This is a genomic window from Streptomyces sp. NPDC059785 (assembly GCF_042732375.1).
Taxonomy (GTDB): Bacteria; Actinomycetota; Actinomycetes; order Streptomycetales; family Streptomycetaceae; genus Streptomyces.
Window position 1 is genome coordinate 1 of record NZ_JBHWHV010000001.1, and the last position, 55485, is coordinate 55485.

Consider the following 55485-nt stretch of genomic DNA (forward strand, 5'->3'; position numbering starts at 1 on the left):
TTGATAGGCCAGATATGGAAGCCCGGCAACGGGTGGAGTTGACTGGTACTAATAGGCCGAGGGCTTGTCCTCAGTTGCTCGCGTCCACTGTGTTGGTTCTGAAACCACGAACAACCGTCGCAGCCGTCAGGTTTGCGGCTCCGGTTGATTGTTTCATAGTGTTTCGGTGGTCATAGCGTGAGGGAAACGCCCGGTTACATTCCGAACCCGGAAGCTAAGCCTCACAGCGCCGATGGTACTGCAGGGGGGACCCTGTGGGAGAGTAGGACGCCGCCGAACTAAAATTGGAGCTCCGGCTCCTGGGTAATTACGCCCAGGAGCCGGAGCTTTTTTGTTTTCCAGGTGTATTGACGACGACGTCATCACCCCCTCGTTCTGTGGTGCGAGGGCTACGGGTAAGGTCAGGGGGCATCGTTGGTTCGTTTCCCACAGGAGGCCCCCGGGTGGAGGTCCAGGAGACTCGCGTCCAGACAGACCGGGTCCTCACCATCCCGAACATCCTCAGCATGGCGCGCCTCGTCGGCGTACCCCTCTTCCTGTGGCTGATCCTCAGGCCGGAGTTCGGCGGCCCCAAGAGCGACGGCTGGGCACTGCTGGTGCTGATGCTCAGCGGTGTCAGCGACTACCTGGACGGGAAACTCGCCCGGCGCTGGAATCAGATCAGCAGCCTCGGCCGGTTGCTCGACCCCGCGGCCGACCGGCTCTACATCCTGTCCACTCTGGTGGGCCTCACCTGGCGCGAGATTCTTCCGTTCTGGCTGACCGGTGCGCTGCTGGCCCGTGAGCTGGTCCTGCTGGTGATGGTCTGGATCCTGAGACGTCACGGCTATCCGCCGCCCCAGGTGAACTTCCTGGGCAAGGCAGCCACCTTCAACCTGATGTACGCCTTCCCGTTGTTGCTGCTCAGCGACGGAAGCGGGTGGATCTCCTCGCTCGCCGCGATTTTCGGATGGGCGTTCGCCGGATGGGGTACAACGCTGTACTGGTGGGCAGGAGTCCTCTATATGGTCCAGGTGCGCCGCCTTGTCAGGGCGGATGCCACCGCCGATTGAGCTCGCCCATTGCGCGGCTGTAGTGGCTCGTTGGCCCGCCGGCGAAAAGTGCGGGACAATTTGGACGGGTGAAGTCGGCGAGACCGTCGTCTCTTCAAGGAGGACGCTTCCGACATGAAGGCCGTCGTGATGGCCGGTGGCGAAGGTACGCGCCTTCGCCCTATGACCTCGAGCATGCCCAAGCCGCTCCTGCCGGTGGCCAACCGGCCGATCATGGAGCACGTGCTACGGCTGCTCAAAAGGCATGGGCTCAATGAGACAGTCGTTACTGTCCAGTTCCTGGCGTCGCTCGTCAAGAACTATTTCGGTGACGGTGAAGAGCTCGGCATGGAGCTCACCTATGCCAATGAGGAGAAGCCACTCGGTACCGCCGGGAGTGTCAAGAACGCCGAGGAAGCACTGAAGGACGATGCCTTCCTCGTCATCTCCGGCGATGCCCTGACCGACTTCGACCTCACCGAGCTGATCAATTTCCACAAGGAAAAGGGCGCACTGGTCACCGTGTGCCTGACCCGTGTGCCGAATCCCCTTGAATTCGGTATCACCATCGTGGACGAGGAGGGCAAGGTCGAGCGCTTCCTGGAGAAGCCGACCTGGGGCCAGGTCTTCTCGGACACGGTGAACACGGGTATCTACGTGATGGAGCCCGAGGTCTTCGACTATGTCGAGGCCGATGTGCCCGTCGACTGGTCCGGTGATGTCTTCCCGCAGTTGATGAAGGAAGGCAAGCCCATCTACGGCTACATCGCCGAGGGCTACTGGGAGGACGTCGGTACGCACGAGAGTTACGTCAAGGCGCAGGCCGACGTTCTCGAGGGCAAAGTCGACGTCGAGCTCGACGGTTTCGAGATTTCCCCGGGCGTATGGGTCGCCGAAGGCGCCGAAGTGCATTCGGATGCCGTACTGCGGGGGCCGCTCTACATCGGTGACTACGCCAAGGTCGAGGCGAACGCGGAGATCCGGGAACACACCGTCGTCGGGTCGAACGTCGTCGTAAAGAGCGGCGCCTTCCTGCACAAGGCGGTCGTGCACGACAACGTCTACATCGGGCAGCACAGCAATCTGCGCGGATGTGTCGTGGGCAAGAACACCGACATCATGCGGGCCGCGCGGATCGAGGACGGAGCCGTCATCGGTGACGAGTGCCTCGTCGGTGAAGAATCGATCATTCAGGGGAACGTCCGCGTCTACCCCTTCAAGACGATCGAAGCCGGCGCCTTTGTGAACACGTCGGTGATCTGGGAGTCACGCGGACAGGCGCACCTGTTCGGTGCCCGTGGCGTTTCCGGGATCCTGAACGTGGAGATCACTCCGGAGCTCGCCGTGCGCCTCGCGGGGGCGTACGCGACGACGCTCAAGAAGGGGTCCACCGTCACGACGGCGCGGGACCACTCCCGTGGTGCCCGGGCCCTGAAGCGAGCGGTCATCTCCGCGCTCCAGGCCAGCGCCATCGACGTACGGGACCTGGAGAACGTACCGCTGCCGGTGGCCCGGCAGCAGACGGCCAGAGGCAGTGCCGGCGGGCTCATGATCAGGACGACGCCCGGTGTGCCGGACTCCGTCGACATCATGTTCTTCGACGGGCAGGGCGCGGATCTGTCGCAGGGGAGCCAGCGGAAGCTGGACCGGGTGTTCGCGCGCCAGGAGTACCGGCGTGCCTTCCCGGGTGAGATCGGCGATCTGCACTTCCCGGCCAGTGTGTACGACTCGTACACGGGGTCGTTGCTGCGGAATGTCGATACGACGGGGATCGCGGAGTCCGGGCTCAAGGTGGTCGTGGACGCGTCCAACGGCAGCGCGGGGCTCGTGCTGCCCAGCCTGCTGGGCAAGCTGGGTGTCGACGCGCTGACCATCAACCCGGGTCTGGACGAGTCGCGGCCCACGGAGACGGCGGACGCGCGTCGGTCGGGGCTGGTGAGGCTGGGCGAGATCGTGGCGTCCGCCGGGGCCGCGTTCGGGGTGCGGTTCGACCCGGTCGGCGAGCGGCTCTCGCTCGTCGACGAGAAGGGTCGGATCGTCGAGGACGACCGAGCGCTGCTGGTCATGCTCGACCTGGTGGCCGCCGAGCGGCGCAGTGGGCGGGTGGCCCTGCCGGTGACGACCACGCGGATCGCCGAGCAGGTGGCGGCCTACCACGGGACGCAGGTCGAGTGGACGACGACGTCGCCGGACGATCTGACGCGGGTGGGCCGCGACGAGTCGACCATCTTCGGTGGCGACGGGCGCGGCGGGTTCATCATCCCGGAGTTCAGCAGCGTCTTCGACGGCACGGCTGCCTTCGTACGGCTGATCGGCCTGGTGGCGCGGACGCAGCTCACGCTGAGCCAGATCGACGCGCGGATTCCGCGGGCGCACGTCCTCAGGCGTGATCTGGCCACGCCCTGGGCGGTCAAGGGGCTCGTCATGCGACGGGTCGTGGAGGCGGCCGGAGACCGGTCCGTGGACACCACCGACGGTGTACGGGTCGTGGAGGCCGACGGCCGCTGGGTGATGGTGCTGCCGGACCCGGCGGAGGCGGTCACGCACCTGTGGGCGGAGGGCCCCGACGACGCGTCCGCGCAGGCCCTGCTTGACGAGTGGTCGGCGATCGTGGACAGCGCGGGCCGGTAAAGCACCACCCACGCGCGCGTGCGGGCCGGTAGACACCCCGTACGCGCGCGTGCCGGACAAGTGCCCCCAAGGGGGCCTGTCCGGCACGCCGGTGGGCCCGTTCGGAGGTAGCACCGGCGACGTGCGACGATGTGCGGCATGCCGCAGCAGCCCCCCGTTCGGAGTACCCCCGCGCGACCGTCGCGCCCGGACGCCTCCATGTCGCTGCTCACCAACGTCATGGACCACAGCCTCGACGACGGATACGCCGAGGCCGCCGCCCGCAAGCAGGCCGAGGGTGCCGGGGGCATGCCGAAGACGGTGCGGGCGAAGCTGGGTCTCGCGGCGGGCCTGGTGCTCGCGGCCCTGGTGGTCACCGTGGGGGCGGCGCAGGCCCGGGTGGCGGCCCCCGTGGTCGCCAAGGAGCGCGAGGAACTGATCGACCGCATCGAGCGCGAGACCGATGCCGCCGACAAGCTCGAGGGCCGGGTCGACACCCTGCGCGACGAGGTGAGCGCCAGTCGGCGGGAGGCGCTCAAGGACGACGGCGGCGACGAGGACGATCTGGTCGGCCTCCTTTCGGGCGCCACGGCGGTGCACGGCCCCGGGGTGAAGCTCGTCGTGAACGACGCCAAGAACGCCTCGTCGGGCGGCGACGGCGATCCCCGGCAGACGTCCGACTTCTCCGACACCGGGCGGGTGCGGGACCGGGACATGCAGCGCGTGGTCAACGGGCTGTGGCAGTCGGGCGCCGAGGCGGTGTCGATCAATGGGCAGCGGCTGACGGCGCTGTCGGCGATCCGGGCCGCGGGTGACGCGATACTGGTCGACAACAAGCCGCTCGTGCCGCCCTACACGGTCCTCGCGGTGGGGGACGGGGACAGCCTGCGCACCAAGTTCCAGAACAGCGCCGACGGGCTGTACCTGAACGCGTTGAAGGAGAACTTCGACATCAGGACCGGCATCACCGCGGAGGACGACGTCCGGCTGCCCGCCGCACCGAGTCTGATCGTACGAACAGCAGAGCCGAGCACAGAGAAGGGCACATCGTGATCGCCGTACTGGGCCTCGTCGTGGGAGTCGTGGCTGGATTGTTGGTCCGGCCCGAGGTTCCGGCGGTCGTCGAGCCTTATCTGCCGATCGCCGTCGTCGCGGCGCTCGACGCCGTCTTCGGCGGGCTGCGGGCCATGCTCGACGGCATCTTCGACGACAAGGTCTTCGTGGTGTCGTTCCTGTCGAACGTGGTGGTGGCCGCGCTCATTGTCTTCCTGGGCGACAAGCTGGGCGTCGGCGCGCAGCTGTCCACGGGTGTGGTCGTCGTCCTGGGCATCCGCATCTTCTCCAACGCCGCGGCGATCCGCCGGCATGTGTTCCGGGCGTGAGAGCGATGAGCCAAGAGGACGAGACACCCAAGGCCCCCGGAGTCCCGGAGACTTCGGGGAACCGGCTGCGCAGAGAGCTGCCCGACGAGGTCCCCGTGGCCCCCGCCGTCCCCACGGCGCCCGCGGCCTCCACCCCAGCCCCGGCCCCGACCCCGGCTTCGGCCGCGGGTGTGCCGGAACGGTCCGCCAAGGACACCGGGCCCCAGCTGACCGGCCGTCAGCGGCTGGTGAACGGGCTGTGGCCGCCGCGGGTGACGCGGGCCCAACTCATCGTCGCCCTGCTGCTGTTCGGGCTCGGTTTCGGGCTCGCCGTGCAGGTGGCCTCCAACAGCGACGGGGACAGCGCGCTGCGAGGCGCACGCCAGGAGGATCTCGTACGCATCCTCGATGAACTCGACGACCGTACTCAGCGTCTTGAGGACGAGAAGCAAGGTCTCGAGGACCAGCGCACCGAGCTGCGCAACAGCTCCAACCAGGCCGAGGAGGCCCGCAAGCAGACCGCCGAGCGGGAGAAGCAACTCGGCATCCTGGCGGGCACGGTGGCGGCGCAGGGTCCCGGCATCACGCTGACGATCACGGACACGAAGGGGACGGTCGAGGCGGACATGCTGCTCGACGCCATCCAGGAGCTGCGCGCGGCCGGAGCGGAGGCGATCCAGGTCAATGGGGTGCGTGTGGTCGCCGACACTTATCTGACCGACTCGGGCAGCGGAGTGAGCGTCGACGGGAACAAGATCACCCAGCCCTATCGTTTCAAGGTCATCGGCAAGCCGCAGGACCTGGAGCCGGCGCTCAACATCCCCGGAGGTGTGGTGCAGACGCTGGAGAAGGAGCAGGCCACCGTGGAGGTGGACCGCTCGACGAAGATCATTGTGGATGCCTTGCGAGCGGCGAAGCGCCCTGACTACGCTCGGTCGTCCTCCCAGTGAACCGGGGGCGCATGGGGGCCGCCGGGCAAGGGCATGAGCTTGCGGGGGGTCGACGCACCGATTGGGTGGTGCGTGGTGGAAACTGTCAGGTGGCTACGGACGTTGTGATGATGTCCGGGTCGGCCGGTGTGAGCAATCAGGGTTCGTCCTGCCCCACGGGCGGGTCTGTTTCGGTCAAGGGGAATCGCCCGTGAAGTTGTTTGGGAAGTTGTTCGGCAAGAGCGCACGAGACGGCGGCGACAGCGCCACCGCCCGGCATCGTGCGCCGCGCTCCGCGGAAGCGGAGGGGCAGGCCGGTGAGCGGCCGCTGTTCCGGGATCAGGTCGTTGGTCCGGGTGGTGACATTTCCGGTGGTCAGGGCGCGCCGTCTGTTGACCCTGCCGCTTCCGGCCGCATAGGTTTCCAGGATCCGTCGACCTCAGGTGCGGGTGGAGGGTACGCCTCCGATCCGTACGCGTCCCATGCCCCTGGGGGGCAGCCGCGGCAGGAGGATCCGTCCATGTCGGCCCTGGTGTGTACGAGGTGCGGCAACAGCAACGCGGAGAACAGCCGCTTCTGCTCCAACTGCGGTGCGCCGCTGCGGGGCGGCGCGGCTCCGGAGCGTCCTTCCGAGACGACCTCCACGATCTCCATCTCGGGTCTCGAGGCCTACGACGCCGAGGTGACGGGGCAGACGGCTTCGCCGGCCCTCTCCCCGGAGGCGCAGGCGGCCGTCGACGCGCTGCCGCTGGGCTCGGCGCTGCTGGTGGTGCGCCGCGGTCCGAACTCGGGCAGCCGCTTCCTGCTGGACGGCGAGCTGACCACGGCGGGGCGTCATCCGCAGAGCGACATCTTCCTCGACGACGTGACGGTGTCGCGCCGCCACGTGGAGTTCCGCCGCGCCGCGGACGGCTCGTTCACCGTCGCCGACGTCGGCAGTCTCAACGGCACGTACGTCAACCGGGAGCGGATCGACGAGGTCGCGCTGTCGAACGGTGACGAGGTGCAGATCGGTAAGTACCGGCTGGTCTTCTACGCGAGCCAGCGGGCCGTCTGAGGCCGTCTGACCCGCAAGACCCCGACAGGGGGACCCAAGGGAAGGTCCATGCTTCAAACACCGAGCGGCGGTGCCGGCAGCGGTACCGCCGCCGCGGACAGTGAGCTGCTGAGCATCGGCGCGGTGCTGAGCGCGCTGCGCGACGAATTCCCCGAAGTCACGATCTCCAAGATCAGGTTTCTGGAGTCGGAGGGGCTCGTCGAACCGCGGCGGACCCCGTCGGGTTATCGCAAGTTCAGCCTCCAGGACGTCGAGCGCCTCGGCCAGGTGCTGCGGATGCAGCGGGACCACTACCTGCCGCTGAAGGTGATCCGTGAGTATCTGGACGCCCTGGAGCGCGGTGAGGACGTCCGGCTGCCCACGCTGGGACGTCAGCGTGACGCGGGGGACGGAGAGCGCCTGAGTGAGCTCTTCGGGGAGCCCGAGGGGCCCACGGCGGCGCGGATCGGGCGTGCGGAGCTGCTCGCCGCCGCCGAGATCGGCGAGCGCGAGCTGGCCGAGTGGGAGTCGTACGGACTCGTCGCACCGCTGCCGGACGGGACGTACGACGCCGAGGTGGTGACGGTCGCCACGCTGGTGACCGAGCTCGCCAGGTTCGGGATCGAGCCACGGCATCTGCGGGCCATGAAGGCCGCCGCCGACCGGGAGGCGGGCCTCGTGGACCAGGTGGTGGCGCCCCTGCGGAGGCACCGCAATCCGCAGACCAGGGCGCATGCCGAGGCCCGTACGAAGGAGCTGGCGGGGCTCACGGTGAAGCTGCACGCCGCTCTGCTGCAGACCGCGCTGGGCGTACGGCTCCCCTGATCCGGGGCCTTTTCCAGCTGTGGATCCTCCACCCGTTTCCTGCCCGACTACCCAAACGTCCCGGGCACGGCCTAGGGTTGCTGTGTGAACGAGCTCGATGTCGTAGGTGTCCGGGTCGAAATGCCCTCCAACCAACCGATCGTGCTCCTGCGTGAAGTGGGAGGCGACCGTTACCTCCCCATCTGGATCGGGCCGGGGGAGGCGACGGCGATCGCCTTCGCCCAGCAGGGCATGGCCCCCGCCCGACCGCTGACCCACGACCTGTTCAAGGACGTGCTGGAGGCCGTCGGCCAGGAGCTCACCGAAGTGCGCATCACCGACCTGCGTGAAGGCGTCTTCTACGCGGAACTGGTGTTCGCCAGCGGAGTCGAGGTGAGTGCCCGTCCGTCCGACGCCATAGCGCTGGCCCTGCGTACCGGGACGCCGATCTACGGCAGCGACGGCGTGCTCGACGACGCCGGTATCGCGATCCCGGACGAGCAGGAGGACGAGGTGGAGAAGTTCCGCGAGTTCCTCGACCAGATCTCGCCCGAGGACTTCGGGACCAACAGTCAGTGATCGGCGGCGGGGCCGGCAGCGGGAGCCGGCGACCGGTGGCCGACCGTCAGTGATCCGCGAGAGAGCCGGGAGCCGGCGGCACTTGCCGGGGGCCATTGAGGCGTCGGACGGCCCGCGCCGAGAGCATTCGGCTAGCCTTTCCCCGCGGTGGGGCACGGGAAACCACTCCTAGGGTGATTATCACTCGGCGTGCCGAGTGTGGCGATCGTTGACGCACCCCTGGTGACTGCCTACCGTCGAGAAGGCAGGTCAAGGACGGAGGTCGGCGTGAGAAGCAGCGGCGACGGTACGGCTGGGGGTGCCCCCGGACGCGGTCTGGGGGAGATCGGACCGTTCCCTCCCTCAAGCTCTCGGCCCCGCTCCGGCGGGGGGTATTCCCAGCACGGCGGTGCGGTCGGCCCCGCTTCGCAGCGGCCGACGCCGGTGCCGGACGAGGGGACGGCTTCCGAGGAGATCGGTTATCGCGGTCCGACGGCGTGCGCGGCCGCGGGCATCACCTATCGCCAGCTCGACTACTGGGCCCGTACGGGACTCGTGGAGCCGAGCGTCCGGCCGGCCCACGGATCGGGCACTCAGCGTCTCTACAGTTTCCGGGACGTCGTCGTCCTGAAGATCGTCAAGCGGTTCCTGGACACCGGGGTGTCGCTACAGAACATCCGCACCACCGTCCAGCACCTGAAGGAGCGGGGCTTCCGCGACCTGGAGCGGATGACGCTGATGAGCGACGGCGCGACGGTCTACGAGTGCACGTCGCCCGACGAGGTGCACGAACTGCTCCAGGGGGGCCAGGGAATCTTCGGCATCGCCGTGGGCGTGGTCTGGCGCGACGTGGAAGGCGCCCTGTCGCAACTGCACGGCGAGCGCGTCGACACCGGCGAGACGCTGGTGCGGCACAACCCCGCGGACGAGCTGGCCCGGCGGCGCAACAGAGCGGTCTGAGACGCGGGGCACGGCATTGTCAGTGGCGTAGGGCAGCATCGGAGATGTGAGAACCGCGCCCACGATCCTGCATCTCGACATGGATGCCTTCTACGCCTCGGCGGAGCAGGCGGCCAAGCCGAGCCTGCGCGGCAAGGCCGTCGTCGTGGGCGGGCTCGGACCGCGCGGTGTGGTCGCCACCGCGTCGTACGAGGCGCGCGTGTTCGGGGTGCATTCGGCGATGCCCATGGCGCAGGCCCGCCGGCTCGCCCCCAACGCCGCGTATCTGGTGCCGCGCTTCGGGCTCTACAAGGAGATCAGTGAGCAGGTGATGGGGCTGCTGCGGGCGCTGTCGCCGCTGGTGGAGCCGTTGAGCCTGGACGAGGCGTTCGTCGATCTCGAGGCCGGCGGGGTGGCCTGGGACGAGAGATCGGCGCGGCTGGTGGGGGTCAAGCTGCGCGCCGACATCCGGGCCGTCACGGGGCTGACCGGATCGGTGGGGCTCGCCGCGTCGAAGATGCTCGCCAAGATCGCCTCCGAGGAGGCGAAGCCCGACGGTCTCGTCCTGATCGAGCCGGGCACCGAGCGGGCGCTGCTCGGGCCCATGCCGGTACGGACGCTGCCGGGCGTGGGACCCGCGACGGGGGACCATCTGCGCCGGGCCGGGATCACCACGGTCGCGGAGATCGCCGAGGCGGGCGAGGACGAGCTCGTGCGGCTGCTGGGAAAGGCGCACGGGCACGCGCTGTACGCCATGGCGCTGGCGCACGACGAGCGGCCCGTGGTGGCCGAGCGGGAGACCAAGTCGGTCTCCGTCGAGGACACCTACGACGTGGACATCCACGACCGGGTGCGGGTGGGCACGGAGGTGCAGCGGCTCGCGGACCGGTGCGTGCAGCGGCTGCGGGCCGCCGGGCGGTCGGGTCGGACCGTGGTGCTCAAGGTCCGGCGCTACGACTTCTCGACGCTGACCAGGTCGGAGACGTTGCGGGGGCCCACGGACGATCCCGCGGTGGTACGGGAGGCCGCCGCGCGGCTGCTTGAGCCGGTGGACACGACCGGCGGGGTGCGGCTGCTGGGCGTGGGGGTCACGGGGCTCGCCGACTACACGCAGGAGGACCTGTTCGCACAGGCGCTGGCCGCCGCGGGGGAGCCGCCGGGGCGGGAGACCGGGGAGGCCGGTGACGCGGGGGAGACCTCGGAAGCGGCGGAGGTGGCGGAGGGTTCGGTCACGCCGCGGGAGCCCGCCGTGCCGTCGGTGGCGCCGGTGCCGCCCGCCGAGCGGCGCTGGCCCGCGGGTCACGATGTATGCCACGCCGAGCACGGGCACGGGTGGGTGCAGGGCAGCGGCCTCGGCCGGGTGACGGTGCGCTTCGAGACGCCGTACTCGGCCCCGGGCCGGGTCCGCACGTTCCGGACCGACGACCCGGAACTGACACCGGTGGATCCGCTGCCGCTGGTGGCGGGGGCTGAAGGGGAGACGGAGGCGGCGGAGGGGGACGTGCGGGCGTGACCGGGAGGGCGGCTCGCGTCGAGGTGGCGGACGGGGGAGAAGAGCAGGCGGACGGGGGCCGGGGCGGGTGCGATCCGCGCGGAGGTGACGGAGGGGGTGTGTGGGCGTAACCGGCCAAAGAGGCCCGTGTGAAGGCCGGGAGCCGGAAGCGGCGAGCGGGGCAGGCCGACGGGGCCCAGGGTGGATGAGATCCGTACGGAGGTCACGGAGGTGGCCTGCGACGTGGCGGAGGGGGCCTGCGGGAGCTGCGGGAGTGCAGTGGCAGGGGCGGCTCGCGTGAGGCGGCGGACGGGAAGAGCGGGACGGGGAGAGGAGCGGGCGGACGAGTCCGGGGTCGGTGCGATCCGCACGGAAGTGATGCGATCCGCACGGAAGTGATGGAGGGGGACGTGGGGAGGAGTCAGGGGATGTCCCGGGGGGCCTCCGGGGTTGCGACGTGACCGAAGTCGTGGTGGGCGGGTGTGGGGGAGGGCGGGGATGCCAGGTCGAGGCCGTAGTGGTGGTAGAGCTGGAGTTCCTGCTCGGGGGAGAGGTGGCGGCCGACGCCGAAGTCGGGGGCGTCCCTGATGAGGGCGCGGTCGAAGGGGACCCGGAGGGCGCCCTCGATCACTTCGCTGGGCTCCAGCGGGACGAAGGCGTCCCGGCTGAACAGGCCCGTACGTATCGCCGCCCACTCCGGCACCCCGGTCGCGTCGTCGAGATACACCTCGTCGACGGTGCCGAGCCTGGTGCCTTCGCGGTCGAACGCCTTGCGGCCGATCAGGTTGCGCGGATCGATGTCGGTCTGCACGGGCCCTCCTCCTGGTCGCGGCTCAACCATGGGCACTACGGTCGCAACTCGTCCGTAAGCCGTAAGCACTACGAAAGAGCACTTTCGGGGAGGCGGCCACTCGAAAGCCCGTACGTTGTGTGCGCTGGTAGGCTGGCAAATGGCTGCTGACCCCGTGCGGGAGAGTCCTCCGAAGTCTGAAAGTCGAAGTCGAAGCGGAAGTCGACGTCGTCGGAGGCGCCGAAGGAGCAAATCCTCCCCGGAATCTCTCAGGCACACGTACCGCACGGACGAGGTCACTCTGGAAAGCAGGGCGGGGGTCGACGGTCTCCGCTCTCACCGACGGTGAAAGCCGGAGCACCCTCGGGTGGGTCCGGTGAAGCTCTCAGGTCGAGATGACAGAGGGGGAGGCCGTCGGGGTACCCGCGCCGTGGTGCCCCTCGCAGGTCGCGTCAGACCAGGAGGCCTCCCGCAATGACCGCCCACCGTATTCCGCTCTCCCGGCTCGAGCAGGGCATACCGTTCGAACAGCGCCACATCGGCCCCGACCACGAGGCGCGCGCGAAGATGCTCGCCCTGGTCGGATACGGATCACTGGACGAGCTGACGGCCGCCGCGGTCCCGGACGTCATCAAGAACACCGAGGCCCTGGAACTGCCCGGCGCGCGCACCGAGGCCGAGGTCCTCGCCGAGCTGCGTTCCCTGGCCGATCGCAACCAGGTTCTCGACTCCATGATCGGCCTGGGCTACTACGGGACGTTCACCCCGCCCGTCATCATGCGCAACGTCATGGAGAACCCGGCCTGGTACACCGCGTACACGCCGTACCAGCCGGAGATCTCGCAGGGCCGGCTCGAGGCGCTGCTCAACTTCCAGACCATGGTCGCCGAGCTGACCGGGCTGCCGACCTCCGGCGCCTCGCTGCTGGACGAGGGCACCGCCGCCGCCGAGGCCATGTCCCTGTCGCGGCGGATGGGCCGGAACAAGAAGGGCCTGTTCCTGATCGACGCCGACGCGCTGCCGCAGACCGTCGCCGTCATCCGCACCCGCGCCGAACCGACCGGTGTCGAGGTCGTCGTCGCCGACCTGAGCGAGGGCATCCCGGCCGAGATCGCCGAGCGCGAGATCAACGGCGTACTGCTCCAGTACCCGGGCGCCTCCGGTGCCGTACGCGATCTGAAGCCCGTCATCGAGCAGGCGCACGAGCTGGGCGCGATGGTCACCGTCGCCGCCGACCTGCTCGCGCTGACCCTGCTGACCTCGCCCGGTGACCTCGGCGCCGACATCGCGGTCGGTACGACGCAGCGCTTCGGTGTGCCGATGGGCTTCGGCGGGCCGCACGCCGGATACATGGCGGTGCGCGAGAAGTTCGCGCGCAGCCTGCCGGGCCGGCTCGTGGGCGTCTCCGTCGACGCGGACGGACACAAGGCGTACCGGCTCGCCCTGCAAACCCGTGAGCAGCACATCCGCCGCGAGAAGGCCACCAGCAACATCTGTACGGCGCAGGTGCTGCTCGCCGTGATGGCCGGCATGTACGCCGTCTACCACGGGCCCGAGGGGCTGCGGACGATCGCGCGGCGCACGCACCGGTACGCCACGATCCTCGCGGAGGGGCTGACGGTGGGCGGGGCCGAGGTCGTGCACGGCGCCTACTTCGACACGCTGACCGTGCGGGTGCCCGGACGGGCCGCCGCGGTCGTCGCCGCCGCGCGCGAAGGAGCGGTCAACCTGCACCTCGTCGACGCCGACCACGTGTCGATCGCCTGCGACGAGACCACGACGCGCCGGCAGCTCGCCGCCGTCTGGACCGCGTTCGGCGTCGGGGGCGACATCGAGGCGCTGGACGCGTCGGCCGCCGACACGCTGCCCGAGTCGCTGCTGCGCACCGACGACTACCTGACGCACCCGGTCTTCCACCAGCACCGTTCGGAGACGGCGATGCTGCGCTACCTGCGCCGGCTGTCCGACCGTGACTACGCGCTCGACCGCGGCATGATCCCGCTGGGCTCCTGCACGATGAAGCTCAACGCGACCACGGAGATGGAGCCGGTCACCTGGCCCGAGTTCGGCGCGCTGCACCCCTTCGCGCCCGCCGGACAGGCGCAGGGCTACCTGACGCTCATCCGTGAGCTGGAGGAGCGGCTCGCCGAGGTCACCGGGTACGACAAGGTGTCGTTGCAGCCCAACGCCGGTTCGCAGGGCGAGCTGGCCGGACTGCTCGCCGTCCGCGGCTACCACCGCGCCAACGGCGACGAGCAGCGCACGGTCTGCCTCATCCCGTCCTCCGCGCACGGCACCAACGCGGCGAGCGCCGTGATGGCCGGGATGAAGGTCGTCGTCGTGAAGACCGCCGGGGACGGCGAGATCGACGTCGAGGACCTGCGGGCGAAGATCGAGCAGCACCGCGACGAACTCGCCGTGCTGATGATCACGTACCCCTCGACGCACGGCGTCTTCGAGGAGCACGTCGCCGGCATCTGCGCGCAGGTGCACGAGGCGGGCGGCCAGGTGTACGTCGACGGCGCCAACCTCAACGCGCTCGTGGGGCTCGCCAAGCCGGGCCACTTCGGCGGCGACGTCTCGCATCTGAACCTGCACAAAACGTTCTGCATCCCGCACGGCGGCGGCGGTCCCGGCGTCGGCCCGGTCGGCGTGCGCGCGCACCTGGCGCCGTACCTGCCGAACCACCCGTTGCAGCCCGCCGCCGGTCCGAAGACGGGCGTCGGTCCGATCTCGGCCGCGCCGTGGGGCTCCGCGGGCATCCTGCCGATCTCGTGGTCGTACGTGCGGATGATGGGCGGCGAGGGGCTGAAGCGGGCCACGCAGGTGGCGGTGCTGTCGGCGAACTACATCGCCAAGCGCCTCGAGCCGCACTTCCCGGTGCTGTACACCGGGCCCGGCGGGCTCGTCGCGCACGAGTGCATCATCGACCTGCGCCCGCTCACCAAGGCGACTGGGGTCAGCGTCGACGACGTGGCCAAGCGGCTGATCGACTACGGCTTCCACGCGCCGACGATGTCGTTCCCGGTGGCCGGCACGCTGATGATCGAGCCGACCGAGTCCGAGGACCTGAGCGAACTCGACCGGTTCTGCGAGGCGATGATCGCCATCCGCGCGGAGATCGAGAAGGTCGGCGCCGGCCAGTGGCCCGCGGACGACAATCCGCTGCGCGGTGCCCCGCACACCGCCGCCGCGCTGGGCGGTGACTGGGAGCACGCCTACAGCCGCGAGGAGGCCGTCTTCCCGGCGGGAGTCTCGGCCGCCGACAAGTACTGGCCGCCGGTGCGCCGCATCGACCAGGCGTACGGCGACCGGAACCTGGTCTGCTCCTGCCCGCCGCTGGACGCGTACGCCGAGTAGCGGCCGCCGCCGGACATGCGTCGGGGCCGGTTCGGAGCGTCTGCTCCGGGCCGGCCCCTCATGTGTACGGTGTGCACCGGGCGGCTGTGGCAGCCGCCCGGTCGGTGGCTCAGGCGGCCGTCATCACCTGGTCCGGGCCCAGCGGGCGGTGCGGGGCGATGATCCGGCCGTCCGGCAGGAGCTCACCGGTGTCCTCGAAGAGCACAACGCCGTTGCACAGCAGGCTCCATCCCTGCTCCGGGTGGTGGGCCACATGGAGTGCGGCTTCCCGGTCGGCGGAGTCGGCTGTCGGACACGGTGGCTGGTGCTGGCACATGGATGGGATCTTTCGCTTCGTCGTGACGAATGAGATGGCTGTTCTGTCTGTCCTGCGGCTCGGAACGTCGTTCATGGCCGCCCCCCGTTGATAAGTCGGTCTGGAACCAGTGTTGCCCCACGGGCGTCAATCCGCAGGGATTTCCCAGCAGCACTTCTCACAGGTTGATGACGCATCACCCGCGCGGACGGTTCATCTCAACTCAGCCGTCTTTTCGGATGGTTCGGCGTGGTCGGATGGGGCTAGTCAGGACGGGACGAGGGGTGTTCCGGGCTCTTTCGAGCGACCGGCAGCACGGAAGAGCGAAGTTGCCCCCCGCCCGGGAAAACCGGCGGGGGCCCACGCGACAACCCGTGCCGGTTTGCGGTGGTAAACCGGGGCGCGGGGCACCGGGGCCGGGGGGTGGTCCGGGCTCTTCCGCGCGCCCGGCCGCCCGGACGCGCGACGGCCCCCGCGGCCGTGAAACGGCGGCGGGGCACTTCGCGATACGCGTTCCGTGTTCGCGTTCTTACGCGGGCGAGCTGAGCAGCGGGGCCGGGGTGAGCCGGTGGGTGAGCACGGGCAGCAGTTCGGCGACGCGGTGCGGGCGGTGGGCCGCGATACCGGGCGGTGCGGGCGCCAGGGGAACCAGCAGGTCGGTGGCGGCCGGATGCCCGGTGGCGGCGTCCGCGCGGCAGTCGCCGTGCAGCCACAGGGTGAGCATGTAGAGCTCCGGCACGGACAGCAGCCGGGGCTGGTAGGCCTTCTGCACGTTCTCCGCGTGCCGCAGGGCACGCTCGGTGGCGGCGACGTAGGGGCCCTCGAAGAAGTGCGAGAACGCCCAGCCGTCGGGGGTCAGCCTGGTGTCGGCCGCGGCCACCGCGCGCTCACCGCAGCGGATCAGAAAACGCCACCCGGAGAGCCGGGTGGCGGAGGCGCCCGCGGGGGTGATCCGGTCCAGGACGTGTACGGGCAGCGGGAGTTCGGGGGTGGCCGGTCCCTGGGCCTTGCGCAGGGACGGGGTGCGCGCCTCGTGGACCGCGGTGGGTGAACCGAGTGCCGTGAGGACCGAGCGCAGGGCGGGCGCGGGAGCCGGGGAGACATGCAGGGGCATGGTGGGTCGCCTCTCATTCGACAGGCAGGGGGGCGCGAGGGCGGGGGCGGACGGCGCTGTCAGCTCTCGGGTCAGAGGGGCGGATGCAATGACGGCGAGCGCCAACTCTCTGCCTCGTTTGCGGAGTTTATACGATGCGTGTTCAGACAGTGTTTCGGCTAGCTGTTCCGGGGATGACGAACAAGGGCCTAATCAGTCGGTAATAGGCGGGGCTTCATCCCTGTTTCGAACCGCTCGCTCGCCGCTGACCTCGCATTTTCGTGCGCGCGCGGACGGCTGATTCTCGTCGGCGTTTTTCACCAGGGCCGGTGGGACAGAAACTGCGCTCTGTTCCATGCCTGACGAATGTGCCAGAGGATACCCGTGTCCAGCGTAGCGGGCCCCGGGAGTCGCCGGGACGTTATGGATCGCGATGCCGGGGCATCATGAGCGGTGACCGTGCACTACAGCGGCCGATTCCTCGGTCTGCCCATCCGAGAAGGGACGCTTCGATGGGAGAGAAGGTCGTGGCGGGTTCGTTCGACCTGTCCGACCGCCAGCGCTACCGCGACAAGTTGCGGCAGTGCCTGACGGTACTGGAGAGGCTGCTGAAGGAGCAGCGCTTCGAGCGTCCGCGGGACCTGATGGGGCTGGAGATCGAGCTGAATCTCGCGGGGCCCGACGGTATGCCCCGCATGATGAATGCGCAGGTTCTCGAGCGGATAGCGAGCCGTGATTTTCAAACAGAACTCGCCATGTTCAATCTGGAAGTGAACATTGCTCCCCATCGACTGGGCGGGCGGGTATTCGATCAGCTCGCCGAGGAACTGCGCACGTCCCTCGCGTACGCCGACCGCAAGGCCCGTGAGGTCGACGCCGGAATCGTGATGATCGGCATTCTGCCGACCCTCGGCCGGGACGACCTGGTCTCCTCCAACCTTTCCGACGTCGACCGCTACACCCTGCTCAACGACCAGATCGTGGCCGCCCGCGGGGAGGATTTCCGGCTCGACATCGAAGGGGTGGAGCGGCTCGTCTGCACCTCGGGATCGATCGCGCCCGAGGCCGCCTGCACCTCCGTACAGCTGCATCTCCAGGTGACGCCCGGACGGTTCGCAGATGTGTGGAACGCGGCGCAGGCGATCGCCGCCGCGCAGGTCGCAATCGGCGCCAACTCGCCCTTCCTGTTCGGGCACGAGCTGTGGCGGGAGTCGCGGGTGCCGCTCTTCCTCCAGTCCATCGACACGCGGTCGCCGGAGCTCCAGGCCCAGGGGGTGCGTCCGCGCACCTGGTTCGGCGAGCGGTGGATCTCCTCCGCGTACGACCTCTTCGAGGAGAACCTGCGCTACTTCCCGGCGCTGCTGCCGATCTTCGACGACGAGGACCCGCAGGAGGTGCTCGACGCCGGCGGCGCACCGAAGCTGGCCGAGCTGGTGCTGCACAACGGCACCGTCTACCGCTGGAACCGGCCGGTGTACGACATCGCCGGCGGCGTCCCGCACCTGCGCGTGGAGAACCGGGTGCTGCCCGCCGGGCCCACGGTCACTGACGTAGTCGCCAACACCGCCTTCTACTACGGGGTGGTGCGCGCGCTCGCCGACGAGCCGCGGCCGGTGTGGACGCGGCTGCCGTTCGAGAAGGCCGCCGCCAATTTCGAGGCCGCCTGCCGCGACGGCATCGAGGCGCGCCTCGAGTGGCCGCGCCGGGGCAGGCACGGCGGGACCACGACGATGGACGCCGTGCACCTGGTGCGCGAGGAGCTGCTGCCGCTGGCCGCGGCGGGCCTTGACGCCTGGGGCGTCGAGCCGGTCGACCGGGACTTCTACCTGGGCGTGATCGAGGAGCGGTGCCGGCGCCGGGTCAACGGCGCGAGCTGGCAGGCGGCCACGTTCCACCGCGCACTGGAGAAGGGGCTCTCCCGTGAGGCCGCCCTGGCCGCGACCACCAAGCGCTACAGCGAACTGATGCTCACCGGTGAACCGGTCCACACCTGGCCGGTGGGGCTGCCGGAGGCGGTGGCGTCGGGGCGGTGAGCAGCCGGGAGGCATCGGAGCGGTGAGCTGCGGGTGCTTGGCGTGACCGGAGGCCAGGTGCGGCTGCCGGCCACACGTACGGGTCAGTTCTGGGTGCTTGCCGCGACTATGGCCTTGAGCATGACCGCCTGGATCTGCGAGGGCTCGTTCACCTTGTGGCCCGAGCCGCCGGTCGCCGCGGCGATCTGCTGGGCCTCCCGTTTGTCGGCCTCCGGGCCCACGGCGATGAGGATCAGCGGCACCGGCCGCTCCGGGTCGGCGAGCTTCTGCAGCTCCTTGACGAGGCGGGTGCGCGAGACGCTGCCCGGGTCCTCGTTGACCCCGTCGGTCAGCAGGACCACCGCGTTGAACTTGCCCTTCGCGTACGACCCGGTGGCCGCCTCGTACGCGGCGAGCGTGGTGTCGTACAGGCCGGTCGCGCCGTCCGGGACCGGGGCGAGGCGGCCGAACGCGGCGGACAGCCGGTCCCGCTGGGTGCCGTCGCCCTCGCGGGCGCCGAGCCGTTCGGTCGGTACGAGCACCCGGTAGTCGCGGGCCCCGTCGAGCCGCGTGGCGAAGTCCCACAGCCCGATCTCGTCCTCGGCGGTGAAGGTCGCGAGGGCCTGCCGCAGCGACTCCCTCGTCACGTCCATCCGGGACCGGCCGGTGCCGGGCACCTCCTCGGCCATGGAGGCGGAGGCGTCGACGACCGTGGTGATCCGGGCGTTCTGCACGGTGATCGTCCACATGCCGAGCGCCTCCTGCACCGCCTGCGCCGAGTCCGGCCGCGGCGCGTCCGCGTCGTACGGCTGTGGTGAACGGCCGCCCGCCGCGGTGGCCACGGCCTTATCGTCCGTGGCGGTGTCCGCGTCGGTGCGGAAGCCGTGCTCCGCCAGGTCGCGGCGCCCCTCCGGCTGGGCCAGCAGCGTCATGAACCGCAGCGCCGCGCGGCTCTCGTCCGTGCTCAGCCGTGCCTCGTCGACCAGCGCGAAGGGGTAGTCGAGGCGCGGCGAGCCGTCCTTCGGATAGAAGAGGTCGACGTCGCCGGCGCTGTCGGCGCGGTCCTTCGAGGCGTTGTACGCGAACGCGGCCTGTTCCGAGAGGACCACGGCCTGGTTGCCCTTGGCGCCGCCGCCGTCCGAGCCGTCCGACAGGGTGGCCGGCACCTGGCCGTCCCCGGCCGAGGTGCGCTTCGACAGCGCCTTCGCCAGCGCGGCCACCTGGGTGGCCCCGTCGTCCGTCCCGCCGGCGGCGCTGCTCAGCCGGGTGAGGGCGAGCAGCCCGGTGGCACTGCGGGCGGGATCCGCGGCGCCGAGCCGCGGCCCGTCGCCGCCGAGGGTCGCACCGGCCAGCTCCGTCCAGGTGTAGGTCTTCTCCGGCCAGCCCAGCGACTTGGCGGCCGCCGGGACCATGGCCACGCCCACCGGCGACGAGGCCACGTTGCCGGCCCGGGTGACCGGGGTCGCCCCGTTCTCCGCGGTGACGCGCTGCACCCACAGCTCCGAGTCCGGCACCCATACCTGGGCCGCTGACCGCTTGCCCGCGCGCAGCGACTCCGTGACGTCGGCGGATTCGCGCGCCGTCACGCCGATGTCCATGCAGCGGCCGTCGGAGGTGATGTTGCCGGCCCGCACCCGGTCGGCCGCCTTCGCCAGGACGGGGGCGATGTCGGGCGAGGCGGCGATGTCCAGCCGTACCGCCTGGTCGCGGCAGGAGGAGCCGAAGGAGAGCAGCCCGCTGCGCACGGCGGTCGCGGTGCCCGCCGCGACCGCGAGCACGAGCAGCGCGGCGACGGCCGCGCGGCGGCGGGCGCGGGGACGGGGGCCGGTGGCATCCGCCCCGTACGCGTCGGGCAAGCTGTGACGTCCCATGACGGCCCTCCCTGGTGAAGCCCCGAGCCGGGAAGCGGCCGTCGGAACAAGACAACACGGGGAGGCACGCCCGGTACGGCGCCCGTCCCCCCAACGGCCTGTCGCGCACGATCTTCGCAACTTCTTTCGAGACCCTAGCGGGGCGAGGACACGGGCGAGGCGGGATTACTCAACTGGAGGCGGGAGTGCAGTCCGAAGAGGGACCGGTGGCCGGTTCTTTTCCTGGAGAGCGGTTTCCACGACGGATCTTCCGGGACGAGACGCTTCTCGTCCTCGGCCTCTCCCTCGGGGCGAGCGGCGTCTCCGCGCTGATCAGCTTCGTCGGCTCGGTCACCAAGCCCGGAGGGCTCAAGGACCAGGCGGCCACGCTCAACGCCTCGGCGGCGCCCGGCCGGCCCTGGCTGGATCTGGCGTGGCAGCTCTTCGGCATCGCGACGGCGCTGGTACCGGTCGCCCTCGTCGCCCACTTCCTGCTGCGCGAGGGCCAGGGGCTGCGCACGCTCGGCTTCGACCGTACGCGGCCGTGGCCGGATCTGGGGCGTGGGGCCGCGGTCGCCGCGGTCATCGGCAGTACCGGCATCGCGTTCTACCTGGCGGCCCGCGGCCTCGGCTTCAACCTCACCGTGGTCCCCGAGGCGCTGCCCGACGTGTGGTGGAAGTACCCGGTGCTGGTGCTCTCCGCGATCCAGAACGCGGTCCTCGAAGAGGTCATCGTCGTCGGCTATCTGCTCAGGCGCCTCGGCCAGCTGGGCTGGACGCCCGGCACGGCGCTGGTGGCCAGCTCGGTGCTGCGCGGCTCGTACCACCTCTACCAGGGCGTCGGGGGTTTCCTCGGCAACATGGTGATGGGCGTGGTCTTCGTCTGGCTGTACCGGCGCTGGGGCCGGGTGGGACCGCTCGTGGTCGCCCACTCGCTGCTCGACATCGGTGCCTTCGTGGGTTACGCGCTGCTCGCGGGCAAGGTGGACTGGCTGCCGACGGCCTGACCGGCCAGGGGCGGGGACCCCGCGAACGCCCCCGGCCGGTGCACGTCAGGCGAGCAGTTCGCCCTCGATGACGGTCACCGCCCGGCCGGTGAGCAGGGTGCGGTCGCCGCGCAGTTCGGTGCGGACCAGGCCCGAGCGGGGCGACGCCTGGAGTCCGGTGAGGGCGGCCCGGCCCAGGCGCTCGGACCAGTACGGCGCCAGGGCCGTGTGGGCGCTGCCGGTCACCGGGTCCTCGTCGATGCCGACGTTCGGGAAGAAGCAGCGGGAGACGAAGTCGTAGCCCCGGGCCGGGTCCTCGGCGCGGGCGGTGGCGATGATGCCGCGCTCGGAGTACCGGGCGAGGGCCTTGTGGTCGGGGGCGAGGCCGCGGACCGTCTTCTCGTCGGCGACCTCCAGCACCAGGTCGCCGACGTTCGGGCCGGTGTCGGACGCGGTGAGCGGCGCGGCGCCGAGCGCTTCGGCCACGCCGTCCGGGATCTCCGTCCCGGTGATCGGGGCGGTCGGGAAGTCCAGGGTGACGGAGCCGTCCTCGTGGGGCGTCGCGACCAGTACGCCGCTGCGGGTGGCGAACCGTACGGGGCCCTCGTGCGCGCCCGTGGTGCGCAGGACATGGGCGGTGGCCAGTGTGGCGTGACCGCACATCGCCACCTCGGTGACCGGCGTGAACCAGCGCAGCGCCCAGTCGGCGTCGCCCCCGTCGGGCAGCCGGTGGGCGAAGGCCGTCTCGGCGTGATTGACCTCGCGGGCCACGTCCTGGAGCCGGGCGCCGTCCGGGAAGGCGTCCAGGAGCAGTACTCCGGCCGGGTTGCCGGCGAAGGGACGGTCGGTGAAGGCGTCGACGATTCGGATTCGCATGCGCCGACGCTAACGGCCGCAGCGGCCCACGGGCCAAGGCCAATCCGGGGGTGGTGGCCCGGATCGGCGGTGGGCGGGGAGCCCGTACGGTTACGGCGCAGGTGCCGCACCGGATCGGCGGCGGGCGGCGCGCCGGTACGGGTACGGTCCGACGCGGTACGGCTCACCGATCCCGTACGAGTCACCGATCACGCCCCCGCCCATCCCCCGCTGCGCCAAGTGCCGCACCCTCCGTGGGCGAAATGTCCGGCTGTCTGTCAAGGTCGCAGGGGCGGAGTGGCGAAAGGAACGCGATGGCCGGGTCACAGGAGACGTCCGATGTGCACGACCTCCGGTCGGCGCTGGCGCGGCTGCGCGAGCATCCCGGGCACCTGCTCGAGACGGACCACCCGGTGGACCCGATCGCCGAACTCGCGGGTGTGTACAAGCGGGTGGGTGCGGGCGGCACGGTCGAGCGGCCCACCAGGACCGGGCCCGCCATGATCTTCAACAACGTCGAGGGCTTCGAGGACGCCCGGGTCCTCGTGGGCCTGATGGCCGACCGCGACCGCGTCGGGCTGCTGCTGGAAGCCTCGCCCCGCGAGCTGACGCAGCGGATGGCGCGGGCGGTGAAGGACGCCATCAGCCCGGTGGAGGTCGGCCCGGCGAAGGCGCTGTGCCAGCAGGTCGTGCACCGGGCCGACGACCCCGGCTTCGACCTGCGCAAGCTGCTGCCCGCCCCGACCAACACGGAGCAGGACGCGGGCCCGTACTTCTGTCTCGGGCTGGTGCTCTCCAGCGACCCCGAGGGCAAGAAGGGCACGGACGTCACCATTCACCGGCTGTGCGTGCAGAACAAGGACGAGCTGACCATCTTCTTCGCCCCCGGCCGGCACATCGACGCCTTCCGCAAGATCGCCGAGGGGCAGGGCAAGCCGCTCGCGGTGTCGGTCAACATGGGCCTGGACCCGGCCATCCACATCGGCGCCTGCTTCGAGGCCCCGACCACCCCGTACGGCTACGACGAGCTGGCCATCGCCGGCGGTCTGCGCGGCCGGCCGGTCGAGCTCGTCGACTGCGTGACGCAGCCCGAGAAGAGCATCGCCGCCGCCGAGGTCGTCATCGAGGGCGAGATCCTGCCGGACGTACGGGCCGCCGAGGACCAGAACACCCACACAGGGCACGCGATGCCGGAGTTCCCCGGCTACAACGGGCCCGCCAACCCGGCCCTGCCGGTGCTGAAGGTCACCGCGGTCACCACCCGCACCGATCCCATCCTCCAGACCCTGGTCGGTCCTGGTGAGGAGCACGTCAGCCTGGCCGGGATCCCCACCGAGGCCAGCATCTACAACGCCTGCGAGGCGGCGATGCCCGGCTTCGTCACCGAGGTGTTCGCCCACCGGTCCGGCGGCGGCAAGTTCCTGGCGATCATGAAGGTACGGAAGACGAACGCCTTCGACGACGGGCGGGTCCGGCAGGCCGCCCTGGTGGCGTTCGGCGTCTACTCGGAGCTGAAGAACGTCATCATGGTCGACGAGGACGTGGACGTCTTCGACACCGACGACGTGCTCTGGGCCATGCAGACCCGGATGCAGGGCAACCGCGACGTCATCGCGATCCCCGGCGTCTCCGGCCACGTCCTGGACCCCTCGCAGACGCCCGGCTACGACCCCACGCTCCCGGCCAAGGGCACCACGTCGAAGACGATCTACGACGCCACCGCCCCGTACCACCTGCGGGACGAGTTCGAGCGCGCCCACTTCCACGAGGTCGACCCGCATCCCTACGCCCCGGATCTCTTCCCCGAGCCGGACGGAGGGCAGGGCGGAGGACCGGACGGTGACGGCGACGGGCGGACGGACTCCGGCCGGGACTCCTCCCAGACCCGCGTCAAGCGCAGCCACCACGACTGACCCAGCCCCGGGCGACCCCAAGGAGAACAGCATGTCCGAACAGCGTCGGGTGATCCTCGCGGTGACCGGGGCCGGCGGTACCCGGCTGGCCGGCCGGGTGCTGCGCGCGCTGGCGGACGACGACCGCGTCGGCCACGTCGACCTGCTCGTCTCCGCCAACGGCCGCCGTCTGCTCGCCCACGAACAGGGCGGCGACCCGGCGGACGACCCGCAGCGGCTGCTCCTCGGCGAGCCGTCGCCCAAGGTGCACGCGCTCCACCCGGAGAAGGACTTCGCCACGTCACCGGCGTCCGGCAGCTACCGCACCTGGGGCATGGTCGTGCTGCCCTGCGCCATGGGCGTGATGAGCCGTATCGCCCAGGGGCAGTCCGACACCCTGGTCGAACGGGCCGCCGACGTGTGCCTCAAGGAGCGCCGCCCGCTCGTGCTCTGCGTCCGCGAGACCCCGTTCAACCTGATCCATCTGCGCAACATGACGCAGGTCACCGAGGCGGGCGCCGTCGTCTACCCGATGATCCCGACCTACTACAACGTGCCGCGCACCGTCGAGGAGATGGACGAGGAGTTCGCCGCCCGGGTGCTCGGCTTCACCGGGCTCGACCGCGGCGACCACTACGAGTGGCAGGACGGCGGCACCCCCGCCTATCAGGAGCGCGCGCACGGGGCACCGGCCGCCCCGTGAGCGGCGCGCGGCCCGGCCCGCACGTCCGGCGCCCCCACGGGGTGACCTCCGTGGGCGCGCCGGGCCGTGCGGGCCGAGAGGGCGTCAGTCCGTGCCGAACTCCATCGCCGCGCGGTCGAGGAGCTCGTCGTCGCCGGAAACCTTGCCGCGGGAGGCGATGGCCTCGGCGCCACCCTCGGGCAGGGTGCCGATCAGCCCGGTCGCGGCGGCCTGGGCGGCGCCGATGGCGGGGTTGGCGGTGCCGATCAGGCCGAGGCCCGCGTACTGCTCCAGCTTGGCGCGGGAGTCGGCGATGTCGAGGTTGCGCATGGTGAGCTGGCCGATCCGGTCCACCGGGCCGAACGCCGAGTCCTCGGTGCGCTCCATGGAGAGCTTGTCCGGGTGGTAGCTGAACGCCGGGCCCTGGGTGTCGAGGATCGAGTAGTCCTCGCCGCGCCGCAGCCGCAGGGTGACCTCACCGGTGACCGCCGCGCCGACCCAGCGCTGGAGCGACTCGCGGATCATCAGGGCCTGCGGGTCCAGCCAGCGGCCCTCGTACATCAGCCGGCCCAGGCGCCGTCCCTCGTTGTGGTACTGGGCGAGGGTGTCCTCGTTGTGGATCGCGTTGACCAGCCGCTCGTACGCCGCGAAGAGCAGGGCCATGCCGGGCGCCTCGTAGATGCCGCGGCTCTTGGCCTCGATGATGCGGTTCTCGATCTGGTCGGACATGCCCATGCCGTGGCGGCCGCCGATGGCGTTGGCCTCCATCACCAGGTCGACGGGGGAGGCGAACTCCTTGCCGTTGACCGTGACCGGGCGGCCCTGGTCGAAGCCGATCGTCACGTCCTCGGCGGGGATCTCGACCTCGGGGTCCCAGAACCGCACGCCCATGATCGGCTCGACCGTCTCCACACCGGTGTCCAGGTGCTCCAGGGTCTTCGCCTCGTGGGTGGCGCCCCAGATGTTGGCGTCGGTGGAGTACGCCTTCTCGGTGCTGTCGCGGTAGGGGAGGTCGTGGGCGACCAGCCACTCCGACATCTCCTTGCGGCCGCCCAGCTCGGTCACGAAGTCCGCGTCGAGCCAGGGCTTGTAGATCCGCAGGTTCGGGTTGGCCAGCAGGCCGTAGCGGTAGAACCGCTCGATGTCGTTGCCCTTGAAGGTCGAGCCGTCGCCCCAGATCTGGACGTCGTCCTCGAGCATCGCCCGGACCAGCAGGGTGCCGGTGACCGCGCGGCCCAGCGGCGTGGTGTTGAAGTAGGCACGCCCGCCCGAGCGGATGTGGAACGCCCCGCAGGTGAGCGCGGCCAGGCCCTCCTCGACCAGCGCGGCGCGGCAGTCGACGAGCCGCGCGACCTCGGCGCCGTAGGTCTTCGCGCGGCCGGGCACCGAGGCGATGTCGGGCTCGTCGTACTGGCCGATGTCGGCGGTGTAGGTGCAGGGGACGGCGCCCCGGTCGCGCATCCACGCGACCGCTACGGAGGTGTCGAGCCCGCCCGAGAAGGCGATACCGACGCGCTGGCCGACGGGGAGGGAGGTGAGGACCTTAGACATAGGAAGAGTATGCATCCGAACGCATGCTCATGCAAAGGCCGATGTCGATCCGCGGAGGAGCCCGGTGCCGCTCCGTGGAGGGAGGGGGTGTGAGGGGGTTGCCGGACGAGCTCTTCCGATATATCGTTGAGGTATCGCGACCGATCAACGATGGAATGGAGTGATTGCGATGCGTTCCGACGAACGAGAATTCGGCTACGGACACGAGCACCAGCACGGACGCGGACGCCACGGCGGACCCGGCCCCCGGGGCCGCGGCGGCTTCGAGGGGCGGCGCGGAGCCTTCGGGCCCTTCGGTCCCGGCGGTCCCGGCTTCGGCGGACCGGGCTTCGGCCCCGGTCCCTGGGGTGGCAGGGGCGGCCGGGGCGGACCGCGCGGCAGGGCGCGGCGCGGCGACGTACGCGCCTCGATCCTGGCCCTGCTCAAGGACCGGCCCATGCACGGCTACGAGATGATCCGGGAGATCACCGAGCGCAGCGGCGGGGCGTGGAAGCCCAGCCCCGGCTCGGTCTACCCCACCCTCCAGCTCCTGGAGGACGAGGGTCTGATCGCCAGCGAGAACGAGGGCGGCAAGAAGCTGTTCTCGCTCACCGAGTCCGGCCGTGCCGCGGCCGACGAGGGTCCGGACGCGCCCTGGGAAGAGGCCGGGCGCGGGGTCGACTGGGAGGCGCTGAGCGAGATCCGGCAGGCCGGCTTCGGTCTGATGGAGGCGTTCGGCCAGGTCTGGAAGACCGGCAGCAAGGAGCAGCGCGACAAGGCGCTGACGGTCATCAACGACGCCCGGAAGAAGCTGTACCTGATCCTCGCCGACGAGGACTGACGGCCCGCGGTGGTACGTGACCGGCGGCGGCCGGACGGACCGGTGCGCCGGCTCCGGAGCCCGGCGCCGCGACCGCTGCCCGTACCCGCCCCCGCCCGTACCCGTCCGAGTCCGAAGGCGCCCCTGGAGGTCTGATGTTCCCGCGGGGCGCCTTCTCCGTGTTCATGGCGCTTTCGGGCGGCCGTCCCTGGCTGGTTCAGGTGACCAGGCCGGCCAGTCTGCGCAGTGACTCCTCCAGTGCGGCCGTCGCCGAGTCCCTGAGCCTGCCCGCCATCAGCGAGACGGCGGCGCCGGTGAACTCGCCGTCGATGCGCACCGTCGTCGCCTCCCCGTCAGGGGTCAGCGTGTAGCGGGTGGATACGTTCACGGCCATCGGACCCTGCCCGCGGACGGCCAGCCGGCGGGCGGTCTCCAGCTCCTCCACGGTCCAGTCGACCTCGGCCGGGAACCCCATCAGCCGCAGGTTCTCCCGGAACGTGCCGCCCGCATCGAGGGCCTTGGGCTCGCCGTCCGGGAAGCCGGTGTGCGTGGCGTTCCACTCCCGCCACGAGGAGAAGTCCGTCAGCCGGGCCCAGACCTTCTCGGCGGGCGCCTGGATGTGTGCCTCCGCGCTGACTTCGGCCATGCGATCACCCCTCGCGTCGGGCGCTGCGCGGACGCAGCTGCGGTGTCGCGGAACGTAGCCGCAGGGCCCTCAATGTTCAATACTGATGAACCGTCAGCGAGGCTGCCGGTGTCCCGGAGGAAGGCTGCCGGTGTCCCGGAGGAAGGCCGCCGGTGTCCCGGAGGAAGGCCGCCGGTGTCCCGGAGGCGGGCGGAGGTAGGCAAGGCGGCGCGCGCCGGGCGGTGGAATACGGCGGAAAGTCATCCGCAGGGAGGAGGCGCCACGCCCCTGTGCCCACCTTGTGTGGGACCCCTAAATGCTTCCCGCCGGGGATGTCCCGTTCCGCCGTGACTGATGGGGTGGGAACCGTGCCATACGGTCTTACCCCGCAACCGGCCGCCGGACAGGGGCCCCACCGCCAGGACCCCGACGCCGGGCTCAGCGCCGAGCTCGTCACCGTGGTCGCCGCCGCGCGCAGACGGGCGCTGCGGGACGGGGATCGGCAGATCGACACCGCCCACCTGCTGCACACGCTCCTGGAGTCCGACCCGGAGGTGCGTGCGGTCTTCGACGGCGGCCCGCGGCTCGCCCGGCTGCTCGGCTACCTGGTGCAGCGCAGCATCGGTTACGGGCTGCGCTGGCAGAGCGGTGTGGAGGACTCCGGCGCCGTGCCGGTGGTGACCGCGCCGGACGCGGAGGGCTGGTCGCCGGTGGCGGCGGGCGCCCTGGACGGCGCGCGGGCGCGGGCCCGGCGGCGCGGTGACGCACCGGCCCGCGGGGTCGATCTGCTCGCCGCGATGGTGGCGGAGCCCGAGTCGCGGGCCGTCGAGGTCCTCGCGCGCGCGGGCGTCGATCCGCACGCGTTGCTGCGGCGGATCGACGCGGCGTGCGACCTGTGACGCCGGTCGCGCAGAACCTGTGACGTCAGCCGTGTACGGCCTGTGGAACCAGCCGCGTGCGGCCCGTGAGGCCGGTCGTGTGCGGCCTGTGAGCCAGCCGCGTGCGTACGGCCTGTGACGCCAGGTGGCCCGGTCCACCGGGTGGGACAGGTGTCATTGGGGGTGACGGTCATGACCATGGCTGGCATCATGTGCCGGTGCACACGTCTGGGAGCAGTCACGGTCAGCAGCGCAGGAGCCTCGGTCTCGTCCTGGCCCTCGTATCGGCGGTCGCCTTCGGCGGGTCGGGCGTCGCGGCGAAACCGCTGATCGAGGCCGGACTCGCCCCCCTGCACGTGGTCTGGCTGCGGGTCGCGGGCGCCGCCCTCGTGATGCTGCCGCTGGCCGTGCGCCACCGCGCCCTGCCGCGCCGGCGCCCCGCGCTGCTCGTCGGCTACGGGCTGCTGGCCGTGGCCGGAGTGCAGGCCTGCTACTTCGCCGCGCTCTCCCGGATCCCCGTGGGTGTCGCGCTGCTCGTCGAGTACCTCGCGCCCGCGCTGGTCCTCGGCTGGGTCAGGTTCGTCCAGCGGCGGCCCGTGACGCGGGCCGCGGCCGTCGGCGTCGTCCTCGCGGTCGGCGGGCTCGCCTGCGTGGTCGAGGTGTGGTCGGGGCTCCGCTTCGACCTGCTCGGCCTGCTGCTCGCGCTGGCCGCCGCCTGCTGCCAGGTCGGCTACTTCGTCCTGTCCGACCAGGGGAGCGCCGCCGGTGACGACGCCCCCGACCCGCTCGGCGTCATCGCGTACGGCCTGCTCGTCGGGGCCGCGGTGCTGACCCTCGTCGCGCGGCCCTGGTCCATGGACTGGTCGGTGCTCGGCGGCAGCGCGGACCTGAACGGCACCCCCGTCGCCGCCGCGCTGCTGCTCGGCTGGATCGTGCTTGTCGCCACCGTCGTCGCGTACGTCACCGGCGTGGTGTCCGTGCGCCGGCTGTCGCCCCAGGTGGCCGGGGTGGTGGCCTGCCTGGAGGCGGTCATCGCGACCGTCCTCGCCTGGATCCTGCTGGGCGAGCACCTCTCGGCGCCGCAGCTCGTCGGCGGCGGAGTGGTGCTGGCCGGCGCGTTCATCGCGCAGTCGTCCGCGCCCGCGAAGTCCCCGGACGGGCCGGTCGCCGGCGGTCCGGGCAGCGGCGAACGGGAGTTGTCCGCCCGGGGCACCGCCGCCTAGAGTGTCGATCATGCATTCGGACGCTCTCGTTCTTCCGCCTCCGGCCGCCTGAGGCGGGCCCCGATCCCTGCTGCCCGGCGTGTACGCCGGGCCGGTCGGCGCTGCCCGCGGAAGTCGTCCGAGGACCGATCCCCACGCTCGCGCGTTCGCGCGCACCGGCCGCCGCGCCGTGTGCGCCGCCGGACGTGCCCGTGCCGACGCGGTCCTTCCACAGCTTCTGCGTATCCGCGGAGAGAAATCGTGTCGAACGCTGTATCCGGCCTGCCCGTCGGGCGGGGCCTGTTCTGTCTGATCGTCGCCGGCGCCGCCTGGGGCACCGCCGGCGCCGCCGCCTCACTGGTCTACCGGGCCAGTGACATGGGGCCCGTCGCCCTGTCCTTCTGGCGCTGCGCGGGCGGCCTCGTCCTGCTGCTCGCCGCTCACCGGCTGCGCCCCAGGCGCCCGGCCGCCGTCCGGGAACCGCGCGCCCACAAGGTGCTGCGGATCGGCGTGACGGGGGTGGGTCTGGCCGTCTTCCAGACCGCCTACTTCGCCGCCGTCGAGGCGACCGGTCTGGCCGTGGCCACCGTGGTCACGCTCGGCGCCGGTCCCGTACTGATCGCGCTCGGCGCCCGGCTGACCCTGGGGGAGCGGCTGGGGCGCGGTGGGGTGGTCGCCGTGACCGGGGCGCTCGCCGGTCTCGCGGTCCTGGTCCTGGGCGGCGGGGGAGCGACCGTACGTCCCTGGGGCGTCGTTCTCGCGCTCGTGTCCGCGGCCGGATACTCGGCGATGACCCTGTGCACGCGCTGGGCCGGCCGCTCCGGCACGGTCGACGCGTCGAGCACGACGGTGTGGGCGTTCGCCGTCACGACCGGGTGCCTGCTGCCCCTGGCGCTGGCCGAGGGGCTGGTCCCGCACGCGGACCGGCCCGCGCACACCCTCGTCCTGCTGGCGTACATCGCCGCGATCCCCACGGCGCTCGCCTACGCCCTGTACTTCGCGGGCGCGGCCGCGGTCCGCTCGGCCACGGTCTCCGTGATCATGCTGCTCGAACCGGTCAGCGCCGCGGTGCTCGCCGTCGTGCTGCTCGGTGAGCACCTGACGGCCGCGACCTGCCTCGGCACGCTGCTGATGCTGGGATCGGTCGGGGGTCTCGCGGTGGCGGAGGCACGGGCCGCCGGGGCCGCCGCGCGGCCGGTGCGGGAGGCGCCGGCGCTCGTCTGAGACGGGCGCGCCGAAAAAAGGGGAGGGGCGGCGGGTGCGGGGTCTCGGCCCGCGCCCGCCGTACGCCTCAGCCCTGAGCCGTCGTCGGCGCTGTCCTCGTAGCCGTCACCGCCGTCGCCAGATAGTCCGGCAGGCCGATGCCGGAGGCCAGGTCGTCCGCCGGAACCGGGACGCCGTACCCCTTCGCCAGGGGAAGCACACCGGTCCAGTGGGGCAGCGTGAGGTCCTCGGGCTCGTCGTTCGGGCCGCCGGTGCGCAGCTTCGCGGAGACCTCGTCGAGGTCGAGGCGGAGCACGGCGGTCGCGGCCAGCTCCTTGTCGCTGGCCGGGCGCGAGTCCCGGGAACGGCCCGGTACGACGTGGTCGACCAGCGCGTCGAGGGCCGTCCGCTTCTCCTCGGTGCCGGTCACCTGCCGGGCGGTGCCGTGGACCACCACGGAGCGGTAGTTGATCGAGTGGTGGAAGGCGGACCGGGCCAGGACCAGGCCGTCGACGTGGGTCACGGTCAGGCAGACGGGCAGCCCGGGGTCGCTCTGCCCGGCCGTCCGCAGCGGACGCGAGCCGGTCGAGCCGTGCACGTAAAGACGCTGTCCCACGCGCGCGTAGAGGGTGGGCAGGACGACGGGGGCGCCGTCGCGGACGAAGCCGAGATGGCAGACGTACCCCTCGTCGAGTATCGCGTGCACCGTCTCGTGGTCGTACGCGGCCCGGTCGCGGGAGCGGGTCGGGACGGTGCGGTCGGTCGGGGTGTAGGCGGTGGCGTGGTCGGCGGCAGAGGTGGAGGCAGCGGCAGGGGCGGCGGTCCGCGGTGTTCCTGGCTGCGTGCTCGTCTCCGGCATTGCGCTCTCCATTGCACTAGTGCATAATCAACTTTGTGCTAGGAGAGTATCGGATCGCCGGTCGTCGCGCAGCCGAGATCGCCGCGAGCGTGGAGCACGCCGTGGGCTCCGGAGAGCTGGCGCCGGGCCAATTGCTGCCCCCGATGCGGGAGTTGGCGCTCGACCTCGGGGTGAACGCGAACACGGTGGCGGCGGCCTACCGCACCCTGCGCGAGCGCGGGGTGATCGAGACCGCCGGACGCCGCGGCAGCCGCGTCCGCGCCAAACCCGCCACCACGGGGCGGGAGTACCTCGGCGTCCGGGTGCCGCCCGGCGTGCGCAACGTGGCGGACGGCAACCCCGACCCGGCCCTGCTCCCCGGCCTCGCCGAGGTGTTCGCCGCGGCGGCCGAGCAGGCGGACCGCCACCCCGTGCTCTACGGGGACGACGCGGTGGACCCCGAACTGGCGCGGCTCGCGCGGGCCGGCCTGGACGCCGACGGGGTGCCGGACGGGCCGGTCGTCGTCACCTCGGGATCGCTCGACGCCATCGAGCGCGTCCTGGCCGTCCACCTCAAGCCCGGGGACGCCGTCGCCGTCGAGGACCCCGGCTGGGGCAGCCTCCTCGACCTGGTGCCCGCGCTCGGGCTGCGCACCGTCCCGGTGGGCGTCGACGACGAGGGCCCGCTGCCCGACGACGTACGCAAGGCGCTGGCCGGCGGGGCGCGCGCCCTGGTCGTCACGGACCGGGCGCAGAACCCGACCGGTGCCGCGGTGACCGCTCCACGCGCGCGTGCCCTGCGTTCCGTGCTGCGCGAGCACCCCGGGACGCTGCTCATCGAGGACGACCACGGTCACCGCATCGTCGACCTGCCGCTGCATCCGCTGGCCGGGGTGACCCGGCACTGGGCGCTGGTGCGGTCCACCGCCAAGGCGTACGGCCCCGACCTGCGGCTGGCCGTGCTGACCGGGGACGAGGTCACGGCCGACCGGGTGCGTGGGCGGCAGCGGCTCGGACCCGGCTGGGTGAGCCTGCTGTTCCAGCGGGCGGTGGCCCGGCTGTGGGCCGGCGGCGCGGTGGACGCGCGGGCCGTCGCGCGGGCGTACGGCGGGCGCAGACAGGCGCTGATCGACGCCCTCGCCGAGCGGGGCGTCGTGGCGCACGGCCGCAGCGGCATGAACGTGTGGGTGCCGGTGCCGGACGAGACGGGAGCGGTCGCCCGGCTGCTGCACGCCGGGTGGGCGGTCGCGCCCGGGGCCCGCTTCCGGATGAGCGCGCCGCCCGGCATCCGTATCACCGTCTCCACCTTCACCCCGGACGACATCGAGCCGATGGCGGAGGCCGTCGCCTCCGCCATCGGCACCGCGGCCGACCGGCGTTACGTGTAGGGCGGCGGTCGCGTCAGCGCCGCGGCCGGGCCCGGGTCAGCGCCGCGCCCGCGAGGACCACGACCGCGCCGACCGGCGTCGACCAGGTCAGCGACTCGCCCAGGACGGCGACCCCGGCGGCGGTGGCGATGACCGGGATGAAGTACGTGACCATCTGGGCCGTCGTCGGACCGACCTCGACGACCAGGCCGTACTGGAGGAGCACGGCGAAGCCGGTGCCCAAGGCGCCCAGCGCCACCACCGCGAGCAGCGGGACGACCGGGAAGCGGGTCGGCAGGGCTGTGAAGAGCGGGGTGACGAAAGCGAGTTGCACCGTGGCCAGCAGGAGCTGGGCGCCGGTCAGGGAGAGGTTCGAGTGGCCGGTCCCGGCCAGGGTGCGGCGGACGTAGATCCAGCCGACGGGGTAGCTGAGCGAGGCCGCGAGCGCCATCGCGGTGCCCGTGGCGTCCAGACCGCTGAAGCCCTGCCAGGCGCCGAGTACCGTGAGCACCCCGAGGAAACCGATGCCCAGGCCCGCGACCCTGACCCGGGACGGCCGGTCCTCGGAGAGGGCGACCAGGGACAGCGCCATGCCCCACAGGGGCGAGGTCGCGTTGCAGATGCCCGCCAGCGTGGACGCAATGGTCAGCTCCGAATAGGCGAAGAGCGAGAACGGCAACGCGTTGAGCAGGAACGCGGCGACCGTGAGATGACCCCAGACGCGTGCCCCGCGCGGCAGCCGCTCCCGCTTCACCGCCATCGCGGCGGCGAGCACCAGGGTGCCGAACAGCAGCCGTCCGAACGTCACCTGGAAGGGCGCGTAGCTCTCCGTGCCGACCTTGATGAGCAGGAAGCTGAAGCCCCAGATCAGCGAGAGGACGCCGAAGCGGACGCGCCAGTCGAGGGCGGGCCGCCGCCGCGCGACCGGGCCGGCGGAGGGGGCGGGAGCGGAAGCCGAAGTGACGGGGGTGGTCGAAGGGACGGAGGCGGTGGGCGCGCCGGTCACGGTGGTCATGTACGTAACGATGCGGCCGAACGATCTCGTAGCACAAGCGAGACTTTCGCAGCGATACCTCGTAGCATCGCTTACATGTTGAATCTGGAGCGCCTGCGCACCCTCGACGCCCTGGCCCGGCACGGCTCGGTGAGCGGAGCCGCCGGGGGACTGCACGTCACCACGTCCGCGGTCTCCCAGCAGATGGCCAAGCTGGAGCGCGAGGTCGGGCAGCAACTGCTGGCCAAGAACGGCCGCGGGGTGCGTCTCACCGACGCCGGGCGGCTGCTCGCCGACCACGCCGCGCGCATCCTGTCCCAGGTCGAGCTGGCCCAGTCCGATCTGGAGGCGCAGCGCGGCCAGGTGGTGGGCGAGCTGCGCCTGTCGGCGTTCCCGACCGCCGCGCGCGGACTGTTCCCCGCCGCGCTCGCCGCGCTGCGCGCCGGCCACCCCGGACTGCGCGTGCACTCCAGCGAACTGGAGCCGGAGGCGGCGGTGGCCGGGGTGCTGCGCGGCGATCTCGATCTGGCCGTGGTGCTCGACTGGTACAACAAGCCGATGCCGCTGCCCGACGGACTGGTCAAGGCCGCCGTCCTGGACGACCCGGCCGACGTGGCGATGCCCGCCGGGCACCCGCTGGCGGGCCGTGCGGAGGTGGACCTCGCCGAGTTCGCCGACGACGAGTGGATCACCTGGGGCGTCGGCGAGTTCTGCCACGAGTGGCTGCTGTTCACGCTGCGGTCCATGGGCGTGGAGCCGCGCATCGGGCACCGGGCCGCCGAGACCCACACCCAGCTCGCGCTGGTCGCCGCCGGTCTCGGCGTGTGCGTCGCGCCCCTGCTCGGCCGCCATCCGATGCCCGCGGGCGTCGTCACGGTTCCCGTGAAGCAGCGGGTGCGGCGGCACGTCTTCGTGGTCTGGCGGGCGGACGCCGACCGCCGCCCGTCGATCCGGGCGGCGGTCGAGGCCCTGCGCACGGCGGGACGCGCCGTGTCCCAGGCGTCCTAGCGGCGATCGACGGTACGGGTCACAGCGACGCGAGCTTGCGGAAGTCCCAGGACGCGACCGCCTGAGGGGTCATCCGGAGCCACGCGTGCCTGCCGTCGTGCGGCAGCTCGTCCACGCCGAAGTTCTTGCGGGCGAACTCCCGCTCCACGGCGTCGAGTTCGGGGCACGGCTCGCCCGTGCGCGGCGATTCGCCGACGAACTCGACGGTGCCGGTCAGCTCGGCGCCGCGCAGCTCCCCGTACTCCTCGCCCGCGTCGACCACGACGGCGACGCGGGGGTCGCGGCGCAGATCGGCCCAGCGTCTGCTGCGCGTGAGCGAGTACAGCCACAGCGAGGTGCCGTCCCACAGGAACCACAGGGGACTGGCGTGCGGGGCCCCGTCCGCCGAGACCGTGGCGACCCGGCAGGTGCGCCGGCTGGTCAGGAACTCGTCGAGTTCACCGGGTGTCATCATGATCCTGCGGCCCCGGCGCTGAGTGACGGCCATGCGCTCCCCTTGTCTCTGACGCTGCGTCAGGAAAGCATGGGCCGTCCCGCGCCCGTGCGCAACGGCCGACCAGGAGGAGCCATGCCCTCGTACGACGAGCTCCGCACGCTGCTCGAACCGGCGGCCACCGTACTGCTCACCGTCGAGTGCCAGCAGGGCGTGGTCGGCCCGGACAGCGCCCTGCCCGAACTCGCCAGGGAGGCGCGCTCGTCGGGGGCGCTCACGAACATCGCCCGGCTCGTCGCCGCCGCGCACGGCAGCGGCGTCCAGGTCATCCACGCGATCGCCGAACGCCGGCCCGACGGGCGCGGCGCCAACCGCAACGCCCGCCTGTTCCGCGCGGCCGAACGGCTGCCCGTGCGCCAGCTCACCGGCACCACCGCGGTACGGGTGGCCCCGCCCATCGAGGTCGCCGACGAGGACATCGTCGTACGGCGGCTGCACGGCCTCTCGCCGCTCGCGGGCACCGACGTCGACCCGCTGCTGCGCAACCTGGGCTGCCGCACGCTGGTCGTCACCGGGGTCTCCGCCAACGTGGCCGTCCCCAACGCCGTGTTCGACGCCGTGAACCGCGGCTACGAGGTGGTGGTCCCGGCGGACGCCATCGCGGGGGTGCCCTCCGACTACACCCCCGCGATGATCCGCAACACGCTCGCCCTGGTCGCCACCGTCGCGAGCACGGACGACGTGCTGGCGTGCCTGAAAGGGCCGCGGCGCGCCTGAGGGCGGCGGGGGAGTCCGCTCAGGCCAGGACGATGGAGTCCCCGTCCACCGAGATCTTCCGCTCGGCCAGCGGCTTGGTGGCGGGCCCCTTCTTGACGCTGCCGTCCTCGGCGGAGAACTGGCTGCCGTGGCACGGACAGTTGATCACTCCGTCGGAGATGCCCTTGACCGCGCAGCCCGCGTGCGTGCACTTCGACGAGAACGCCTTGAACGTGCCCGCCGTCGGCTGGGTCACCACCACCCCCTGGTCGGCGAAGACCGCGCCGCCGCCCTCGGGGATGTCGGCGGTCTTCGCCAGCGCCGTGCCGCCCCCGGCCACGTTGTCGCCCCCGCCGGAGCCGCCGTCGCCGTCCTGGCTGCTGCTCCCGGCGACGTCCGGCGGGGTACCGGTGGAGTCCGACGCCTTGTCGTCCGAACCGCACGCGGCCAGCGCGACGGCGAGGCCGGCCGCCCCGGCCGCCGCGACGACGGCACGGCGGGCCGGCCCCGGCACGGCGGACGGACGGGACTCGATCGCTTCGCTCGATGCGCTGGTCATGCTGGCGTTCCCTTCACCGGACGTGACTGATCCGCCCAGGGGTACGGTCCGGCGGCCCGCACCGTTCAGCCGGGCGGCGTTCCGGCCCGGCCACCGGCCCCCGCGCCACCCCAGTAGCCTGGGGCGATGCTCAAGGAAGTCACCGCGACCCGCTACATCACGCCCCTGCGTGAGGGCGGCTCGCTGCCGGGACTCGTCGAGGCCGACGATCTGGGGACGTACGTCATGAAGTTCAGCGGCGCGGGCCAGGGGCGCAAGACGCTCGTCGCGGAGGTCGTCTGCGGTGAACTGGCGCGCAGGCTGGGCCTCAGGGTGCCGGGCCTGGTGACGATCGGCCTCGACCCGGTGCTCGGGCTCGGCGAACCCGACCCCGAGGTGCAGGAACTGCTCAAGTCCAGCGGCGGCCCGAACCTCGGGATGGACTTCCTCTCCGGAGCCCTCGGCTTCGACCCGCTCGCCTTCGGCGTGAGCCCCGCGGAGGCGGGCCGGATCGTCTGGTTCGACGCCCTGGTGAACAACGTCGACCGGTCCTGGCGCAACCCCAACCTGCTGATGTGGCGCGGCGAACTGTGGCTCATCGACCACGGCGCCACCATGATCTGGCACCACAACTGGCCCGGCGTACGGGCATCGGCGGGCCGGCCCTACGACGCCTCGGACCACGCGCTCGCCCCGTTCCGCCCGGACGTCGCCGCCGCGGCGGCCGAGCTGGCACCGCTGGTCACCGAGGACCTGCTGGCCGAGGTCACGGCGCGGATCCCCGAGGCCTGGCTGACCGGCGAGCCCGGCTTCGACTCGGCCGACGCGCTGCGCCGCGCCTACGCGGAGCCCCTGCTGGCCCGCGCCGCCGTCATCCACGAACGCATCGAGGTCACACAGTGAGCGGTACCGGAGTGAGCGAGCGGGACGTCTTTGAGTACGCGCTGCTGCGCGTGGTGCCCCGCGTCGAACGCGGCGAGTGCTTCAACGCGGGCGTGCTGGTGTACTGCCGCGCCCAGTCCTTCGTCGCGGCCCGCACGCATCTGGACGAGCAGAAGCTACGGGCGCTCGACCCGGCCGCCGACGCGGACGCCGTACGGGCCGCGCTGCGCGCCGTCGAGGGTGTCTGCACCGGCGGGGCGGCGGCGGGCCAGGCGGCCGGGGACGACGCCGGGCGGCGGTTCCGCTGGCTGATCGCACCGCGCTCCACGGTCGTCCAGCCGGGCCCCGTGCACACCGGGCTCACCGCGGATCCGCGGGCCGAGGCGGAGCGGCTGCTCGACCTGCTGGTCAGGTAATCGATCACACCCGCCCGGTGCGCCGTTGACACCGAGTGCCAGGGCTTCTAGCGTCACGTCCACCAAGGGTACTAAGCGGTCGCTCACCGGATGGGCGTACCGTGTGAGCCGCACACGCGTTCCGCAGGCGCTTCCCAAGGCGCCTCTCAGGGCGTTTTCCTAGGCGTTTCTCAAGGGCGAGGAGATCGAGCAATGTCCACCACTGAGCAGCGGGTAGCCGTGGTCACCGGAGCCGCGCGCGGTATCGGCGCGGCGACCGCCGTACGACTGGCCGCCGAGGGCCGCGCCGTCGCCGTGCTCGACCTCGACGAGGCCGCGTGCAAGGACACCGTCGAGAAGATCACCGCCGCCGGCGGCCGGGCCCTCGCGGTCGGCTGCGACGTCTCCGACGAGGCGCAGGTCGAGGCCGCGGTCGCGCGCGTCGCCGAGGAGCTCGGTGCCCCGACGATCCTGGTGAACAACGCCGGTGTGCTCCGCGACAACCTGCTCTTCAAGATGAGCGCGTCCGACTGGGACACGGTCATGAACGTGCACCTGCGCGGCGCCTTCCTGATGTCGAAGGCCTGCCAGAAGCACATGGTCGACGCCAAGTTCGGCCGGATCGTCAACCTGTCCTCGTCCTCCGCGCTCGGCAACCGCGGCCAGGTGAACTACTCCGCCGCCAAGGCCGGTCTCCAGGGCTTCACCAAGACCCTCGCCATCGAGCTCGGCAAGTTCGGCGTGACCGCCAACGCCGTGGCGCCCGGCTTCATCGTCACCGACATGACCGCAGCCACCGCCGAGCGCGTCGGCATGGGCTTCGAGGAGTTCCAGGCCGCGGCCGCCACCCAGATCCCCGTGCAGCGCGTCGGCAGGCCGGACGACATCGCCAACGCGATCGCCTTCTTCACGGGCGAGGCCGCCGGCTTTGTCTCCGGCCAGGTCATGTACGTGGCCGGCGGACCGCTCAACTGAAGGCCGCCGGACCCGGAGAACTGGAGAACACGGACATGACCACCTCATCCGCAGCGGAGCTCCCCGAGCTCTCCGGCAAGGTCGCCCTCGTCACGGGCGCCAGCCGCGGCATCGGCTACGGCGTCGCGGAGGCGCTGGTCGCCCGCGGCGACCGCGTGTGCATCACGGGCCGCAACGAGGACGCCCTCAAGGAGGCCGTCGACCGGCTCGGCTCCGACCGGGTCATCGGCGTCGCGGGCAAGGCCCACGACGAGGCCCACCAGGCCGTCGCCGTCGAGCGCACCATGGAGGCCTTCGGCCGCGTCGACTTCCTGGTCAACAATGCCGGTACGAACCCGGTGTTCGGGCCGATCGCCGACCTGGACCTGAACGTGGCCCGCAAGGTCTTCGAGACCAACGTCGTCTCCGCCCTCGGCTTCGCCCAGCTCACCTGGAAGGCGTGGCAGAGCGAGCACGGCGGCGCGATCGTCAACATCGCCTCCGTCGCGGGCCTCGCCCCCTCGCCGTTCATCGGCGCGTACGGCATCAGCAAGGCCGCCATGATCAACCTGACGGTACAGCTCGCGCACGAGTTCTCGCCCAGGGTCCGGGTCAACGCCATTGCGCCCGCGGTCGTCAAGACCAAGTTCGCGCAGGCGCTGTACGAGGGCCGGGAGGCCGAGGCGGCCGCCGCCTACCCGCTCGGCAGGCTCGGCGTGCCCTCCGACATCGGGGGCGCCGCCGCCTTCCTCACCTCCGCGCAGTCGGACTGGGTCACCGGCCAGACGCTCGTCATCGACGGCGGCATCTTCCTCAACGCCGGCGTCGCCTGAGCGGTCTGACCTGCACGTGGACGCGGGCTCCTGTTACCCAGGGAAACGGGAGCCCGCGGGGCGCCCGGCCGGATGACAGCAGAATGACAACGTAGTCACAAACGCGCTGATCAAGTGCCCTGTCGAGAACCCCCGTTCGACCGCCGGACACTGCGGTATGGTCTGCCGACCCTTGGTACGGCGGATCGAGGAGCGTGCGCGTGTTCAAGCCGAACGTCAGGCCGCGCAGACCGGTACTGATCGCGTCCACATCCCTGCTGACCGGATGCCTGCTGACCGGATGCCTGCTGGCCGGCTGCGGGGTCTTCTCGCCGGACGAGGACGACGACGCGGGACCGATCGTCGTGGGCACCACCAGCGCCCCGAGCACGCTGGACCCGGCCGCCTCCTGGGACGGGTCCTGGGAGCTGTTCCGCAACATCTACCAGACCCTGCTCGGCTACCCCTCCGGGGCCACCACGCCGCAGCCGGACGCCGCCCAGAGCTGCGGCTTCACCGACTCCGCCAACCAGACCTACCGCTGCCTGCTGCGCCCGGACATGAAGTTCTCCGACGGCGACCCGCTCGACGCGAACGCCGTCAAACACTCCATCGACCGCATCAGGGCCATCAACGTCTCCGGCGGCCCCGCGGGCCTGCTGGGCAGCCTGAACCGGGTCCAGGTGCTCGGCGAGCGCGAGATCGTCTTCCACCTCGACGAGCCGGACGCCACCTTCCCGTTCGTCCTCGCCACACCCGCCCTGTCGATCGTCGACCCCGACGACTACCCCGCCGACGCGCTCCGCGAGGACGGCAAGGCCGTCGGCTCCGGCCCCTACACCCTCGCGTCGTACGAGGAGGGCGAGCGGGCCGAGCTCGTCGGGAACAAGCGCTACGAGGGCTTCGCCGAGCGCAAGAACGACGCGGTCACCATCCGCTACTTCCCCGACTCGCCCAAGATGGTCGACGCCCTGCGGGACAAGAAGATCGACGTCACCTTCCGGGGGCTCGCGTCCTCCGACATCGTCGCCCTCCAGGGGGACGAGTCCGAGGAGGAGCTCCAGCTCGTCGAGGGCGCGGGCACCGAGATCAGCTACCTGGTCTTCAACCCCAAGGACCCGTGGGCCCGCAAGGCCGCGGTGCGCCGGGCGATCGCCCAGCTCATCGACCGTCCGGCCATCGCGCACAAGGTCTACAAGGACACCGTGGACCCGCTGTACTCGATGGTCCCCAAGGGACTGGCCGGGCACACCACGGCCTTCTTCGACGACTTCGGGGACCCCAGCGTCTCCAAGGCCCGCGCCATCCTCTCCGAGGCCGGCATCACCAAGCGAGTCCCGCTCACCCTCTGGTACACCACCGACCGCTACGGCTCCGAGACCACCCCCGAGTTCCAGGAGATCAGGGACCAGCTCAACGACTCGAAGCTCTTCGACGTCACCATAAAGGGCCGCCCCTGGAAGACGTACGAAGCGGGCTACCGCAACGGCGAGTACCCGGTCTTCGGGCGCGGCTGGTTCCCCGACTTCCCCGACGCGGACAACTTCATCGCGCCCTTCGTCGGCACGCAGAACGCGCTCGGCACGCCCTATCCGGTGCCCGAGATAACCGGCGAGCTGCTGCCGCGGTCCCGGCGCGAGAGCGACCGGGGAGCCGTGGAAGAGGAGTTCGAACAGGCCCAGCAGATCCTCGTCGACGACGCGCGCCTGCTGCCCCTGTGGCAGGGCAAGCAGTACGTGGCGGCGAGCGAGGACATCTCGGGCGGCGAGGTCGCCCTCGACCCGTCGACGATCATGACCATGTGGGAGCTGTACCGGAAGACGAGCTGGTGACGTGCGCGGCCGGGCCCGGCGGGCGTCCGTCCGGCCGGGGCCGGGACCGGGAGCCGATTGTCAGTGGTCGCCTGTAGGTTCTGGAGTGCGGGTCCGAGACCCGGAAGTGACCGCACATCGGAGGAAGTTGACGTGACCGACACCGCCATGCTGCCCGAGTCCTGGCGCGGCGTCCTGGGCGACGAGCTGCAGCAGCCCTATTTCAAGGAGCTCACCGAGTTCGTCGAGGAGGAGCGCGCCAAGGGTCCCGTCCACCCTCCGCGCGAGGAGGTCTTCGCCGCCCTGGACGCGACGCCGTACGAGAGCGTGAAGGTGCTCGTCCTCGGCCAGGACCCGTACCACGGCGAGGGCCAGGGCCACGGCCTGTGCTTCTCCGTCCGCCCCGGCGTCCGCACCCCGCCCTCCCTGCGCAACATCTACAAGGAGATGCAGGCGGAGCTGGGCACCCCGATCCCGGACAACGGCTATCTGATGCCGTGGGCCCAGCAGGGAGTGCTGCTGCTCAACGCGGTGCTGACGGTGCGCGGCGGCGAGGCGAACTCGCACAAGGGCAAGGGCTGGGAGAAGTTCACCGACGCGGTGATCCGCGCGGTGGCCGACCGCCCCGACCCGGCGGTCTTCGTCCTGTGGGGGAACTACGCGCAGAAGAAGCTCCCGCTCATCGACACCGACCGGCACATCGTGGTGAAGGGCGCGCACCCGTCGCCGCTGTCCGCGAAGAAGTTCTTCGGCTCCCGCCCCTTCACGCAGATCAACGAGGCGATCGCCCAGCAGGGACACGAGCCGATCGACTGGCGGATCCCGGACCTGGGCTGACGGACCTCGCCGCCGCTCGCCGCCTCCGTCTCCCGATCCGGGCCGTACGGAGCCGCCTGACCGCGATTGTCAGTGCCTGCGGTTAGCGTCGGTGGCGACAGGCGGGCACCCTGGCCGGACTTGGAGGACGCGGTGGCGGAGCAGCAGGAGCAGGCGGCGCCGGACGCCATGATGACCCGGATCGGCCAGGTCGTCATGTTGCATCACGGCGGTGACCGCGAGGAGGCCCGGGACCGCTTCCTGGACCTCTGGGCGGAGATCGGCGAGGACGGCGACCCGCTCCACCGCTGCACGCTGGCGCACTACATGGCCGACACCCAGGACGACCCGGCGGACGAACTGGCCTGGGACCTGCGGGCGTTGTCGGCGGCCGAGGAGCTGACGGACGGACGGGTCTCCGCGCACCACGCCTCGCTCGCGGTGCGCGGCTTCTATCCCTCGCTGCACCTCAATCTGGCCGCCGACCAGCTCAAGCTGGGCCGCCCCGAGGCGGCGCGCAGCCACTTGCGGCTGGCCCGGGACGCGTCCGACGCCCTGGAGGACGACGCCTACGGGGACGGCGTCCGGGCGGCCATCGACCGTCTGGAGCTGAGACTGGAGGAGGACGGCTCGGCGGGTGGGGGACCGTCGGGCGCAGAGCCGCTGGGCGGGGGACCTGCGGGTGGGGAGCGGCCGGGCGGGGAGCCGCCGGGGCCGCCGCGGCAGCGGCCGTAGGGGGCGGGGCGGGGGCGTCGCGTGAGGGGCGCTGCACTCGGGGGCGCCGAGTGGGCTGACGGCCGTCCCGCTGTTCGCCTCACCGGTCGCCCCGTCGGCCATCTCGCCGCTCGTTCCGTCGGACATCCCGTCGGCAGTAGCGCCGCTCGTTCCGCCGTGTCACCGGCCGTTCCGCCGTGTCACCGGCCGTAGGCGTTCTCGCAGATGACGGCCTCCGGGCTGTCCGCCTTCCAGCCGCCGTACTTCCTCCCCAGCGCGCAGACGTCCGGGTTCCGCCCCGGCTCACGGGCCGTCGGCGGAAGGGAGACAGGGGGCGGGTGCTGGTGCCCGTTCCGGTCCCGGTGCGGTCGCGGAGCCGGCGGTTCGGGCCGGGGCTCCGGCGGCGGTGGCGGGACAGCGGAGACCGGCCGGGCCGTCCGGCGCGGCACGGCGGTCTCCGGCGAGGGCTTCGGGGAGGGCCCGGTACGCTCCAGCGCCTCCCGGGCCGGCGGCTGCACGGCGGGCGACCAGGTCCGGCCGTCGGGACGCGGCGCCGGCGGCCGGTACGGCGCGGGCGCCGGGCCCGGGGCGGGCGCCCGCTGGACGGTCGTACAGCCGCCGAGAGCCGTGACCGCCACCGTGACCAGGAGCGCTGCGGTGGTCGTAGTCCGATGCACCCGCGCCACTCTGCTGGTTCCCGCCCCCGCGCGGGACCGGACGGCGGGCCGATGCCCCACACGGGTGACGCGGGTCCGGCGGGCTGATCGGTCCCCTGGGCTCGGCGGCCCTACTCGCCGGTGGTGCCGTCGATGCACTGCCTGATCAGGTCGGCGTGGCCGTTGTGGCGCGCGTACTCCTCGATCATGTGGGTGTATATCCAGCGCAGGCTGATGGGGCGGGTGGTGAGCCGGCTCGTCCCCAGGTGGGTGTCGTCCAGGGCGAAACGGGCCGCGTTGTGCCGGGCGGCGTCGATCTCGGCCTGCCAGGCGGCGTGCGCCTCGGCCCAGGTGTCGGAGGCGCTGAGGCGGAACTCCCCGTCGGGGTCCTCGTCGCTGAAGTAGAGCGGCCCGACGTCGTCGCCCGTCAGCACCTTGCGGAACCAGATGCGTTCCACCTCCGCCATGTGCCGTACGAGGCCGAGGAGCGTGAGGTCGGACGGCGCGACGGCGGCGGTTCTGAGCCGGTCGTCGTCGAGGCCCTCGCACTTCATCGCGAGGGTCGTGCGGTGGTAGTCGAGCCAGCCCTCCAGCATGCTGCGCTCGTCGGTGTCGGTGGCGGGTGTGGTGCGCTCGATCGTCATGCTCGGCATCCTGACCGAACGGACCGCGCCCGGCAGGTCATTTCCCGGCCCGGCGGACGGCACCGGGTTCGCTCCGGACGGCACCGGATTCGCGCCGGTCGGCGGCGCCGCCGAGCATTCCGTTCAGCAACTCCCGACAGCTCAGGCGCAGTTCGTCGGCGGTCGGCACGGACGCGTGGCAGGAACCCGTAACGCAGGAATACATCAGCCCGTCGCACCAGGCCACGAGCGACAGCACGTGCCGGCCGGATCCGCCGACCCCGACGCGGTGACCAGGGCCGTGAGCGGATCACGCAAGCGCGCGCCGGCCGCGTCGAAGAACGTCCGCGGTTCCGGGCGCCGCGTCGCCTCCAGGGCCAGTTCGCAGCGGGCGACTGCGACCTCGCCGCGTACTCGGCAGGGCGCGGGCCCCGTTCCGCCGTCGTCGTCCGCAGGTCCGTCCGGGCCGCCCGCCTCGCCCTGGTGCGCCACCCCGTCGGCGTCGCCGTGCGCGACACCGTGATCGCCGCCCTGTCCGTGACCGCGCCCGGCCTGTTCCTGCGCGGCCTCGACGGCATCGCCGACCGGCGGCCGGCCGGGCGGCCGTATGCTTCCCGCGTACCCGCCCCCTGACCCGCACGCACGGCACACGGGGCCGCCCGGGCCCGCGTGCGCGGTCCACGTACACATGAGGAGAACCCTGGTGAAGGTCGGCTGCATCGGACTCGGCGACATCGCGCGCAAGGCGTATCTGCCGGTGCTGGCGACGCAGCCGGGGATCGAGCTGCACCTGATGACCCGCAACCCCGGCACGCTGGCGCGGCTCGGGGAGAGTCTTCGTCTCCCGGCGGCGCAGTGCCACACCGATCTGTCGGAGCTGCTGGCACAGGACCTCGACGCGGCGTTCGTGCACGCGGCCACCGTCGCCCACCCCGAGATCGTCACCCGGCTCCTGGAAGCGGGCATACCGACGTACGTCGACAAGCCGCTCGCCTACGAGTACGCCGACTCCGAGCGGCTGGTGCGGCTCGCCGAGGGGCGTGACATCAGCCTCGCCGTCGGCTTCAACCGGCGCTTCGCGCCCGGTTACGCCCAGTGCCTGGAGCACCCGCGCGAGCTGATCCTGATGCAGAAGAACCGGGTGGGGCTGCCCGAGCTGCCGCGGACCATGGTCCTCGACGACTTCATCCACGTCGTCGACACCCTGCGCTTCCTGGTGCCGGGGCCGGTCGACGACGTCTCGGTGCGGGCCCGTGCCCAGGACGGACTGCTGCACCACGTCGTGCTCCAGCTCGCCGGTGACGGCTTTACGGCGCTCGGCGTGATGAACCGGCTGAGCGGTTCCGCCGAGGAGATCCTCGAGATCTCCGGGCAGGACACCAAGCGCCAGGTGCTCAACCTCGCCGAGGTGATCGACCACAAGGGCCAGCCGACCGTGCGGCGCCGCGGGGACTGGGTGCCGGTGGCCCGGCAGCGCGGCATCGAGCAGGCGGTGCTCGCCTTCCTCGACGCCGTGCGCACGGGAAAGGTGCTCAGCGCCCGGGACGCGCTGGAGACTCACGAGCTGTGCGAGCGCGTGGTACGCGCGGTGACGGAACCGTCCGCCTGACCCGCAGCGCCCGTACGCCCCCGGTGGCGCCGTACGCGGCCAGGATCAGCAGCGCGGCGTGCACCGGCCAGTCGCCGAACCGCACGTAGGGCGTGACGCCCGTGGCCAGCGGCACGTCGTAGACGGCGGTGGCGCTCGCGTCCGTGCCGAGCCAGGAGCCGATGCGCTCGCCCCCGGGACCGTAGACCGCGGAGACGCCGGTGAGCGTCGCGTGCACCATCGGGCGGCCGGTCTCGGCGGCCCGCAGCGCGGCCAGCGAGGCGTGCTGCTCGGGCGCCCAGCTGTGCTGGAACGTCGACGTCGACGACTGCGCGAGCAGCAACTGGGCGCCGTCCGCCGCCAGCCGGCGGCTCATGTCGGGGAACGCGGACTCGAAGCAGACCATGGGCCCGACGCGCGGCCCGTCCCCCACGCGCATGATCACCTGTTTGCTGCCGCGCCTGCGGTCCTCGCCCGCCGCCCTGCCGACGGAGGTGACCCAGCCGAGCAGCGAACGCGCCGGGATGTACTCGCCGAACGGCACGAGCCGCATCTTGTCGTAGCGGTCGCCCGTGGGACCCTGCGGGCCGACGAGCACGGAACTCTTGTATATGCCGGGCCGGTCGGAGCGGCGGGCGTCCACGTTCACCAGGATGTCGGTGCCCGTGAGCCGGGACAGCGCGGCGATCCGGTCCGCCAGGTCGGGCCGGTCGGAGAGGTCGAAGCCGACGCTGCTCTCGCCCCAGACGATCAGATCGAGATCCTGTTCCTGGTCCGCCAGCCGCCGGGTCAGGGCCTCCTCGCGGGCGAACCGCTTCTCGCCGCTGTCCGTGCCGTCGACGATCCCGGGCTGCACGACGGCGATCCGCACCGCCTCGCCTGACTCCTGCGGACGCGGTGCCCATGTCCAGGCCGCCGAGGTCGCCGCGGCCGTGGCCAGCAGACCCGCCACGGCCGGCACCCGCGAGGCGCGCACCGCCACGAGCACGGCGACGGCCGTGTTGAGCGCCACCACCAGATAGCTGAGCAGCCAGACCCCGCCCACCGAGGCCAGCCGCAGCGCGGGCGCCACCTGCCACTGGCTCGACCCGAGCAGCCCCCAGGGACCGCCGAGACCCTGCCAGGACCGGACGAGTTCGACCGTCAGCCAGCCCGAGGGGAGCACCACCAGTGCGGCGGCGACCCGGCCCGGCGCGGGCGCACCGCCCAGGAAACGGCGTACGAGCATCCCCCAGGGCGCCCACAGCGCACCCAGCAGCGCCGCTATGAGGACCGTGAACACATGCAGGCTCGGCAGCAGCCAGTGGTGCACGGCCAGCATGAAACCGAGCCCTCCGAGCCAGCCGTCGTACGCCGCGCGCCGGCCCGTCGGCGCCGAGCGGATCAGCAGGATCCACGGGACCAGGGCGACGTAGGCGAACCACCACAGGGAGAGCCCCGGGAACGTCACCATGGGCAGCGCCCCGGCCAGGACCGCCGCGCCGCCGCGCCACCACCGAGAGCCGAGCCAGTCGCCGGCCAACCGCATACGGCGTCTCCCTCCCTGCTGCGTGCCCCCTTCAGTGTGCGCGCCCTTCGTGATCTCAAACAGAGGGCGTCGAAGCGGGCCGGACGCCGTCCGCCGCCGGGTGACGAGCCGCCCGCCGGCCGGGACGCCCCTCAGGTGACGGCAGGCCCGGGAGCCGTGTTGCGCCACTTCTCCCGGACGACCACCTCGCGCACCCGCCAGCCGTCGTACGTGCGCAGCAGCGCGAAGGCGTACCGCCCGCCGCACACGAAGTCCGGTGCCGTCGACGCCCCGTCGGTCCCGGCGAACCGCATCGGATTGACATAGTCGGCGCGCACCCGCGCGGTGTCGCCGGTGTCCTGTTCCAGAAGCCCGAAGCTGACCCGCCGGTTGACGATCAGATGCTGCCGCATGGCGAACAGCCGCATGTTCCGGGCGAGCCAGCCGGCCGTCTGCACTGCATCCCCCTCGATCCCGCCCGCGGAGCGGTAGTCCGCGCGCCCGTCCGGCGCGAACAGCTCCTGGTACGCCTCCCAGTCGGCGTCGTCCACCGCCGCCGCGTACTCGGTGATCAGTTCGTCCACGGCGAGCCGGTCCATCACGGTCGCGAGCTGCACACGCTGCGTCATCGGCTCAGTGTTGGGCCGGGGGACCCGCCGGGCCAAGAGGCGTGCAGGCATCGGCTGTCGAGGCCACCGGGCCAAAAGCTCCTTCGTGGTGATTCCTATACTGACCGCATGATCGAGGTACCGCTCAGCGCGCTCGAAGTGGCCATGGTCCAGTCGGGCGCTCCGGCGGCCGACACCCTGCGGGACACCACCGCGTTCGCCCAGCGCCTCGAAGCCCTCGGCTACCTGCGGCTCTGGTACGCCGAGCACCACCACTCCCCGGCCATCGGCGCGTTCCCGCCGGTCGTGCTGACCGCCCACGCGGCCGCGCTGACCTCGTCCCTGCGGCTCGGCTCGGGCGGGGTGCTCGCGCCGAACCACGCCCCGATCATGCTGGCGGAGCAGTTCGGCACGCTGGCCGCGCTGCACGGGGGCCGGATCGATCTCGGCATCGGCCGCGGCCCGGGCACCTTCGACGAGCGGACGGCACGGGCCCTGCGGCGCGGCGCCGGACCGACGACGGACGACGAGTACCGCGACGACGTGTCCCAGACCCTGCGCCTCCTGCTCGACGAGGTCGCGCTCGACCCGCTCCCGGAGCCGTGGCTGCTGTCGTCCAGTACGGCGGGCGCCGCGCTCGCCGCGGAACTGGGCCTGCCGATCGCCTTCGCCCACCACATCCGCCCCGACAACACCGCCGCCGCCCTGACCCACTACCGCGAGCACTTCGTCCCGTCCCGCTGGTGCGCACGCCCCCGCGTGCTGCTCTGCGTGGAGACCGTGTGCGCCGGGACGGACGAGGAGGCGGCCCGGCTCACCGGGCCGATGGACGTCGTCAAGGCGGGACTCCTCAAGAGCCGCGGCGACATCCCCTTCCCCACCCCCGACGAGGCCGCCGCCCACCCCTTCACCGCCGAGGAGACGCGGGCGCTGGCCCTCTTCCGCTCCCACCAGGCCCACGGCTCGCCCGAGACCGTCGTACGGCGCCTGACCGGCCTGGTGGACCGCACCGGCGCGGACGAACTCATGCTGGTGACCCCCGTCTACGCGCTGGCCGACCGGCTGAGGTCGTACGAGCTGGTGAAGCAGCACGCGGACACGCCGCCGCCCCGGACCGACGGCGCGCCCGGGAGGCAGCCATGACCCGTCCCGTCACCGTCGTCACCGGCGGCAGCCGGGGCATCGGCGCCGCGACCTGCACGCGCCTGGCGGCCGACGGACACGACATAGTGCTCGGATACGTCAGTGACCACGCGGCCGCCGAGCGGGTGGCGGCCACCGTCCGGGCGGCGGGCGCGCGCTGCGTCACCGTACGCGCGGACACCGCCGACGAAGCGGACGTGGACCGGCTCTTCGACATGGCGGCCGATCAACTCGGCCCCGTGACAGGGCTGGTGAACAACGCCGGGGTGACCGGCCCGCTGGGCAGGCTCGCCGACGCGGACCCCGCCGACCTGCGGCGCGTGGTCGACGTGAACCTGCTGGGGGCGTTGCTGTGCGCACGCCGGGCGGCCCGGGCGATGACCGCCGCGGGAGGAGGCGTGATCGTCAACGTGTCCTCGGCGGCGGCCACGCTGGGCAGCCCCGGCGAGTTCGTCCACTACGCGGCGACGAAGGCCGCCGTCGACGCCCTCACCGTGGGCCTGTCGAAGGAGCTGGGCCCGGACGGCGTGCGCGTCAACGCCGTCGCCCCCGGCATGATCGACACCGAGATGCACGCCGCGATGGGCGCCCCGGACCGCGCCGAGCGCGCGGCGGCCACGATCCCGCTCCGCCGCCCGGGACAGGCCGACGAAATCGCCGCGGCCATCGCGTGGTTGATGTCGCCGGAGGCCTCGTACACGACCGGCACGGTACTGCGGGTGGCCGGCGGCAGGTGACACCGCGGCACGGAGGCTGAAGCCGAGAGCCGACGACGGCCCGGCACGGCTGCTGGAGCGGAACTCGGTGGGCGCTGCGGGCGAAGCCCAGCGGCAGGTGTGTCTGGGGCGCGAACTCTCAGGCCGCCTCGATGACCTCGCCGCGGATCGCCTCGGCCCATTCCACAACCAGCAACTCGTACTCCGCCCGCTCCTGCGCGGACAGGGAACCGCCGGCCCTCAGCCACAGCGCGCGAATCTGTTCGTTCAGCGCGGCCGCAGAACGGACAGAACCAGACGTCGTGGAGTCATGGGTCATGCGCGCAAGCCTAGGGGCAAGGACTGACAGTCCGCTACCAGACGGCTACCCACGTTGTATGTGGTTGGTCACGGCGGATCTTGCGCGGATGTGTTGAGGGGCACCACACGACGTACATCAGGCCACCTCATCGCCGCCCGCACCGTCACGGCCGGGTGAGCACCGATCTGGCGTACTTGTCACTTCCCTTCCTTGCTCCGCGACCCCCCGGCGGTCAGAGTGCGCCCATGGAACCCGTGAAGAGCACGGAACAACGCATCGCCGGCGTCGCGCCGCCCTACCGCCCCGAGACCGAACGCACGCTGCGCGAGTGGCTGCCGCCCGGTGTCCCCCTCGAACCGCTGATGCTGTTCAGAGTGCTGGAGCGGCACCCCGAACTGGCCACGCAGATGCGGACCTTGGGCGGCGGTCTCCTGGCCTCCGGCCGGCTGACCGACGCGGACCGGGAACTCGTGATCGCCCGGGTCGCCGTGCGCTGCGGCTGCGCCTACGAATGGGGCGCCCACATGGCCGCGTACGCCGACGCCGCCGGCCTCACACCGGACCTGATCGCCCTCACGGTGAGCGGCACCCCCGACGACCCGGCCTGGTCGCCCCGGCAGGCCGCCCTGCTGCGCGCCGTGGACGAACTCCACGACACCGTCGCACTCACCGATCCGACGTGGGACGGACTGCGGTCCCATCTGACCGAGGTCGAGACCCTGGAGTTCCTGGTGCTGGCGGGCTGGTACCGGACGATCGCCTACGTCCTCAACGGCGTGCGCATCAGCCCGGAGCCGTGGGCCCTGGACTTCCCGCCTCCGCCCGCCTGACGCACCCGCACGGCCGGTGGGAAGAACGGCCCGGTGACGCTTCGGCTGGCTTACTACGTATTCACGGTCAACGTCACCGACGCCGTTCGACAGAGAGAAGGCAAGCATGGCCACACCACCCACCGCCGCGAAGTTCGCCGCGCTGCTCCGGGCCGAGGGCGTCACCGTCGTGGAGGTCGGCAACTGGGAGACGCACAACCGCAACAGCAAGGGCGCCTGGGGCCCGGTCAACGGCGTGATGATCCACCACACCGTCACCAAGGGCACGGAGAACACGGTGCAGATAGTCAGAGACGGGTACAGCTCCCTGCCCGGACCGCTGTGCCACGGCATGATCGCCAAGGACGGCCGGGTGCACCTCGTCGGTTACGGCCGCGCGAACCACGCGGGCCTCGGCGACCCGGACGTCCTGGCCGCGGTCATCGCCGAGAAGAAGCCGCCGGCGGACGACGAGGCGACCGTCGACGGCAACGCCCGCTTCTACGGCTTCGAGTGCGAGAACCTCGGCGACAACAAGGACCCGTGGCCGGCCGCGCAGATCGAAGCGATCGTCCGGGTGTCCGCCGCGCTCTGCCGCCACCACGGCTGGGGCGCGCGGTCGGTGATCCGCCACCTCGACTGGCAGCCGGGCAAGATCGACCCGCGCGGCCCCGGCATGGACTGGGACGACGTCCTCGCGCGCGTGGCGACCCGGCTCGGCACCGACCCCGCACCGACCCCGCCCAAGCCCACCAAGCCGACGGTGGACCTGTCGAAGCTGGTGGCCGCGGCCAGAGCGAACCCGAAGGCATCGGGCCAGCCGGTCACCTACTCCGGAGTGAAGACCGTCGAAGCGGCCCTGGTCGACGAGGGCCTGCTCGCGAAGGCATACAGCGACGGCCACTACGGCACGACGACGGTCACGGCGTACGCCAAGTGGCAGAAGAAGTGCGGATACACCGGCACGGCCGCGGACGGCATCCCGGGTTCCGCCTCCCTGAAGAAGCTCGCCGAGCGGCACGGTTTCACCGTCGTCGCCTGATCGCGGGAAGGGACCGAGCACATGAACCTCTACGACTGGCTGGCGTCACTGTGGCGCACGTTCGTGCCGTACCTGGTCGGATTCGCCGCGGTGCAACTGGCCAGGCTGGGCATCACACTCGACGACGCGACACTGACGACGGCGCTCACGGGTGCGTTCGGCACCGTCTACTACGCACTGTTCCGCCTGCTGGAACAGCGGGCGGGAAAGAGCTGGGGCTGGTTCCTGGGCCTGGCAAGGCCCCCGCACTACCCGACCAAGCCGACCACGACGCCCCCGGCAACCCCGGTCTGAAACAAAAAGGCGCGGCAGCGGTCCCCCCGCTGCCGCGCCTCCCCGAGATTTACTGCGCCGACTCACCCGCGTGCGGACTGAGCACTCCCATGCCCACCAGCACGATAAGAACAATCCCAAGAACAATCCGATACCAGACAAACGGCATAAAGCTCTTGGTGGTAATAAATTTCATAAACCACGCAATTACGGCATAACCCACCACAAAGGCGATAACCGTGGCGAACATGGTCGGGCCCCACGAAACATGGCCGCCCTCACTCGCGTCCTTCAACTCGAACACGCCGGAGGCGAGCACCGCGGGAACGGCGAGGAGGAAGGAGTAACGGGCCGCGGCCTCGCGGGTGTAGCCCATGAGCAGACCACCGCTGATGGTGGCGCCGGACCGGGAGACGCCGGGAACCAGGGCCATGGCCTGGCAGACGCCGAAGACCAGGCCGTCCTTGACGCCCAGTTCCTGGAGCGACTTGCGCTGCGTGGCGGCGCGGTGCTTGCCGCCGGTCTCGTCGCGGGCCGCCAGCCGGTCGGCCACGCCGAGCACGATGCCCATGACGATCAGCATCGTCGCGGTCAGCCGCAGATCGCGGAACGGCCCCTCGATCTGGTCCTTGAGCGTCACGCCGAGCAGACCGATCGGAATCGAGCCGACGATGACCAGCCAGCCCATCTGGGCATTGTGATCACCGCGCATCGCCTTGCTGAACAGGGACCGGAACCACGCCGAGACGATCCGGGCGATGTCCTTGCGGAAGTAGATCAGCACCGCGGCCTCCGTGCCGATCTGAGTGATCGCGGTGAAGGCCGCTCCCGGGTCGTGCCAGCCGGCGAACGCCGCGGTCAGACGCAGATGCGCGCTGGACGAGATGGGAAGGAATTCGGTCAGCCCCTGGACGAGTCCGAGGACGAGGGATTCAAACCAAGACATGGAGTTAGGTGGTCCAAGTGCTGATGTCGGAAGGGACGGGTGCGGCGCCGGGCCTGGCGCGGTGATCACGGTGTTGAGGGGCAGCGTAGCGCCCCCTCCTGACAGACCGACCACAGGGGCTTCGCAGCGGACAGACGCAACGGGTATCGAGGCTCACGACCCGCACCCGCCCCCGGCCGAAAGGGGCCCGCGGCCGAACCGCCCACGACCCGCACCCGCCCCCGGCCGAAAGGGGCCCGTGACCGAACCGCCCACGACCCGCACCCGCCCCCGGCCGAAAGGGGCCCGTGGCCGAACCGCCCACGACCCGCACCCGCCCCCGGCCGAAAGGGGCCCGCGGCCGAACCGCCCACGACCCGCACCCGCCCCCGGCCGGAAGGGCCCGTGACCGAACCGTCCACGACCCGCAGCCGCGATCGCGCGGAAGGGGCCGTGCCGGTACATCAAATGCCCGTCGATCACGTGGTCGCACACCAAGTTGGTCATCCGAACCCCGGAAGCGACCGCGGGAGCGACGGGCGGATGTACCGGCGCGGCCCCGACCCACGACGCACGCACGCGCACCACGACGCACGCACGCGCACCACGACGCACGCACGCGCACCACGACGCACGCACGCGCACCACGACGCACGCACGCGCACCACCACGAGCCCCCCGGCGGTGTTGACCACCACCGACCCGCGGCTTACGTTGCCGCAGAAGGAAAGCGCTTGCTACCCACGGCACGCGCCGCCCGACGTCTGACGCCACGTCCGATGGAGTGCTGAACGTCCATGCGCACACCCAGCAACGCCCCCGGAATCCCCTCGCAAACAACTCCCCCCTCCCCGATCCCCTCCCCGGACCCCTCCCCGATCCCCTCCCCGTCCCCCTCCCCGTCCCCCTCCCCGTCCCCCTTCAAGGACCGCCGCATCAGGGCAGCCGTCATAGGCACAGGCGGCATCGCCCGCGGCAGCCACCTCCCCGCCCTGCACGAACTGACCGCGGAGGGCGAGACGGAGATCGTCGCCGCGGTCGACATAGACGCCGCCTCGGTGGAGGCGTTCTGCGCGGACGGCGGCATCCCGCACGCCTACACCGACCTCGACCGAATGCTCCAGGAACAGCATCCGGACCTGGTCTGCATCTGCACCCCGCCGACCCTCCACCGCGAGCAGTCGATCGCCGCGCTACGGTCCGGCGCCTGGGTCTGGTGTGAGAAACCCCCGGTCCCCACGCTCGCCGACTACGACGCCGTGGCGGCCGAGGAGGGCACGACGGGCAACGGCCCGTACGCGTCCATCGTCTTCCAGCACCGCTTCGGCTCCGGCGCGGAACACGTCCGACGCCTCCTCGCCCAGCAGGCCATGGGCCGCCCCCTCGTGGCGCACTGCCAGACCACCTGGTACCGCAACGCCGCCTACTACGCCGTGCCCTGGCGCGGACGCTGGCAGACCGAGGGCGGCGGCCCCGCCATGGGCCACGGTATCCACCAGATGGACCTGCTCCTGGACCTCCTCGGACCGTGGAGCGAGGTGCGCGCCATGGCCGGCCGCCTGGTCCACGACGTGGAGACGGAGGACGTCTCGACCGCCCTGGTCCGCTTCGGGAGCGGCGCCCTCGCGACCGTCGTGAACAGCGTCCTCAGCCCGGACGAGGTGAGCCGCATCAGGGTCGACTGCGAGCGCGCCACCGTCGAACTCACCCACCTCTACGGACACAGCAACGGCAACTGGCGCATCACGCCGGCCCCCGGCACGCCGGAGGCGGACGTGACCGCATGGCGGGAGTTCGGCACGGACGTGCCCAGTTCGCACGTGGCCCAGCTGCGGCAACTGATCGCCAGTATGCGCAGCGGCCGGCGCCCCCGCAGCAGCGGCGCCGACGGCCGCACCAGCCTGGAACTGATCTCCGCGCTGTACAAGTCGGCGTTCACCGACACGACCGTACGGTCCGGCGAGATAGTCCCGGGCGACCCGTACTACACGGCGCTGCACGGAGGCGCCCCGGGCTGGGCACCGACGGAGGCGACAGCAGGGAGCACGAAATGACCAACCCCGACCCCGACCCCGACTCCGACCCCAATCCCAAGCCCGACCCCAACCCCGACCCCAACCCCGACCCCGACCGCAACCCCAAC

General features: G+C 71.7%; 55 protein-coding genes, 1 rRNA gene, 1 pseudogene and 1 riboswitch (1 of these 58 only partly in view). Of the genes and pseudogenes, 39 read left to right on the forward strand and 18 right to left on the reverse strand.

Annotated elements, in window-relative coordinates:
• Positions 1-162 precede the first annotated feature (162 nt).
• The 11 genes from rrf to ACFV6E_RS00055 all read left to right on the forward strand — a co-directional run bounded on the left by rrf (position 163) and on the right by ACFV6E_RS00055 (position 10781).
• Positions 163-279 (forward strand): 5S ribosomal RNA (gene rrf / locus ACFV6E_RS00005).
• 164 nt (positions 280-443) lie between these two features.
• Entirely contained in the window at positions 444-1052 is a 609-nt protein-coding gene (locus ACFV6E_RS00010) for a CDP-alcohol phosphatidyltransferase family protein (RefSeq protein ID WP_385174997.1), read from the forward strand.
• 114 nt (positions 1053-1166) lie between these two features.
• On the forward strand, positions 1167-3662 hold the full coding sequence (locus ACFV6E_RS00015; RefSeq protein ID WP_385174994.1) for a sugar phosphate nucleotidyltransferase: 2496 nt from the start codon (positions 1167-1169) through the stop codon (positions 3660-3662).
• A gap of 129 nt (positions 3663-3791) precedes the next feature.
• The gene (locus ACFV6E_RS00020; RefSeq protein WP_385174992.1) at positions 3792-4694 is read left to right on the forward strand and encodes a DUF881 domain-containing protein; all 903 of its coding nucleotides are present in this window, start codon (positions 3792-3794) and stop codon (positions 4692-4694) included.
• A complete protein-coding gene (locus tag ACFV6E_RS00025; protein WP_003988855.1) occupies positions 4691-5023 on the forward strand; it encodes a small basic family protein in 333 nt (110 codons plus the stop codon). Before ACFV6E_RS00020 ends, ACFV6E_RS00025 begins: the two co-directional genes overlap by 4 nt.
• Positions 5024-5028: 5 nt before the next feature.
• Positions 5029-5952, forward strand: coding sequence for a DUF881 domain-containing protein (locus tag ACFV6E_RS00030; protein ID WP_385174989.1), 924 nt, complete (start codon positions 5029-5031; stop codon positions 5950-5952).
• Positions 5953-6013: 61 nt separating this feature from the next.
• Complete coding sequence (locus ACFV6E_RS00035) at positions 6014-6988, forward strand: FHA domain-containing protein (RefSeq protein ID WP_385458480.1); 975 nt, start codon at positions 6014-6016, stop codon at positions 6986-6988.
• 48 nt (positions 6989-7036) lie between these two features.
• Entirely contained in the window at positions 7037-7792 is a 756-nt protein-coding gene (locus ACFV6E_RS00040; RefSeq protein ID WP_385458482.1) for a MerR family transcriptional regulator, read from the forward strand.
• An 84-nt stretch (positions 7793-7876) separates the two neighbouring features.
• Complete coding sequence (locus tag ACFV6E_RS00045; RefSeq protein ID WP_006123076.1) at positions 7877-8350, forward strand: bifunctional nuclease family protein; 474 nt, start codon at positions 7877-7879, stop codon at positions 8348-8350.
• Positions 8351-8617: 267 nt separating this feature from the next.
• Complete coding sequence (locus ACFV6E_RS00050) at positions 8618-9289, forward strand: MerR family transcriptional regulator (RefSeq protein ID WP_385174980.1); 672 nt, start codon at positions 8618-8620, stop codon at positions 9287-9289.
• 46 nt (positions 9290-9335) lie between these two features.
• A complete protein-coding gene (locus ACFV6E_RS00055) occupies positions 9336-10781 on the forward strand; it encodes a DNA polymerase IV (protein ID WP_385174977.1) in 1446 nt (481 codons plus the stop codon).
• 400 nt (positions 10782-11181) lie between these two features.
• On the opposite strand, the gene ACFV6E_RS00060 is transcribed toward ACFV6E_RS00055, so the two are convergent.
• Entirely contained in the window at positions 11182-11571 is a 390-nt protein-coding gene (locus ACFV6E_RS00060) for a PRC-barrel domain-containing protein (protein WP_385458484.1), read from the reverse strand.
• A 147-nt stretch (positions 11572-11718) separates the two neighbouring features.
• Positions 11719-11845: riboswitch (glycine riboswitch) on the forward strand.
• Positions 11846-12024: 179 nt separating this feature from the next.
• Between ACFV6E_RS00060 and gcvP the strand changes: the two genes are divergently transcribed.
• Entirely contained in the window at positions 12025-14910 is a 2886-nt protein-coding gene (gene gcvP, locus ACFV6E_RS00065; RefSeq protein WP_385458486.1) for an aminomethyl-transferring glycine dehydrogenase, read from the forward strand.
• Between the two features lie 109 nt (positions 14911-15019).
• On the opposite strand, the gene ACFV6E_RS00070 is transcribed toward gcvP, so the two are convergent.
• Both ACFV6E_RS00070 and ACFV6E_RS00075 read right to left on the reverse strand, forming a co-directional pair.
• Positions 15020-15226 carry a DUF5999 family protein gene (locus ACFV6E_RS00070; RefSeq protein ID WP_385174968.1) on the reverse strand — a complete coding sequence of 69 codons (207 nt, stop codon included), beginning with the start codon at positions 15224-15226 and terminating at the stop codon, positions 15020-15022.
• Positions 15227-15734: 508 nt separating this feature from the next.
• A complete protein-coding gene (locus ACFV6E_RS00075) occupies positions 15735-16319 on the reverse strand; it encodes a hypothetical protein (RefSeq protein ID WP_385458488.1) in 585 nt (194 codons plus the stop codon).
• Positions 16320-16810: 491 nt separating this feature from the next.
• Between ACFV6E_RS00075 and ACFV6E_RS00080 the strand changes: the two genes are divergently transcribed.
• The gene (locus ACFV6E_RS00080; protein WP_385166153.1) at positions 16811-18331 is read left to right on the forward strand and encodes a glutamate--cysteine ligase; all 1521 of its coding nucleotides are present in this window, start codon (positions 16811-16813) and stop codon (positions 18329-18331) included.
• A gap of 83 nt (positions 18332-18414) precedes the next feature.
• Here the strand turns inward: ACFV6E_RS00080 and ACFV6E_RS00085 are convergent, their stop codons facing one another.
• The gene (locus ACFV6E_RS00085; RefSeq protein ID WP_385166151.1) at positions 18415-20181 is read right to left on the reverse strand and encodes a substrate-binding and VWA domain-containing protein; all 1767 of its coding nucleotides are present in this window, start codon (positions 20179-20181) and stop codon (positions 18415-18417) included.
• Between the two features lie 185 nt (positions 20182-20366).
• Here ACFV6E_RS00085 and ACFV6E_RS00090 point away from each other — a divergent pair, with 185 nt between their 5' ends.
• Positions 20367-21167, forward strand: a complete 801-nt coding sequence (locus ACFV6E_RS00090; protein WP_385166150.1) for a CPBP family intramembrane glutamic endopeptidase — start codon at positions 20367-20369, stop codon at positions 21165-21167.
• Between the two features lie 45 nt (positions 21168-21212).
• Here the strand turns inward: ACFV6E_RS00090 and ACFV6E_RS00095 are convergent, their stop codons facing one another.
• Positions 21213-22022 carry a PhzF family phenazine biosynthesis protein gene (locus tag ACFV6E_RS00095; RefSeq protein WP_385458490.1) on the reverse strand — a complete coding sequence of 270 codons (810 nt, stop codon included), beginning with the start codon at positions 22020-22022 and terminating at the stop codon, positions 21213-21215.
• A gap of 293 nt (positions 22023-22315) precedes the next feature.
• On the opposite strand from ACFV6E_RS00095, the gene ACFV6E_RS00100 reads away from it, so the two are divergent.
• Both ACFV6E_RS00100 and ACFV6E_RS00105 read left to right on the forward strand, forming a co-directional pair.
• Entirely contained in the window at positions 22316-23914 is a 1599-nt protein-coding gene (locus ACFV6E_RS00100) for a UbiD family decarboxylase (RefSeq protein ID WP_385458492.1), read from the forward strand.
• A 31-nt stretch (positions 23915-23945) separates the two neighbouring features.
• The gene (locus tag ACFV6E_RS00105) at positions 23946-24596 is read left to right on the forward strand and encodes a UbiX family flavin prenyltransferase (RefSeq protein WP_385166144.1); all 651 of its coding nucleotides are present in this window, start codon (positions 23946-23948) and stop codon (positions 24594-24596) included.
• A gap of 84 nt (positions 24597-24680) precedes the next feature.
• On the opposite strand, the gene argG is transcribed toward ACFV6E_RS00105, so the two are convergent.
• Positions 24681-26126, reverse strand: a complete 1446-nt coding sequence (gene argG, locus ACFV6E_RS00110; RefSeq protein WP_385166142.1) for an argininosuccinate synthase — start codon at positions 26124-26126, stop codon at positions 24681-24683.
• A 169-nt stretch (positions 26127-26295) separates the two neighbouring features.
• Between argG and ACFV6E_RS00115 the strand changes: the two genes are divergently transcribed.
• Positions 26296-26946, forward strand: coding sequence for a PadR family transcriptional regulator (locus ACFV6E_RS00115; RefSeq protein ID WP_385166140.1), 651 nt, complete (start codon positions 26296-26298; stop codon positions 26944-26946).
• 196 nt (positions 26947-27142) lie between these two features.
• On the opposite strand, the gene ACFV6E_RS00120 is transcribed toward ACFV6E_RS00115, so the two are convergent.
• Complete coding sequence (locus ACFV6E_RS00120; protein WP_385458494.1) at positions 27143-27571, reverse strand: SRPBCC family protein; 429 nt, start codon at positions 27569-27571, stop codon at positions 27143-27145.
• Between the two features lie 311 nt (positions 27572-27882).
• Between ACFV6E_RS00120 and ACFV6E_RS00125 the strand changes: the two genes are divergently transcribed.
• The 3 genes from ACFV6E_RS00125 (at position 27883) to ACFV6E_RS00135 (ending at position 30854) form a co-directional block, all read left to right on the forward strand.
• Complete coding sequence (locus ACFV6E_RS00125; protein ID WP_385458496.1) at positions 27883-28449, forward strand: Clp protease N-terminal domain-containing protein; 567 nt, start codon at positions 27883-27885, stop codon at positions 28447-28449.
• Positions 28450-28640: 191 nt separating this feature from the next.
• Positions 28641-29651 carry a DMT family transporter gene (locus tag ACFV6E_RS00130; RefSeq protein ID WP_385458498.1) on the forward strand — a complete coding sequence of 337 codons (1011 nt, stop codon included), beginning with the start codon at positions 28641-28643 and terminating at the stop codon, positions 29649-29651.
• A gap of 240 nt (positions 29652-29891) precedes the next feature.
• Complete coding sequence (locus ACFV6E_RS00135) at positions 29892-30854, forward strand: DMT family transporter (protein ID WP_385458500.1); 963 nt, start codon at positions 29892-29894, stop codon at positions 30852-30854.
• Positions 30855-30921: 67 nt separating this feature from the next.
• On the opposite strand, the gene ACFV6E_RS00140 is transcribed toward ACFV6E_RS00135, so the two are convergent.
• The gene (locus ACFV6E_RS00140; protein ID WP_385458502.1) at positions 30922-31692 is read right to left on the reverse strand and encodes a pyridoxamine 5'-phosphate oxidase family protein; all 771 of its coding nucleotides are present in this window, start codon (positions 31690-31692) and stop codon (positions 30922-30924) included.
• Between the two features lie 35 nt (positions 31693-31727).
• On the opposite strand from ACFV6E_RS00140, the gene ACFV6E_RS00145 reads away from it, so the two are divergent.
• Complete coding sequence (locus ACFV6E_RS00145) at positions 31728-33059, forward strand: aminotransferase class I/II-fold pyridoxal phosphate-dependent enzyme (RefSeq protein WP_385458504.1); 1332 nt, start codon at positions 31728-31730, stop codon at positions 33057-33059.
• Positions 33060-33072: 13 nt separating this feature from the next.
• Here the strand turns inward: ACFV6E_RS00145 and ACFV6E_RS00150 are convergent, their stop codons facing one another.
• Positions 33073-34053: a DMT family transporter gene (locus ACFV6E_RS00150; RefSeq protein WP_385166127.1), complete on the reverse strand. Its 981-nt coding sequence runs from the start codon at positions 34051-34053 to the stop codon at positions 33073-33075.
• A 75-nt stretch (positions 34054-34128) separates the two neighbouring features.
• On the opposite strand from ACFV6E_RS00150, the gene ACFV6E_RS00155 reads away from it, so the two are divergent.
• Positions 34129-35040, forward strand: a complete 912-nt coding sequence (locus tag ACFV6E_RS00155) for a LysR family transcriptional regulator (protein WP_385458506.1) — start codon at positions 34129-34131, stop codon at positions 35038-35040.
• Between the two features lie 19 nt (positions 35041-35059).
• On the opposite strand, the gene ACFV6E_RS00160 is transcribed toward ACFV6E_RS00155, so the two are convergent.
• Positions 35060-35527, reverse strand: coding sequence for a pyridoxamine 5'-phosphate oxidase family protein (locus tag ACFV6E_RS00160; protein ID WP_385458508.1), 468 nt, complete (start codon positions 35525-35527; stop codon positions 35060-35062).
• 81 nt (positions 35528-35608) lie between these two features.
• Between ACFV6E_RS00160 and ACFV6E_RS00165 the strand changes: the two genes are divergently transcribed.
• Entirely contained in the window at positions 35609-36250 is a 642-nt protein-coding gene (locus tag ACFV6E_RS00165; RefSeq protein WP_385458510.1) for a cysteine hydrolase, read from the forward strand.
• A 19-nt stretch (positions 36251-36269) separates the two neighbouring features.
• On the opposite strand, the gene ACFV6E_RS00170 is transcribed toward ACFV6E_RS00165, so the two are convergent.
• Entirely contained in the window at positions 36270-36788 is a 519-nt protein-coding gene (locus ACFV6E_RS00170; protein WP_385166121.1) for a Rieske (2Fe-2S) protein, read from the reverse strand.
• Positions 36789-36914: 126 nt separating this feature from the next.
• Here ACFV6E_RS00170 and ACFV6E_RS00175 point away from each other — a divergent pair, with 126 nt between their 5' ends.
• From ACFV6E_RS00175 to ACFV6E_RS00205, 7 genes are all read left to right on the forward strand, one after another.
• Complete coding sequence (locus ACFV6E_RS00175; protein WP_385166119.1) at positions 36915-37670, forward strand: HipA family kinase; 756 nt, start codon at positions 36915-36917, stop codon at positions 37668-37670.
• 11 nt (positions 37671-37681) lie between these two features.
• The gene (locus tag ACFV6E_RS00180; RefSeq protein ID WP_385166156.1) at positions 37682-38065 is read left to right on the forward strand and encodes a DUF3037 domain-containing protein; all 384 of its coding nucleotides are present in this window, start codon (positions 37682-37684) and stop codon (positions 38063-38065) included.
• Positions 38066-38257: 192 nt separating this feature from the next.
• Positions 38258-39019 carry a 3-oxoacyl-ACP reductase FabG gene (fabG, locus tag ACFV6E_RS00185; RefSeq protein WP_385166118.1) on the forward strand — a complete coding sequence of 254 codons (762 nt, stop codon included), beginning with the start codon at positions 38258-38260 and terminating at the stop codon, positions 39017-39019.
• A 35-nt stretch (positions 39020-39054) separates the two neighbouring features.
• The gene (locus tag ACFV6E_RS00190; RefSeq protein WP_385166117.1) at positions 39055-39831 is read left to right on the forward strand and encodes an SDR family oxidoreductase; all 777 of its coding nucleotides are present in this window, start codon (positions 39055-39057) and stop codon (positions 39829-39831) included.
• 194 nt (positions 39832-40025) lie between these two features.
• Positions 40026-41642 (forward strand): ABC transporter substrate-binding protein, encoded by a 1617-nt coding sequence (locus ACFV6E_RS00195; RefSeq protein WP_385458512.1) that lies wholly within the window; start codon positions 40026-40028, stop codon positions 41640-41642.
• Positions 41643-41774: 132 nt separating this feature from the next.
• A complete protein-coding gene (locus tag ACFV6E_RS00200) occupies positions 41775-42458 on the forward strand; it encodes a uracil-DNA glycosylase (protein WP_385166113.1) in 684 nt (227 codons plus the stop codon).
• A 132-nt stretch (positions 42459-42590) separates the two neighbouring features.
• On the forward strand, positions 42591-43172 hold the full coding sequence (locus ACFV6E_RS00205; RefSeq protein WP_385458514.1) for a hypothetical protein: 582 nt from the start codon (positions 42591-42593) through the stop codon (positions 43170-43172).
• 179 nt (positions 43173-43351) lie between these two features.
• Here the strand turns inward: ACFV6E_RS00205 and ACFV6E_RS00210 are convergent, their stop codons facing one another.
• The 3 genes and pseudogenes from ACFV6E_RS00210 to ACFV6E_RS00220 all read right to left on the reverse strand — a co-directional run.
• Positions 43352-43828 carry a hypothetical protein gene (locus tag ACFV6E_RS00210; protein WP_385166111.1) on the reverse strand — a complete coding sequence of 159 codons (477 nt, stop codon included), beginning with the start codon at positions 43826-43828 and terminating at the stop codon, positions 43352-43354.
• A 110-nt stretch (positions 43829-43938) separates the two neighbouring features.
• On the reverse strand, positions 43939-44451 hold the full coding sequence (locus ACFV6E_RS00215) for a DinB family protein (protein ID WP_385166109.1): 513 nt from the start codon (positions 44449-44451) through the stop codon (positions 43939-43941).
• Between the two features lie 37 nt (positions 44452-44488).
• Positions 44489-44832: pseudogene (locus ACFV6E_RS00220) on the reverse strand (hypothetical protein); the annotation flags it as partial.
• Positions 44833-44913: 81 nt separating this feature from the next.
• Here ACFV6E_RS00220 and ACFV6E_RS00225 point away from each other — a divergent pair.
• Both ACFV6E_RS00225 and ACFV6E_RS00230 read left to right on the forward strand, forming a co-directional pair.
• Complete coding sequence (locus ACFV6E_RS00225; RefSeq protein ID WP_385166108.1) at positions 44914-45063, forward strand: hypothetical protein; 150 nt, start codon at positions 44914-44916, stop codon at positions 45061-45063.
• A 70-nt stretch (positions 45064-45133) separates the two neighbouring features.
• Positions 45134-46039 carry a Gfo/Idh/MocA family protein gene (locus tag ACFV6E_RS00230; protein ID WP_385166106.1) on the forward strand — a complete coding sequence of 302 codons (906 nt, stop codon included), beginning with the start codon at positions 45134-45136 and terminating at the stop codon, positions 46037-46039.
• Here ACFV6E_RS00230 and lnt read toward each other — a convergent pair.
• Both lnt and ACFV6E_RS00240 read right to left on the reverse strand, forming a co-directional pair.
• The gene (lnt, locus tag ACFV6E_RS00235; RefSeq protein WP_385166104.1) at positions 45963-47546 is read right to left on the reverse strand and encodes an apolipoprotein N-acyltransferase; all 1584 of its coding nucleotides are present in this window, start codon (positions 47544-47546) and stop codon (positions 45963-45965) included. The genes ACFV6E_RS00230 and lnt overlap by 77 nt on opposite strands.
• Positions 47547-47677: 131 nt before the next feature.
• Entirely contained in the window at positions 47678-48154 is a 477-nt protein-coding gene (locus ACFV6E_RS00240) for a nuclear transport factor 2 family protein (protein ID WP_385166102.1), read from the reverse strand.
• A 108-nt stretch (positions 48155-48262) separates the two neighbouring features.
• Between ACFV6E_RS00240 and ACFV6E_RS00245 the strand changes: the two genes are divergently transcribed.
• Together ACFV6E_RS00245 and ACFV6E_RS00250 are read left to right on the forward strand one after the other, a co-directional pair.
• Entirely contained in the window at positions 48263-49276 is a 1014-nt protein-coding gene (locus tag ACFV6E_RS00245) for an LLM class flavin-dependent oxidoreductase (protein ID WP_385166100.1), read from the forward strand.
• Positions 49273-50013, forward strand: coding sequence for a glucose 1-dehydrogenase (locus ACFV6E_RS00250; protein WP_385166098.1), 741 nt, complete (start codon positions 49273-49275; stop codon positions 50011-50013). The genes ACFV6E_RS00245 and ACFV6E_RS00250 overlap by 4 nt, the downstream gene beginning before the upstream one ends.
• 118 nt (positions 50014-50131) lie before the next feature.
• Here the strand turns inward: ACFV6E_RS00250 and ACFV6E_RS00255 are convergent, their stop codons facing one another.
• Positions 50132-50311, reverse strand: a complete 180-nt coding sequence (locus tag ACFV6E_RS00255) for a hypothetical protein (RefSeq protein ID WP_385166096.1) — start codon at positions 50309-50311, stop codon at positions 50132-50134.
• A gap of 227 nt (positions 50312-50538) precedes the next feature.
• Here ACFV6E_RS00255 and ACFV6E_RS00260 point away from each other — a divergent pair, with 227 nt between their 5' ends.
• From ACFV6E_RS00260 to ACFV6E_RS00270, 3 genes are all read left to right on the forward strand, one after another.
• A complete protein-coding gene (locus ACFV6E_RS00260) occupies positions 50539-51123 on the forward strand; it encodes a carboxymuconolactone decarboxylase family protein (RefSeq protein ID WP_385166094.1) in 585 nt (194 codons plus the stop codon).
• A gap of 106 nt (positions 51124-51229) precedes the next feature.
• The gene (locus ACFV6E_RS00265; RefSeq protein ID WP_385166092.1) at positions 51230-52144 is read left to right on the forward strand and encodes an N-acetylmuramoyl-L-alanine amidase; all 915 of its coding nucleotides are present in this window, start codon (positions 51230-51232) and stop codon (positions 52142-52144) included.
• A 21-nt stretch (positions 52145-52165) separates the two neighbouring features.
• Positions 52166-52438, forward strand: a complete 273-nt coding sequence (locus ACFV6E_RS00270) for a hypothetical protein (RefSeq protein WP_385166090.1) — start codon at positions 52166-52168, stop codon at positions 52436-52438.
• A 49-nt stretch (positions 52439-52487) separates the two neighbouring features.
• On the opposite strand, the gene ACFV6E_RS00275 is transcribed toward ACFV6E_RS00270, so the two are convergent.
• On the reverse strand, positions 52488-53363 hold the full coding sequence (locus ACFV6E_RS00275) for an undecaprenyl-diphosphate phosphatase (RefSeq protein ID WP_385166088.1): 876 nt from the start codon (positions 53361-53363) through the stop codon (positions 52488-52490).
• 776 nt (positions 53364-54139) lie between these two features.
• Between ACFV6E_RS00275 and ACFV6E_RS00280 the strand changes: the two genes are divergently transcribed.
• Positions 54140-55396, forward strand: a complete 1257-nt coding sequence (locus ACFV6E_RS00280) for a Gfo/Idh/MocA family protein (protein ID WP_385458516.1) — start codon at positions 54140-54142, stop codon at positions 55394-55396.
• Positions 55393-55485, forward strand: partial view of a PmoA family protein gene (locus ACFV6E_RS00285; protein WP_385458518.1) — the beginning only. Its footprint extends 1002 nt past the window's final position; only the first 93 of its 1095 coding nucleotides appear in the window; its start codon is at positions 55393-55395; the stop codon falls past the right edge of the window. Before ACFV6E_RS00280 ends, ACFV6E_RS00285 begins: the two co-directional genes overlap by 4 nt.

What these genes read in the sequence shown, in the direction of transcription:
- ACFV6E_RS00265 (WP_385166092.1), top strand. Translation starts at nt 51,230, where the DNA reads ATGGCCACACCACCCACCGCCGCGAAGTTCGCCGCGCTGCTCCGGGCC.
- gcvP (WP_385458486.1), top strand. Translation starts at nt 12,025, where the DNA reads ATGACCGCCCACCGTATTCCGCTCTCCCGGCTCGAGCAGGGCATACCG.
- ACFV6E_RS00160 (WP_385458508.1), bottom strand. Translation starts at nt 35,527, where the DNA reads ATGGCCGTCACTCAGCGCCGGGGCCGCAGGATCATGATGACACCCGGT.
- ACFV6E_RS00070 (WP_385174968.1), bottom strand. Translation starts at nt 15,226, where the DNA reads ATGTGCCAGCACCAGCCACCGTGTCCGACAGCCGACTCCGCCGACCGG.
- ACFV6E_RS00015 (WP_385174994.1), top strand. Translation starts at nt 1,167, where the DNA reads ATGAAGGCCGTCGTGATGGCCGGTGGCGAAGGTACGCGCCTTCGCCCT.
- argG (WP_385166142.1), bottom strand. Translation starts at nt 26,126, where the DNA reads ATGTCTAAGGTCCTCACCTCCCTCCCCGTCGGCCAGCGCGTCGGTATC.
- ACFV6E_RS00190 (WP_385166117.1), top strand. Translation starts at nt 39,055, where the DNA reads ATGACCACCTCATCCGCAGCGGAGCTCCCCGAGCTCTCCGGCAAGGTC.
- ACFV6E_RS00150 (WP_385166127.1), bottom strand. Translation starts at nt 34,053, where the DNA reads ATGACCACCGTGACCGGCGCGCCCACCGCCTCCGTCCCTTCGACCACC.
- ACFV6E_RS00275 (WP_385166088.1), bottom strand. Translation starts at nt 53,363, where the DNA reads ATGTCTTGGTTTGAATCCCTCGTCCTCGGACTCGTCCAGGGGCTGACC.
- ACFV6E_RS00245 (WP_385166100.1), top strand. Translation starts at nt 48,263, where the DNA reads ATGATCGAGGTACCGCTCAGCGCGCTCGAAGTGGCCATGGTCCAGTCG.
- ACFV6E_RS00120 (WP_385458494.1), bottom strand. Translation starts at nt 27,571, where the DNA reads ATGGCCGAAGTCAGCGCGGAGGCACACATCCAGGCGCCCGCCGAGAAG.
- ACFV6E_RS00140 (WP_385458502.1), bottom strand. Translation starts at nt 31,692, where the DNA reads ATGCCGGAGACGAGCACGCAGCCAGGAACACCGCGGACCGCCGCCCCT.
- ACFV6E_RS00155 (WP_385458506.1), top strand. Translation starts at nt 34,129, where the DNA reads ATGTTGAATCTGGAGCGCCTGCGCACCCTCGACGCCCTGGCCCGGCAC.
- ACFV6E_RS00250 (WP_385166098.1), top strand. Translation starts at nt 49,273, where the DNA reads ATGACCCGTCCCGTCACCGTCGTCACCGGCGGCAGCCGGGGCATCGGC.
- ACFV6E_RS00260 (WP_385166094.1), top strand. Translation starts at nt 50,539, where the DNA reads ATGGAACCCGTGAAGAGCACGGAACAACGCATCGCCGGCGTCGCGCCG.
- ACFV6E_RS00105 (WP_385166144.1), top strand. Translation starts at nt 23,946, where the DNA reads ATGTCCGAACAGCGTCGGGTGATCCTCGCGGTGACCGGGGCCGGCGGT.
- ACFV6E_RS00175 (WP_385166119.1), top strand. Translation starts at nt 36,915, where the DNA reads ATGCTCAAGGAAGTCACCGCGACCCGCTACATCACGCCCCTGCGTGAG.
- ACFV6E_RS00095 (WP_385458490.1), bottom strand. Translation starts at nt 22,022, where the DNA reads ATGCGAATCCGAATCGTCGACGCCTTCACCGACCGTCCCTTCGCCGGC.
- lnt (WP_385166104.1), bottom strand. Translation starts at nt 47,546, where the DNA reads ATGCGGTTGGCCGGCGACTGGCTCGGCTCTCGGTGGTGGCGCGGCGGC.
- ACFV6E_RS00100 (WP_385458492.1), top strand. Translation starts at nt 22,316, where the DNA reads ATGGCCGGGTCACAGGAGACGTCCGATGTGCACGACCTCCGGTCGGCG.
- ACFV6E_RS00215 (WP_385166109.1), bottom strand. Translation starts at nt 44,451, where the DNA reads ATGACGATCGAGCGCACCACACCCGCCACCGACACCGACGAGCGCAGC.
- ACFV6E_RS00280 (WP_385458516.1), top strand. Translation starts at nt 54,140, where the DNA reads ATGCGCACACCCAGCAACGCCCCCGGAATCCCCTCGCAAACAACTCCC.
- ACFV6E_RS00170 (WP_385166121.1), bottom strand. Translation starts at nt 36,788, where the DNA reads ATGACCAGCGCATCGAGCGAAGCGATCGAGTCCCGTCCGTCCGCCGTG.
- ACFV6E_RS00020 (WP_385174992.1), top strand. Translation starts at nt 3,792, where the DNA reads ATGTGCGGCATGCCGCAGCAGCCCCCCGTTCGGAGTACCCCCGCGCGA.
- ACFV6E_RS00255 (WP_385166096.1), bottom strand. Translation starts at nt 50,311, where the DNA reads ATGACCCATGACTCCACGACGTCTGGTTCTGTCCGTTCTGCGGCCGCG.
- ACFV6E_RS00125 (WP_385458496.1), top strand. Translation starts at nt 27,883, where the DNA reads ATGTCCCGTTCCGCCGTGACTGATGGGGTGGGAACCGTGCCATACGGT.
- ACFV6E_RS00075 (WP_385458488.1), bottom strand. Translation starts at nt 16,319, where the DNA reads ATGCCCCTGCATGTCTCCCCGGCTCCCGCGCCCGCCCTGCGCTCGGTC.
- ACFV6E_RS00030 (WP_385174989.1), top strand. Translation starts at nt 5,029, where the DNA reads ATGAGCCAAGAGGACGAGACACCCAAGGCCCCCGGAGTCCCGGAGACT.
- ACFV6E_RS00080 (WP_385166153.1), top strand. Translation starts at nt 16,811, where the DNA reads ATGGGAGAGAAGGTCGTGGCGGGTTCGTTCGACCTGTCCGACCGCCAG.
- ACFV6E_RS00040 (WP_385458482.1), top strand. Translation starts at nt 7,037, where the DNA reads ATGCTTCAAACACCGAGCGGCGGTGCCGGCAGCGGTACCGCCGCCGCG.
- ACFV6E_RS00270 (WP_385166090.1), top strand. Translation starts at nt 52,166, where the DNA reads ATGAACCTCTACGACTGGCTGGCGTCACTGTGGCGCACGTTCGTGCCG.
- ACFV6E_RS00115 (WP_385166140.1), top strand. Translation starts at nt 26,296, where the DNA reads ATGCGTTCCGACGAACGAGAATTCGGCTACGGACACGAGCACCAGCAC.
- fabG (WP_385166118.1), top strand. Translation starts at nt 38,258, where the DNA reads ATGTCCACCACTGAGCAGCGGGTAGCCGTGGTCACCGGAGCCGCGCGC.
- ACFV6E_RS00165 (WP_385458510.1), top strand. Translation starts at nt 35,609, where the DNA reads ATGCCCTCGTACGACGAGCTCCGCACGCTGCTCGAACCGGCGGCCACC.
- ACFV6E_RS00085 (WP_385166151.1), bottom strand. Translation starts at nt 20,181, where the DNA reads ATGGGACGTCACAGCTTGCCCGACGCGTACGGGGCGGATGCCACCGGC.
- ACFV6E_RS00240 (WP_385166102.1), bottom strand. Translation starts at nt 48,154, where the DNA reads ATGACGCAGCGTGTGCAGCTCGCGACCGTGATGGACCGGCTCGCCGTG.